This window comes from Serratia ficaria (assembly GCF_900187015.1).
In the GTDB taxonomy this organism is placed as follows: domain Bacteria; phylum Pseudomonadota; class Gammaproteobacteria; order Enterobacterales; family Enterobacteriaceae; genus Serratia; species Serratia ficaria.
Genome location: NZ_LT906479.1, coordinates 57,672 through 114,786, shown reverse-complemented (window position 1 = coordinate 114,786; position 57,115 = coordinate 57,672). Strand labels below are relative to the sequence as shown.

The following is a 57,115-nucleotide window of genomic DNA, read 5'->3' as shown; positions in this document are numbered from 1 at the left end:
CTTCTCGATTTTCGAGATCAGCTTCGGCATGTCCATGCCTTCGAAGTACTCGTAGCTGCCGCCGGACACTTTGTGGTAGGCGTTATTCGCGTCCAGCTGACGCTCGAAGGAGAACACCACGTCGTCGGCGTTGAAGTCGCGGGTCGGTTTGAAGTTTTTGCTGCTCTGCCACTTCACGCCTTTGCGCAGGTGGAAGGTGTAGGTTTTGCCGTCTTCGCTGACGTCCCATTTCTCAGCCAGGCCCGGCTGCAGTTCGGTGGTGCCGACTTTGAATTCGACCAGGCGGTTGTAGATCGGTACCGAGCTGGCGTCGTAGGTGGTGCCCGAGGTGAACAGCTGGGGGTTGAACCCTTCCGGGGAACCTTCAGAACAGTAGACCAAGGTTTTGGCCTGTACGCTGGCCGCGACGGTCAGTGCGACCAGCCCGATGCCGAATTTCAGAATCCCTGATTTACCCAAGGAACTTGTCATCGTTAGTGCTCCATTGTGTGATGTGATGTGTGTATACCCAGCGGCTGGAAAGCCATGGGTAGTGACTGCCAGAACCCTATATTTTTTATTGCGCGGCCTGTGCAGTCGGGCGCCCGAAGGCAGAAGGAGCAATGGCGCGAGAACGCCGGATGGAACGCATCGCAGCGGGGACGTCTGAGCGCGTGGAATTCACTCAAACTGCTCTCGCTCTTGCCCCTGAGGCTACCAAATTGCCAACTGTTTGGGGTGTCGTCAATATAACCAGTGGGGATTTACGCAGACTGTGAGAAACAGCAAACAAACATAAAAAAAACCTTTTTTTAACAGTTGCAGCATTAAAATTTATGCTAAGCGGTCATTTTTAGTTCAATGGTCTAAGTCACAACAAGTTACTGGTTTTTAACTCCGTTAAAAAACTAAAAAAGTTTGTTGCTGAATGATGAATATCTGAACGGTTATTTTTGTGATCGGCGTTAAAAACAGGAGGAAATGCTGACCCATCACCCAAAAGAGTGAGGCGGTTGGACGGTTTTTGATCGAGGCCCCGCCACAATCTGTGTGACGTGAAAGAACTTTCTTCGGCGAAAAAGCCGGGGGCAAAAGGATATCCCCCGGCAAGGTGCTGCAACCGATTATTGAACGCCGGCGCCGTTGCCCAGGCTGACGTTCATATTGTTGAGAATATCACCGTTGTCGGCGTCGATTTCCCAGGAGAACAGGCCGCCCAGCTGCTTGTCCAACACATACTTGCCCTTCGCCTGCACCGAACGCGCATCGTCGAAGGTGATCAGATCGCCGGTGGACGGCTTGAACACGTACGGCGCTTCCGCGGCGGCGTCGTAGCTGTACTGCCATTCGCCGCTCATAAATTCGTTGGCGATTTGGCGGTAATCGACGATGCCGTTTTCCCAGGTGCCCTTGACCGGCCCGGTGGCGCTGCCGGTGAACGGAATGTTGTTCTGGTAGCCGTTCACGCCGGTCCAGCCGCGGCCGTACATGGCGGTGCCGACCACGATTTTGCCCGGCTTCACGCCCTGCGCCAGCAGCGCGTTGACGCCGTTAACCGTGGTATAGGCGGTGTCCGGCTTCCAGGACGGCGCTTTCAGCGCGGTTTGGTGCCCGAGGTTCTTCAGATCGAAGGCGCCATAGAAGTCGTAGCTCATCAGGAAGATGTGGTCCATCGAGTTTTGCGCGCTGTTGTAGTCCACCTTGTCGATCTTGTCCTTGCCGGCGCTGATGGCGGAGGTCAGCTCATATTTGCGGCCGGTTTCCACCGACAGCTGGTCCAGCATGGTCCGCAGCTCTTTCATCAGCAGCACATAGGTTTCCCCGTCCTGCGCGCTGCCCAGTTTCGGGTTGGCGCCCTGCCCGCCCGGGAATTCCCAGTCGACGTCCACGCCGTCAAAGAACTTCCAGGTCTGCAGGAACTCTTTCACCGAGCCGACAAAACGGTCGCGCTTCACCTTGTCGCCCATAAAGAAGAACGGATCGGACAGGGTCCAGCCGCCGATCGACGGCAGGATTTTCAGCTCGGGGCGCGCCTGTTTCAGCGCCATCAGCTGGCCGAAGTTGCCTTTGTAGGGGTCATCCCAGGCGGTGACGCCCTTCTGGCCTTTCTGCAGCGCGGCGAACGGATCGTGGATGGAGACCTTGAAGTCCTCACGGCCCTGGCAGGAACGCTGCAGCGCCTGGAAGCTGCCTTCGATCTCTTTCAGGCTGTCGTTGATGCCGTCGCCGCCGCAGATCGGGATGAAGCCGTACAGCAGATGAGTCAGGTTCTGCGCCGGGATCTTATCGACGGTGAAATTACGGCCGTACACGCCCCATTCGACGAAATACGCGCCGACGACCTTGCCGGAGTCCTGCTTGTAAGGCTTATTCTTTTCCAGCAGCGGCTCTTTTAACGGCGCCAAATGACTGCCGTCGGTATCGGCCACCACAATTTCGGTCGCGTCGCTGGCGGTGCACCCCTCGGCATTGCATAACGCCACCTGCATTTGATAGCGCCCGCCTTTATTGACCTTGAAATTAGCCGTGCCGGAAGCGCCGGTCGAGGCGCCGCTCCACACTTCCTTGCCGTTCAATAATACTTTTGCCGTGGTGCCGGTATCGCCATTCCATAAATTCCATGAAACAGAAACGTCGGCGGCGTTTTTTACCTTCACCAAATTGTTATAGGCGGTGGCGGCCTGATCGACTTCCACGATGGCGAACTTGGTGTTGCCCCAGGCCAGCGTCGGCTTGCCCGGCGCGGCGGCCTGCGCCGCAGAACACAGCGTGCTGCCGATCAGCAACGCCAACAGCGGTTTATTAAGTTTGCGCATAACTGATTCCTTTATTCCGAGAGGATAAACGTAAAAGCTTTAATCATCGCCGCTCACTGCCGGATAAAATAATCCCGCAATAATCCGGCAAGATTAAAGTGAATAAATGACCGTTCGTTTTTCCACGCCACGGAAATTAATCATTCCCGTTTCGTGTACTCAGACTATAGATAAAAGCTCGGTTAAAACAAGAGCGCCATCAACCGGGTTTTATTGTTCAACAATGAATTTATTTAAATATAAAAATAAGAAGGCAGGATAAATAAGGAAAGTGAATTCATTAATGAGGAAGGATAAATATATTTCAACAAGGGGGCGATTTCCAGGAGGAATGAGGCAAACGCAATCTGCGGGCGAAAAAAACCTGCTTTAAAAAGCAGGTTTTTCGAATGGTGGTCGGCGAGAGAGGATGATGCGCATCTGCGATGCTTGCCCTGCGGGCCGTCGCTAAAGCAACGTGGTCTCGCTGCGCTCGGCTCAAACCTCCTTCGGAGGTTCTCATCCTCATAAACTGCGGGCGAAAAAAAACCTGCTTTAAAAGCAGGTTTTTCGAATGGTGGTCGGCGAGAGAGGATTCGAACCTCCGACCCACTGGTCCCAAACCAGTTGCGCTACCAAGCTGCGCTACTCGCCGATGCGGGGCGCATCTTACTGCTGGCGGTTATAGGCGTCAATCACTTTTTTGCCCCGCCGTTTCAAGTGCTGATAAAAGCGCCATAATGCGCCGCACCGGGTGCGGTGCGGCGCATTTCACTCAGGCCTTGGCGGGCTTCAACGCCGGTGACTGCGCGCGCAGGAACGGCAGCAGGAACAGCGCCGACAGGCAGGCGGCGATGGAGATCACCACGAAGAAACCGTTCCAGTGCCAGATTTCCATCACCCGGGCGATCGGATAGCCGGACAGCGCCGCGCCCAGGTAAGCGAACAGGCCGACAAAACCGGTGGCCGCCCCGGCCGCATCCTTGTGCGAACACTCCGCCGCCGCCATGCCGATCAGCATCTGCGGCCCGAAGATGAAGAAGCCGATGGCGAAGAAGCACGCGGCCTGCAGCAGATAGCTGAAGCCCGGCATGATCCACAGCGCCGCGACCGACAGGAAGATGCCGATGGCGAAGATCAGGTTCATCGGGCCGCGGTTGCCGCGGAACAGTTTGTCGGAGCCCCAGCCGGCCACCAGCGAGCCGATAAAGCCGCCCACCTCAAACAGCGAGATCGCCGAGTTGGCGGTCATCAGCGAATAGCCTTTCTCCTGCGTCAGGTACAGGTTGCCCCAGTCGTTGATCGCGGTGCGCACGATGTACACCAGCACGTAGGACACCGCCAGCAGCCAGATGTATTTGTTGGTCAGCACGTAGCGTTTGATGATTTCGCGATTGGTCAGCCCCTGGCCTTCAGATTCCTGCACCAGCTCCATGGCGTCGTTGCGCCATTTGCCGACGCTCGGCAACCCCATGGTGGACGGCTTGTCGCGCAGGCGCCAGCACATCAGCAGGCCCAGCGCCACGCCGATGATGCCCGGAATGATCATGCCGTAGCGCCAGCTGAAATGCAGCGAGATAAAGCCCACCAGCAGCGGGATCAGCGCGCCGCCAAAGTTGTGCGAGGTGTTCCAGACGGCCCACCAGCCGCCGCGTTCGGAGCGCGAATACCAGCTGGTGAGAATTTTGGAGCACGGCGGCCAGCCCCAGCCCTGGAAGAAGGCGTTGAGGATCCACAGCGTGCCCAGCATCAGCAGCGACGAACTGAGGCCGAAGAAGATATTCAGCACCCCGGTCATGATCAGGCCCAGCCCCATGAAATAGCGCGGGTTGGAGCGGTCGCTGATCATGCCGGAGATGAACTTCGAGCAGCCGTAGGTGATGTAGAACAGCGTGCCGAGGATGCCGACGTCGGACATCGTCAGGCCCAGATCGCTCAGCATCGCCGGCATGATGAAGTTGAAGCTTTTGCGCGTGAAGTAAAACGCGGCATAGCCGATGTACATCGTCCACATCAGTTGGATACGCCAGTATTTGTAGCTGGCGTCGATCTGCCGTTGATCGGTGACCTGCGGCGCATCCGGGCGGCTTTTAAGGAAAGACCACATGTGAAACCTCAGAGAATGAGAAAAGTGCCGCTATCATGCGGCGCGCACGCGCGAATGGCTTACGCCGGATTCCCGCCGCCGCTAGGAGTTTTTCCTAGTTTTGCCCTTCTGCCGGCGAAACTGTGGGCAAGATCACAGTCAAACAGGCGCCCTGCCCGGAGGTCAGCCGCAGGCTGCCGCCCAGCGCGCTGATGCGTTCCCGCATGCCGCGCAGGCCGTAACCCGGCTCATGGCTGGCCAGATCGATGCCCACGCCGTTGTCGCGAATGCTCAAGGCTATCTCCGGCGGCCGGTCCTTGCGCTTATGCAACCGCGCCTCCAGCTCAACCCGGCTGGCGCCGGCGTGCCGACAGACGTTGGTGATCCCCTCCTGACACACCCGGTACAGCGTGATCTTCAGCGTTTCATCCAGCAGCTCGTCCGGTACCTGCCACTGCATGCTGCTCGTCAGCGAGGCGTCCTGCGGCAGCGATTCGCGCAGCATCGCCGCCACCGCCGCCGACAGCGGCAGATTATTCAACGCCGCCGGCCACAGCTGGGTCAGCACGTCATGCACGCCGTCGTACACCCGCAGCGCCAGCGCGTCGATGGCCTCGGCGCAGCCGACCACCCGCGGCTCAGGCGCCAGGCGTTTGACAATGCTGGCCTGGGTGCGGATCACCGTGATGGTCTGGCCAACCTCATCGTGCAGTTCGCGCGCCACCTCGCGGCGGGTTCGTTCCTCCGCCGTCACCAGCGCTCGCGCCAGCTGGCGGTTCTCCGCCAGCCGCAGCCGCAGCCGCAGCTGCTGGTTCAGTTCGCGCTGCCGCTGGATGCCGGCGCCGAGCAGCAGGCCGGTCAGGCTCTGGGCCAGCAGCGAAAGCAGCAGATCGCGATGCGAATCCGGCTGCGGCGGCTCGTTGGCCACCAGCGCCACGCCGTTGAGCAGGGTCGCCAGCAGCGCCCCCTGCCAACCGTAGCGGTAGGACATGAACAGGATCGGGATTGCCAGGCAGAAAGGCGCGAAGCGGCGCAGCTCGGCGACGTTCACCTGCTGCTGCAGCCAGATGCTGAGCGCGAACAGCAGCAAATAGCTGGCCAGATGGCGCAGCCGCAGCGTTACCGGTTTGTGGATCAGGCCCGGCTCCAGCGGCACCCAAATCTGGCGCGCCAGATAGTGCCACAACAGCAGGCAGGTCGGCGCCAGGGTGAAACCGCCCGCCAAACCGAGCAGCAGCACCCGCGCGCCGTCGCCGCTCACCAGCTGCCACACCAGCGCCTGCAGGGCGGCCGCCACCGCCACCACCGCCCCCTGCAGCAAGGGCCAGCGCCATTCGCTGTCGCTCTGTTGGTGGCGCAGCAGCCAGGGGGAAGCCAGCAGGCTGAGCAACACCGTCAGCGCCAGCACCGCCATCGAAGCCCACAGCGCCGGCCCATAGCCGAACTGATCCGCCAGCAGCGCCATCAGCAGCAGGTCGGCCAGCAGAATGCCGGGCCAGAAACGGTGCGGGCTTTGCAGCAAAATGCCCATCCGCAGGCCGAACGGGAACAGCAGCAGCGCCTGCCATGGCGGGTCGATCAGCGCGGTGCCGATGCCCCACAGGCAAAACGCGCTGGTGCCGTAGATGAAGAACAGCGCCAGCTGGGTGAACAGCCGCTGCATCACAGGTTAAGCATCCGCTTCGCCAGCTCGACGTTGTTGCTGATGCCCAGCTTGGCGAACAGGTTGGCGCGGTGCACGTGCACCGTCTTCGGCGACAGCCCCAGCGCGGCGGCTATTTCCCGCACTTCCCGGCCCTGCGCCAGCAGCAGCGCGACCTCGCGCTCGCGGCGGGTCAGCGGATCCACCTTCACCCGCGCCAACTGCTGGGCGATTTCCGGCATCAGGTACACGCCGCCGCCGGCGACGGTGCGCACCGCGGTGATCAGATCTTCCGGCTTGCAGCGTTTGGAAAGGAAACCGCTGGCGCCGCGCTCCAGCGCCATCTCCACCAGCGCCGGGTTGTCGTGCATCGACAGCATCACCACGCGGATGCCGGAGGGAATGTCCGCCAGCAGATCCAGCCCGCTGCCGTCCGGCATCGAAATATCGCAGACGCAGATCTCCGCTTCCAGCCCGGGCAGGCCGGCGCGCGCCTGCGCCGCGCTGCTGAACTCGCCCACCACCTGAATGTCCGCTTCCAGCGACAGCAACTGCACAAAGCCCGAACGCACAATGTCATGATCGTCGATAAACGCCACGCGCAGGGTCATGGGATCTCCGGTGTGAGGGGGAAAGTGCGCAAGTATACCGCATGCGCGCGCCGGATTAATTGATGGCGGGAAGGTATTCGCGTGAATCGCCGGGCACAGGTTACGCCCGGCGGGCAGAAAATTACAGCTTGGCCGGCGCCGCTTTGTCCTGCGGAATATGGCACCAGTTGTTTTTATCCACGATGCCGCCGTCCGGCGAGCTATAGCCGAGGCAGCCGAGAATGGTGTCGAACAGCTCAACGTGGCGATGGGTCTTGCCGATGCGCTGCTGCGCCTGCAGCTGCTCGAAGGCGCTGAGATGCTGCGGATCCTCGAGGAACTTGTCCGAGGCCCACACCATCATCGGCACGCGGAACTGCTCGGGCGGCGCCATTTCGCGCGGCGTGCCGTGCAGGTGCGAGTTCTCGCCGATCGATTCGCCGTGGTCGGACGAATAGAACACTATCGCCTTTTTGTCGCGCACCTGATCGATCACGTTGGCGATAAAGCTATCGGTGTACAGCACCGAGTTATCGAAAGCGTTAACCAGCTGCTCCTTGGAGCAGAAGTCATCCACCCCCATGCACTCCGGCTGATAGCGCGCATAGCTGCGCGGGTAGCGCTGGGAGTACAGATAATGCGAGCCTTTGGTATGCAGGACCACCAGATGCTTGCCGCGCGGGTAGCGCGCCAGCGACTCCTTCATTTCGTCCACCAGCAGCATATCGTCGACGGATTTACCGTCGTTGCGCTTCTCGGAGGCGATCATCTCGCGGAACGAATAGTTGTCCACTTCGGTGTTGTTGTAGAACCACACCTCGCTCTGCATGGCGAACAATTCAGAGGTAAAGCCCAGGTCTTTCATCACCGCAAACACGTTTTGCTCTTTCAGCGTGCGCTGCGGGTTGTCGGCGGTGCCGCCCTCGCGCACGAACATGCAGCGCAGCGACAGCTTGGTGGCGGTATCGCAGGACTCGCCGCGGAACGCCACCAGGTTCTTCTCTTTCGACAGCCGCGGCGTGGTGTCGCGGTCATAGCCGAGGATCCCCATGTGGTCCCAACGGGTGGTCTCGCCGATGATAAACACCACGTAGGTGTCGTCGATATCCGCCGGCGGCACATAGGTGAAGTTCTGGCCCGGATCGAACATATTGGCCTGATCCTGGCTCTCGTCGTAACGGGTGTAGGCGAACAGCCCCAGCGCCGACAGCCAGTTGGACGGCAGATAAGAGTGCGCCACCACCCCGCCATAGCTCGGCAGATCGATGTTGGTGATTTTTTCCTGCGCGCTCTGTTCTTTATCCAGCATGCGCAGCGGCAGCCAGACCAGCGCCACGACCGCCACCAGCACCAGCAGCGGCTTCACCCGATGGCCGGGGGTTTTCAGCTGTTCGATCAGCGTGTAACGCAGGCTGTTCTTCCAGATGCACAGCAGCGGCAAGGCGCTGACCACCCCCATCCACAGGAAGAAATGCAGGCCGATGACCTCTTTGGAGAGATCGATATCGGTGGTCATCACCGACACCACGATGCCGTAGCCGATCACCACGTTGAAGAACGTCATGTAATAGCTGGCGGCGACCGAAATCAGCACCAGCAGCGAGGCGACGACGCGATAAAACAGCCGGCCGCCCAGCGACACCAGCCGCATGATGAAGAAGGTAAATAGCACGATGGCGATAACCTCAGTCACCGCTGAAATAACCTTAATCCCTTGAATGCCGTGCGCAAATGAATCGAAACGACGATAAAAAACGGAAAGGTTCAAAAAGATGCCGATATAGATCGCTAACAATAACGATAAATTCTGCTGCGATAGCGATTTCACTTTGTTCATGTAACGCGGTGGCTCCGGGGACGGTGTAGCAGTTCTGAATCTGTCAGACATTTATTGCGGCCGCTGGTTCAGCCGAACGGCAATAAGCGTTATTTTGGGGGTAATAATCAAGAGAATTCTCACAAAATGGGCATTTTTTGCCATTTTTTGTGAACTGAGCGGAGGCGAAAGCGCAAAGAAAATGGAGGGATATCCCTCCATTATGGGCAAAAACGTTATTTCACGTTGAGCGTTACGTCAATATTGCCGCGGGTGGCGTTGGAATAAGGGCAGACCACGTGGGCCTTTTTCACCAGCTCTTCCGCCACGCTGCGTTCGATGCCCGGCAGGCTGATGTCCAGCTGCACTTCGATGCCGAACCCGTTAGGGATTTCACCGATGCCGACGGTGCCGTCGATTTTGGCTTCGGCCGGGATCTTGACCTTTTCTTTCGCCGCGACAAACTTCAGCGCGCCGAGGAAGCAGGCCGAATAGCCGGCGGCAAACAGCTGCTCGGGGTTGGTGACGTCGCCGCCGGCGCCGCCCATCTCTTTCGGCACGCCCAGTTTCACGTCCAACACGCCGTCGGATGAGGTCGCACGGCCGTCGCGGCCACCGGTTGCCGTGGCGTGAGCGCGGTAAACAACTTTCTCAATAGACATCATTCATTCCTTCTTGCTGGTTGGGGGACGTGACGTCGGCTTCAGCAAAACGAAACCCGCCACGGGTTTATCTTTCACGATTAAATCGCGCACTACTTATATTTGACGCTTACTTCAGTGTAGACCACCGGCGCCGATCTTGCGTCCGGCGGCCGGGGGTCAAACCTGGTCGATCAGGCTGCCGCGCAGTTTTTCCAGCTGCCGTTTGAGCGTGACTATCTCGTCCAGGCTGCAGTCGGTGGCGCACATCACCGCCTCGGGCACCGCCTGCGCCTTTTCACGCAGCGCGCGGCCGGCTTCGGTCAGCGCGATGATCACCTGCCGCTCATCGGCGGTGGCGCGATAGCGCACCAGCAGCCCGGCGCTCTCCAGCCGTTTCAGCAGCGGCGTCAGGGTGGCGGAATCGAGGAACAGCCGCTCGCCGATATCCGATACCGTGATTTCATCCCGTTCCCACAGCACCAGCATCGCCAGATACTGCGGATAGGTGAGGTCGAGCTGGTTCAGCAACTTGCGATACACCTTGTGCAACGCCAGATTGGCGGAGTACAGGGCAAAACACAGCTGCTGATCGAGCAGCAGCGTATTTTTCGCGTTGGGTTGTTCGGCGTTTTTGCTTTTCATGATGCGAATATAGATAGTGCACGATGTAATCGCAAGCTATTTTTTGCACGGTGTGCTACATTTTTTAGATGCAGAGGATGCCACAGCAGGGTGCTGTGCGGAGGGAAAGGATATGACAACCACGCTTGCAGAACGCGCGCGCCGCTACGCCACCAAGGCGCATGCGGCGATCGATCAGCGCCGCAAATACACCAATGCGCCCTACATCGTTCATCCGCAGGCGGTGATGGAAATCGTCAGCAGCGTGCCGCACACCGAAGAGATGCTGGCCGCCGCCTGGCTGCACGACACGGTGGAAGACACCCCCACCACCCTCGGCGATATCGAAAGCCACTTCGGGCCGAAGGTGGCGGAACTGGTGGCGATGCTGACCAACGTCAGCCATGCCGGCGACGGCAACCGCTTCGAACGCAAGAACCGCGATCGCCGCCACAGCGCCGGCGCCTCGCCGCAGGCCAAAACCATCAAGCTGGCGGACCTGATCGACAACACCCGCTCGCTGCTGGAGTACGACAGCCACTTCGCCCAGACCTATCTGATCGAAAAACAGCGGCTGCTGGAGGTGTTGACCGAAGGCGACCCGACGCTGTGGCGCCAGGCCAGCCATATCGTCGAGCAGGGGCTGGCCAGGCTGCAGCGGCCGCCGCACAACGTGCCGGCCAGCTGGTTCGAGCACGCCCGCCGGCGCTACCGGGAAAACGACGCGGCCTAGAAGGCTTGCCCGGCGATCGCCGCCGGGCGGGCTAATGGCGGTTAGCCTTTCGGTTTCAGGCAGTTGCCGTTGCTGTGGATCACATCGCGATACCAGTAGAAGCTCTTTTTACGCTTGCGCTCCAGGCTGCCGTTGCCGGCATCGTCGCGGTCGACGTAAATAAAGCCGTAGCGCTTCGACATTTCGGCCTTCGAGGCGCTGACCAGATCGATCGGCCCCCAGCTGGTGTAGCCCATCACCTCCACCCCGTCGTCGATCGCCTCGGCCACCTGCACCAGGTGGTCGTTGAGATACTCGATGCGGTAGCCGTCGTCGATGCTGCCGTCGGCCTCGACGCGATCCTTGGCGCCCAGGCCGTTCTCGACGATAAACAGCGGCTTCTGGTAGCGGTCATACAGCAGGTTGAGCAGGTAGCGCAGGCCGACGGGGTCTATCTGCCAACCCCATTCCGAGCTGGCCAGGTGCGGGTTCGGCACCATGTTGAGAATATTGGCGCGGGCGGTCCGGTTCTGCGCCGCGTCGGTGGTGACGCAGCCGCTCATGTAATAGCTGAAGGAGATAAAATCGATGGTTTCGCGCAGCGCCTGCCGATCCTCGGCGGTGATTTCGAGCTGAATGCCGTGCTCGCGGAAGAAGCGCCGCATATAGGCCGGATAAGCGCCGCGCGCCTGCACGTCGCCGAAGAACAGCCAGTCGCGGTTCTGGCGCTGGGTTTCCAGCAGGTCTTCCGGCCGGCAGCTCAGCGGATACAAAATGCCGCCCAGCAGCATATTGCCGATTTTGCCGCCCGGCACTAACTGGTGACAGGCTTTCACCGCCTTGGCGCTGGCCACCAGCTGATGGTGGATCGCCTGATAGATGGCGCCCCTGTCGCTGTCTTCCGGCAGGCCGACGCCGGTAAAGGGCGCGTGCAGCGACATGTTGATTTCGTTGAAGGTCAGCCAGTGTTTGACCTTATGCTTGTAGCGTTCGAATACGGTGCGCGCGTAACGCTCGAAGAAGCCGATGGTCGCGCGGCTGCCCCAGCCGCCGTATTTCTGCGTCAGGCCATAGGGCATTTCATAATGCGACAGGGTGATAAGCGGCTGAATGCCGTATTTCGCCATCTCGTCGAACAGCCGATCGTAAAACGCCAGCCCGGCCTCATTCGGCGTTTCCTCGTCGCCCTGCGGGAAAATGCGCGCCCAGGCGATCGAGGTGCGCAGGCATTTAAAGCCCATTTCGGCGAACAGGGCGATGTCTTGCGGATAACGATGGTAAAAATCGATCGCCACGTCCTTGATGCCGCTGTCGCCCGGTTTGCGCGGGGTGATGGCGCCGAAGATGCCCTGCGGCTGCAGATCGGACGTCGATAGGCCTTTGCCGTCGGTCAGATAAGCGCCTTCCACCTGATTGGCCGCTACCGCGCCGCCCCACAGAAAATCTTGCGGAAATTTGCCGTTCATCGCTTGCTCCTCAGTTAACGTAATAAAGTCAGCAGCGGCGCCTGTTCCCGCACCGGAGACTGGCCGCTGGTCAGCACGTCGACGTAATCATCGCTGTTGCTGATGATGATCGGCGTGGTGGTGTCATAGCCGGCGGCGCGGATCGCCGCCTGGTCGAACTCAATCAGCAGATCGCCCGGCGCGATCCGATCGCCCTCCTGCACGTGGGCGGTAAAATGCAGCCCGTCGAGCCGCACGGTATCGATGCCGACGTGGATGAGAATCTCCGCGCCGTCGTCCGACTCGATGCCGATGGCGTGCCGGGTTTTAAACAGCGACGCCACGCGGCCGGCCACCGGCGCCACCACCCGCCCCTGCTGCGGCGCTATCGCCACCCCTTTTCCCAGCAGGCCGCTGGCGAAGGTGGCGTCATTGACCTGCTCCAGCGGCAGGAGCTCGCCGGCGATCGGGCTGAGGATCTGTTCTTTGCGGTTGAGCGGCGCGGCCGCCGCCGCTTCCGCCGTCGCTGCCTCGGCCGGGGTGACGCCGAACAGGTAGCTGGCCAGCGCGGCGAAGCAGAACGACAGCAGCGTGCCGCCGATCGCGCCCCATACCGTGGCGTCGAAGCCGCCGGCGGGAATGATTTGCGCAAAGGTGAAAACGCTCACCAGCCCGAAGGAGTAGGTCGCGGTGTGGAAATAGCCGATCACCGCGCCGCCCAGCGCGCCGCCGACGCAGCCGAAGATAAACGGCCGCTTGTTCGGCAGGGTGACGCCGTAGACCGCCGGTTCGGTGATGCCGAAAATACCGGCGCCGATGGCCGAGCCGGACAGCGCCCGCAGTTTGGCGTCGCGGGTGCGCAGCATCACGCCCAGCGTGGCCCCCACCTGCCCCATCACCGCCGGCAGCAGCAGCGGCGCCAGGGTGTCGCGCCCCAGCACGCTCAGGTTGTTGATCATCAGCGGCACCAGCCCCCAGTGCAGGCCGAAGATCACGCACACCTGCCACATCGCCCCCATAAAAGCGCCGGCGACGATCGGGTTAAAGGCGTAGATGCTTTGATAACCGTTGGCCAGCAGGTGGCTCAGCCAGGTCGCCGCCGGGCCGATCAGCAGGAAGGTCAGCGGCACGGTGATCGCCAGGCACAGCAGCGGGGTGATGAAATTGCGCAGCGCGCTGTGGACAACCCGGTTGCACCACGGCTCCAGCCGGCAGGAGACCCAGGCGGCGAAAATGATCGGGATCACCGACGAGCTGTAGTTGATAAAGGTCAGCGGAATGCCGAGGAAATATTCGCGCGCCGCGCCCGGCTGCTGCGCCGCGTCGAACGCCGCCATCATCAGCGGATGCGTCAGCGCGCCGCCGATCGCCATGGTGACGAACGGGTTGCCGCCGAATTTTTTCCCGGCGGTGTAACCGAGCATGATCGGAAAGAAATAGAACAGCGAATCGCTGGCGGCGAACAGCGTTTTGAAGGTGCCGCCGCTCTCCAGCAGCCAGCCGCAGGCCAGGCCCAGCGCCAGGGCGCCCTTCAGCACCCCCGAAGCGGCCATCACCCCCAGCAGCGGCGTAAAGATGCCGGAAACCACGTCGATAAACCGGCTGAGCAGGTTGTCCGGCTTGTCGTCCGCGCCATCGCCGCCCGCCGCGCCTTCACCGAAGCCGCCGGCCCGGTTGACCGCGCGATACACCTCCGCCACGTGGTTGCCCACCACCACCTGATACTGGCCGCCGCTCTCCACCACCATGATGACGCCGGGATTTTTTTTCAGCGCGGCGGTATCGGCGCGGCCGCCGTCGCGCAGCTTGAAGCGCAGGCGAGTGGCGCAGTGCACCAGGCTCTTTACGTTGTCGCGGCCACCGACGCCGGCCAAAATCTCACTGGCTAATGAGTCATATTTCATACGGTTATCCTTAGCATTCGCGTTCTGTCGCTCCCCAGCCCGACGATGGCCAATCGCTGCGGCGGAATTCGGCGCAAAAAAAAACCTAAACCTCGCGGTCTCTTTCCCGAAGGGAATAGAAACGCGAGGTTTAGGTTTTGCCTGCCGGAGCAGTGACAACCCTAAAGCGGCTGAGTCATGACGTTAACACCCGAGATTTTGCCGGAGCAAGGCTTTGCGCCGGCAAATTGCCGAACTGTGATCCGGCGGGCAAAACCGCCTCAGTGGGCGAAATAATGCAGGCCGCCGTCTACCGGGATCACCGCGCCGGTGATATATCGCGCGAGCGGGGAACAAAGAAACGCCGCCAGATGGGCCATGTCTTCCGGCTCGCCGAAATAGCCGATCGGAATATGCTGCGCGATATACGCCTGGCGCGCCGCTTCGGTCGGGTATAGCCGCTCGCGGATCTGCTCGCTGTTGATGCGCCCGGGCTGCAGCGTGTTGACGGTCACGCCCTGCGCCGCCACCTCGCACGCCAGCCCCTTGGCCCACAGGTGCAGCGCGCCCTTGGCCGCGCTGGCGGCGCTGAGGCTGCGCGGCTCCATCGAACCGCTGATGTTGATCACCCGCCCCCAGCCCCGCGCCTGCATGCCCGGCAGCAACGCCTGCGTCAACCGCCGGGCCGGGGTAAAGTTCAGGGCGAAGGCGTCGTCCCAGCCCCGATCGCCCTCGTCCAGCGCGGTTGGGCGGAAAGCGCCGACCGCGTTGATCAAAATATCGATCGGCCCCGCCTGCGCCGCCATCTCGGCCAACGCCCGGGCGTCGGTAACGTCCGCGGCAATCACCCGCGGCCGCGGGTCGCCCCGCCGTTCAATCTCATCCGCCAGCGCCTGCAGCCGGTCGCCCCGCCGGGCGGTGGCCACCACAGCGGCGCCTTCCGCCGCCAAAACCCGGACCATGCCGGCGCCGATGCCTTCGCTGGCGCCGGTCACCAGCGCGGTGCGTTGCTGAAGCCGTAAATTCATAAGATATCCTAACTGAATCATTCGATTTTGCGGAAAGTATGTACGCATTGAATCACGCCGCGCTCTGTGTGAATATTCCTTAAAATCGCATCGATACTGTGCAGGAATTCACTGATGTTCGACTGGCAGGATTTAAAACACTTTGTGGCGCTGGCGCGCACCGGTTCATTGTCGGCGGCGGCGCGGGAGCTGGGTTGCGATCACGCCACCGTCGGGCGGCGGGTGGCGGCGCTGGAAAAGGCGCTCGGGCTGCGGCTAATCCTGCGTTTGCCGCGCAGCACCCCGCTGACCCAGGACGGCCAGACCATCGCCGGGCTGGCGACCGAGATCGACGCGCAAAGCCAGGCGATCGTCCGCCATGCCCGCAGCGCCGGCGCCGCGCCCCAGGCCAGCGTGCGCATCAGCGCCCCGCCGTCGATTGCCGCCCATGTCATTGCGCCGCGCATCGCCGAATTTCATCGCGCCTTTCCGCACATTGCGCTGGCGCTTTCCGGTGAATCGGCGCTCGCCGAGCTGGATCGCGGCGAAGCCGACATCGCGGTGCGCATGGTGCGGCCGCAGCAGCCGGATCTGCTGGTACGGCGCATCGGCATGATGCGCTACGCGCTGTACGCCGCCGCGCGGCATGCCGCCTTGCCCGAGGCGGCGCGCCGCTTTATCGCCTATGACCATCATTACCGGCAGCAGCCGCACCAGCAGTGGCTGCTGCAGCTGCTGCAGGGGCGCCCGGTGGTGTTTCAGGCCAGTGACCTGTTTTCACTGCAGCAGGCCGCGCGATCGGGGCTGGGCGCCGCGGTATTGCCGACGTTCGTCGCCGATGGCGACCCGGATTTGCAACCGCTGCCCACGCCGATCGCCGCGCCGACGCGTGAGCTGTGGTTGGTCACCTACCCTGACCTGGCGCGCACCGCCGCCGTGCGGGCGGTGATGAATTTCTTGACCGACGCCCTTGCGGAATGCTGCCCGCTGCCGGAATAAAACATCAGAAATTCTAATTGAAATGCTGGACAAACGTCATGCAGGGGATTATTACTGATCGTCGCGTAATCTATTCTTAGGGACGACAGCAATCATGACGTTACGTACGGAATTTGGACGGATTTTGATTACCGGCGCCGGCGGCCGAGTGGCCACGGCGTTTCGGCAGGCGGTGGGCGACCGCTACCGGCTGCGCCTGGCGGAAAGGGACAGCGGCCTGCTGAGCAAGCTGCGGCCCGATGACGAAGTCATCAGCTTCAACATCGCCGATCTCGACGCCTGCCGCGCGGCCTGCGCCAATATCGACACCGTGCTGCACCTGGCGGCCGACCCCTCGCCCGACGCAGACTTCTGCGGCTCGCTGATGGACAACAACATCCTCGGCACCTTCAATATCTTCCGCGCGGCGAAAGACGCCGGCTGCCGCCGCGTGGTGTTCGCCAGCAGCGCGCAGGCGGTGGAGGGTTACCCGCTGGATTACCAGATCCGCCCGGACGACGCGCCGAAGCCGAAAAATCTCTACGGCGCCAGCAAGGCGTTCGGCGAAGGCATCGCCGCCTACTTCGCGCACCAGGAAGGGCTTTCCGCGCTGTCGGTGCGCATCGCCAACTTCACCGCGCTGGCGGCCGGCGAGCGGCTCAGCGCCCGTGACATGAGCGCCTTCCTCAGCCACCGCGACGCCGCCGATTTGCTGGAGCGTTGCATTGGCGTTGAAGGGGTGCAGTACGCGGTGGTGCACGGCGTTTCCAACAACCGCTACAAGCGGCTGTCGCTGGAGGAAACCAGCCGCCTGCTCGGTTACTACCCGCAGGACGACGCGTTCAGCATCCTCGGCTTTGAGTGAACGGCTCCGGCTCATGATGCAAATAAGGGGATAGCCACGCGGTAATGGGATCGGCGAGGAGCCCCACTTCCACCGGGATCCCCCCCTGTTCCAAGAGGGCGATCCCCGCCCCACGATTGCGCGGATGCGGATCGAGAATGCCGACATAAACTTTGCCGACGCGCCGCTCGACTATCGCCCGGGCACAAGACGGCGTACGCCCGTGAAATGAACAGGGCTCCAAAATGACGTACAGCTCATATTCTTCCAGCGTTCCTTCTACCTGCGACAACACATCGGCTTCGGCATGATAATACCCCGGTGCTCGGGTATACCCCTGCGCGACGATAAGGTCTTGTTTAACCAAAACGCTGCCAACAGGGGGGTTAGGCAGGCAATCGGGCAGAGCTTGCCGCGCACACCTCAATGCCTCTTGCATAATCCGTGTTTTACTCATCGTGGCTCCCATCTCCCATGTGGATAGCGCTCGTTTCCGCGCCAATCACCCTACCGGTGCAGGCATGGGGTCTGCCCGCAAAAACGCAGTAACTCCCGCGACAGCCTTCGTCTATTTCCTTAGAAAAGCAGCCAAACCCGGGATACCGAAGCTAAAAGGTAATGAATGCTGCTATTGAACGCGTAATGAATCGTGATATTAGTCACAAAAGCAAATAACCATTCAGGATAGTTAAACGAAAAAAAAACCTATCAGTATGAAATATAATTAAAAAATACCCCCATAAATGTATCGCCACATTTAACCTTTAATTAAACTTTACTTTACATTTAATCAACATTAATGTTAATGAATTGTTTAGCTGATTTTACATGAAAGGAAGCCGACGAATGAAAGATGCCTTTGATTCGTTAGATGAAAACAATAATGATATAAATCAATCAATTAATAAATCAATCATCTCATGTGGTTTCACATTCTTTAGCATCACTATGTTTCTTTCCCGTTCACTGACCAAAACGGAACGCATAGTGATTGAAAATTATCCTAAAGAATGGCGAATACATTATGATGAAAACAATTATCATGATTACGATCCCATCCTGGCCTATGCGAAAACATCCAGCACGCCAATCCATTGGTATAAGCTGTTAAAAGATGCTCACCCCGATGGCAAAGCCGTATTGAAAAACGCCTTGCGCTTTGGCATTGGGCCTGGTTTCAGCATCCCTTTTAGAGGGAAGAGCAGCACTTTGGGCATTGTCAGCATCAACGCGGTCGACGAAAACCCCAGCCATGACGACTATGCGCGCTGCATCAAAGAGATCCTGGCGATAACGCCCTATATCCATGAAAAAATGGTGCAGTCCCTCGAGCAACAAACCATCAAGCTGACCAGACGCGAGCAGGAATGCCTTTTCTGGGCTTGTGAAGGCAAAACCTCATGGGAAATCGCGCAAATCATCGGCTGTTCCGATCGCACCGTCGTCTTTCATCTGAACAACATCTCCGAAAAGTTCGGCACTCAGAATCGCTATCAGACCATCACGCATGCTTTGCTCTCCGGCGCAATCACGCCGCTGCTGTGCTGAAGCGGCGACCGTACAGAAATTTAGGGCGTCTTGATATCTTCAGCCAATCGAAAGCCCATAACATAAATGGCTTTTGGATACGCACCGTGCCGCCTGGTACAGCGAGCCAAGTCATGGTGTCGGGTGAAACTGCCGCCGCGGGCGACCCGGTAAGGCGTTTGCTCATCCAACCGAAACAGATCGTCATCCACCACCTCGCCGCCGGGATACGGCAGATAAGGCGTCGCGGTAAACTCTTCCACATTCCCCGCCATATCAGCCAAACCAAAGGCCGAGTTTCCCTTAGGGAACATGCCGACGGGCGTGGTAGTCAGCAACCCCAGCTCTAACGTATTGGCACAATCGCGCCGGTAGCTTTCTCCCCAGGGAAATTCTCGCCGGACGCCACCGCTGGCGGCATACTCCCATTCAGCCTCCGTCGGCAAACGAAATGCACGTTGCGTTTTGGCGGACAGCCAGCGGCAGTAGGCTTCGCAATCCTCCAGCGCCAACGAATTCACCGGATGGTTGGCGAGATGGACAGGATATTTGCCGAACGACCAGCCGGCGGGCAATCTTTCATAGCGGCTATCGAGCAGAAAATCGCGATATTCCTGATGCGTGACGCAATACTTCGCCAAGTTGAACCGCTTGATCCGGCAACGATATGCCGGCGCCTCCTTGGCAATCCACTCCCGTTTGACGCCTACCGCCGCATATTCTTGCCATATCCCATCGACCTGCTCCACATCGCGCCCTAGCACCACGTCCGCTTCGCACAGCGCAACCATCGCGGGAGCCAGAGTGTTGATGCGCGGATCACCGTGCAATGCCAGCAATGAACCGGCGGCATAGCGCACCGTTAGCGGCCGGTGTTCATCTTCAACGATGCCGGCCAGATCGCTGACGGCGCAGCGGGATAACGACGCCATCGCGGCATCAAGGTTATCCAGCTCGGAAGCATAGAAATAGGGCTCCATCCCCATCGCCTCACGATCGGACAGCTGATTGATGTCATGCATAGGCCGCATGTTTCCCCCCCGCGCGGCTGCATGCCGCCGCGTGGATGAAATGCAATTCACCCAGGTAACTGCCAGCGATGAAACGACCGTTGGCGGCATCAAAAACAAGGCAGGAAATACCGGCGGTGGAAACCTTCTTCACCATGACCCAGCGCTGTTGCGTGAGATCGTATACAGCAACGGTTCCCCGATAGTCGCCTGACATAATCAAATGATATTCTGGCGCATAGCTGATGCATTTAATCGAGTTTTGGTGCGGTGAATCGATAATCTGCTGCTCGCCCGTGAGGCTCCACAACCGCAATGTTTTGTCGCGGCTGATGGAGGCGAAACCGTTGTCCAACGCGACGCAGCCGTTCACAATCATGTCGTGTTCACCGACGAAGCGTAATGTCGGCTGGGCCAGATCCGTTAAATCGTGGGCGGCCACGGTGTGATCCGCACAGGCGGTAAACAGTATGGCGCCATTGATCGCCATGCCTTTTATCGCGTTCTTATGCGCCTGGATATTCTTCTCCCAACTCACGCGCCCGTTATCGTCTACGCGCAATACAATCACCTCTCCCGTATAGGCGCCAACCAAAACAAAAGAGCCTTCAGGGTGTTTCAGCACCGTCTGGCAATTCAACGGGGAATGATGTTGATAAACGACGTCGCCGGTTTCGCCATTATAAACCGCGCCATCTTGCCCTCCTTGCAACACGACGCCGTTCACTTGAATAATGAAGTTACACAGCGAGGGAAGCTGATTGATGACTTTGCCGTTGCGCACCACCTTACCGGCATCGCCGGTAAAAATAATATCGTCGCCACAGGCATAAACGGCATTAATTCCGTGAGTGTCTTTAATTTCATTTTCCACCCACTCCCGTTTATCCAAATCATAAGTGGCGTATCTGTCGCCAAAAGTGACAAACACCAGATAGCGATCCCCAATGATGTCGCTGGAACGCGGCCAGACTTGCGGCAGTATTTTGTCTTGGTGAACCAGGCTTAATCCGTCACGCCCTAAATTCCATATTCTGAAATACCGATCGTAACTTAAGCTGATGACCGTGTTATTTTTGACAATCAGACGTTTGACGCCTGATTGATGCGCGTCCACTTGTGAAACCTGCCTCCCCTGCTCGTCGAATACCGTGATGCGGCCTTCGTCATCACCAGAAACCAGCAACCCTTCTTTCGTCAGGCACAGCGTATCCGTTTCCACCCCGACCATATCAATCATGGCGCTTTGTTTCTGCTGAGAGAGGCTCCAATAGCGGATCGTGCCGTCATCCCCACTGGACACCAATACGTCCTCATCCTTCCATTCAACGGAAATGACATCGGCAGTGTGCCCCGAAAACTTGACCAGCAGCTTACCGTGCAGATCAAAAACGCGAACGTGCCGATCGCGAGACGCCGTCGCTATCCAGGGCTGGGTCGGATGAAAACTGATGCCCTCGACGTCATCGTCGTGCCGCATGACCGCATAAAGTTGCAGATCCGGAACGCTCCACACACGCAGGCTGTAATCGCTGCTCGACGAGGCGACGAAACGGCCGTCAGGACTGAACGTCACCTGATTGGCCAAATGGTCGTGGTAACTGACAGAAAGAGGCAAATGCGTTTTCGCATCCCAGAGAATCACTTTATTGTCATAACCGGCAGTGGCAACATAAACGTTGTTTGTCGCTATACCGCTAATCGGACTGGTGTGATACATAGTCATCTCCTGGTTCTATTAGATAGAAACAACTTTTCCGAACGTATGTCTGGCGATATCCGCCTTTGCCTGTATGTATTTCTGGTTGTCGCGTCCCATAAAGCACGATGTGGAAACCACTTTTTCAACCGCGATGCCTGAATCGGTTAGCGCCTGATGTTTATCCGGATTATTCGTCAGCAAAAAGACCTTTTCTATTCCCACCGCCAACAGCATCTCAGAGACGCAATGATATTCCCGTGCATCTTCAGGGAATCCCAAGAGTTTATTCGCCTGGAACGTATCATGCCCCTGATCTTGCAAGGCATACGCATCGAGTTTGTTATACAGCCCTATGCCTCGCCCTTCCTGAGGCAAGTAAGCGATATATCCGCCATGCTCCGTCATGATTTTTATCGATTCGTGTAACTGGTTGCCGCATTCACAACGTTTAGAACCGAAAACATCGCCGGTTAAACACTGGGAATGAATGCGAAGATAAGGGGTTCCCTGCGATTGCGATGTAATCTCGCCACCTTCTTTATTCTGCTTTGGGATATGAATAAGAAGCGCCTCACAATCAATGTTATTGAAGCTATAAAACCATGACGTTATTTTATTGTCTGTGATAAAAATTTTTATCTTATTTCTGACTGTCAGCATAGCTATTCTCCTCAGAGATCATCGAAAAGAGAGTAAGTCAGCATGCTGGAATAAATAACTGTTAATCTTGACAGGTAAGAAGCCATTGGAAAACAAATGGCATAAAACCGCCACCAGGTAGAATAAAAAACCACAAAACAAAAAAAGCCGAAACATATCACCAAACAAAAACGCAAAGCAGCTCACAACCAGCGAAAAGAGAAAGTAGCCGCCCTGTAAGATTCAACAGTTTTACATCCTCAAACACATCAAGCAATACTGATTACAGCATGAAAAAAGTCATGCTAACTGCAAACCGACATAAACTTAGGAGATTCACATGAAAGTAATCAAAACCGCAACTGCCAATGCACCTAAGACTATCAGCGTTCAGAAAGCTATTCGCTCTGAGAAGTAATCTCTTTATTTTTTGTTAGTCATAAATGGTGAACAGGTGATCCTGCTCACCATTTATCAATATTGGCGCCGCTTACCAAAGGATACGATATGTCTAAAGAGAACATTAATGCTTTCGCCTACGACCGGGAAATGAATATTGCTTTCGCCGGCACGAAAGGCGGCGAGATATTAATCATACCTGTAGATTCGTTCACGGTAAGCATACGAAAAAAAATCCACTGGGGAACGATTGAAGCGATTGCCATTTCCCCGGAAAGAAAGTTATTGGCTTGTTTATCCGGCGACAGGAAAGTCTCCATCCTGCGCTACGATGCCGACCATCGCCTCGACATCGTCTCCCTGTTCTCGGTCCGCGATATCGGGCCGGACGATTTCGGCATCTTTCATTCGACCTCTCAGGCGATCGCCATCCACCCGACCAAAGCACAGATAGCCACGCGCAGCGGCAACAGCGCCGTCGTCGAACTGGACTTTACGGGAACGCAGCTTTCTCAAGTGCGCGTATGCGAAGAAGATATTGCAACGCTCTGCTATTCATTGTCAGGCCACTATCTGCTGGCAGGCAGCACGGGCGGCACTATCGGACTCATCGCCAACGGCGAGTTGCAAAACAGCATCAAACCCGAAGGGCTCACAGAAACCGTGCATTGGTTCGAACCGCTAGAGGACGATCGCTACATTGTCGCTTGCGACTCACGCCGCGTATTGGAATTGCAAATCGATGAGAACAGGCGGCTGACCTATCGCAACGGCGAAGTTTTCGCGCATGACGACATGGAGCATGTCACTCTCAGCCACGACAAGAAAACTTGCCTGGCCAGCAGCTTTGACAGACGGATCTACCGCATTGATCTTGATTCGCTGAAAAGCACGGGAGTGGCACTGACTGCGGCATTCAAACTGCGGTGGACAAAATTCGTTAAAAATAGCGATCGCATCGTCATTGTGCAAAATCGCGACGGCAGTTTACTCAAAAGCGATATCCTGACGGGGGAAACGCTGGCGATGATAAAGAATACGCCAGACGCCATCTGGACGGCCTATCGCCGCCGAGACGAAATCATTTGCGCCGGCGAACGCGGCTACATGTATCGTATTCCGCTGCAAGAGGATGGTGCCTTGCTCGGCCTTCCAACCAAACACCTTTTAACGGATACGGACAGTGGATACATCAAACGCATTGTCCCTATGGAAGACGATGACCTTATCGCCGTGATGAGCCGTGGACGCATCATCGTCAAGCAAAACGGCGCCAGCATGACGCACGACTTGCCCACCGCCTTTCGCGACGTCTGCTACTGCCCGCAGCGCCAGTGTTGCTATCTGGCCAGCGAAGACGGCACCGTCTATCAATATTACCGCGGTCAGATCACCGCTCTTCATCAGGGGGACGAACCGATTTGGTCACTGGGCGTCTCGCCGGATGGCGCGACGCTGGCCTTTGCTGAACGCCTGGGCAAAATCTATTTATATGACCTGGAACAGAAGCGGGTCGTTGAAACCACCGACTGCCGATTGCCCAAACGCCTCAAGTGGTTTGATAACCGGACGCTCTATATTTCTTACAGCGGCTCCATCCATAAAATCTTCTTTGATGAACAGTGGCAACACCATGTTGAATTTATTCGCCCGAATGACAATACGGTGGAGGACTTCGTTTTCATTGATGACTATATCGTTTTCATCACATACAACCGCAGAATCTGGCTCTATGACCGTTTGTCCGCGACTCAGTTAGACAGCGTCTATAACAGCGAGGACTACATGAAAAACATTATACATATCAATGATAATATATTTGCGACTTTAGGACGCTCAGGCTATCTTCAACAATACGAACTGCATAACGAGCAGATAAAACCCGGCGTACCGTTGAAGATGGCGTGATACTCATGAATTTTTCGCAAAACACTTGCCTGGCCTTATTGATAGCATCTAATTTCTTCTCCTCGGTCGCCGTCAGCATAGGGATGTATATCATCCCTTGGTATATCAGCAATGACGGTGAGCAACCCAGGTTATTGGCGATGATGGCGACAATGTCCTCATTAACGCTGATCTTCATCACGCCATGGATCGGCATGCTGGTCGACAAATTCAATAGGAAAAACCTGCTCACGGCGCTCAATGTCCTCATTTGCATCGCTTTCATTCTGGCTATTTGCAGCCGGTATTTCTCTTTTAGCATTATGCTACCTTTAGTCGCCTCCTATTTCGTCGTTCAATTTTATTACGCTATTTTTTATATCGCCCGGCAGGGGTTTATTAAAGATATTTTCAGCGGTGATTACCTGTCACGAACCAACTCTCTTCTTGAGATGGAATCGCAAGCATCGACGCTGATCTCTGCGCTATTGGTCATCTCCGTATCGTCCTATTTGAGCTATGACACTATTTTTGTGTTGCTGGTCGTGCTGATCGTCATCTCTCTGTTTATCTTGTTAGCCATCCCCTACCAGCGGCGCTCCCCTGTAAACGCTCAGATGCCAAAAAGTTCGCTCATTCAGTTCCAGCCGGAAAACCGGAATGTCATTTTGTATCTTCTGATCGGCGCGGTGCCCTTCGTCTGCATCATGGTGGTTAATGTGATTCAGGCCCCCTTTATGCATGAAGTTCTGCATGCCTCGATTGAGTCTTACGCTTCTTTCGGCATCATTTATGGCCTGGGCGCCATTTTAGTCAGCCTACTGTTGGGTTGGCTGGCACCCAAATTCCCCGCGAGGAAATTGGTTCACCTCTTTACCGGCGGTTTCGCCTTAACGGTTCTGCTGATCGCCAGCTCTCCCACGTTGCCGGTGATTTTATGCGGGGCCTTCTTCCTCGGCTTATTCAATTCCGCATCACGCATAAGCAGCCAGAATGTCGTTCTTACCGAAATAGACAGTGAAAAAATCGGACGCGTTTTTTCGACCGGCCAGTTATTCACCTTGATCAACCGCGTGCTTGCGACGGGGTTGGTCGTCATCCTATTCCAGGAAAGTTACGAATATGCCTGGTCCTATGTGCTGATGATCAGCGCCATCGCCCCTGTCAGCTTAATGTTGTGGTCGTTTTATGCCAATCGGCCGCAGAAAATAAGGAGATCGTAATGAATGTCGCTATCGTGACCGGCAGCCATCGCAAACAATCAAACTCCCGAAATGTGGCGAATTATATTGCCCGTCAGCTCCAACAGAAGGATCACTTTGTCGATACGCTTGAATTAGCGGAAATCAATCTTCCCCTGTGGGATGAAGATATGGAAACGAATGAGCAGAAATGGTCGGTGCTTAAAACGTGCCATGAACGCCTGAGCAAGGCCGAAGCCCTGATTATCGTTACCCCAGAGTGGAACGGCATGGCACCGCCGATGCTGAAAAACTTCTTACTGCTCTGCGAAGCAGAATATGTCGGCCATAAACCGGCGCTGTTGGTCAGCGTGTCATCGGGCATGGGCGGCGCTTATCCGATCCATGAACTGCGGAGCAGCGGCTATAAAAACAACCATATCTGCTATCTCCCGGATCATATTATCGTGCGCTATGCCAACGATACATTGAGCTCCCCGCTGCCCGCTGACGACCATGAGCAGCTACTGCGGGCAAGGATCGACTACCAGCTAAACCTGTTGCTGCAGTATGGCGCGGCGTTGTCTCAAGTGCGCGCGTCCGGCGCCATTGATTTTGAGCAATTCCGCTACGGCATGTGACTGTTCGCCGCACGCAATGCCCGGCGCGCTCAAAACATCGTGCGGCGGGCAGCGTCCCGCCACACATTATTTTGTTTAACCGTTGGCGTAAGCCACTTTCTCAGCCTGACGGTGGGTGAACAGCACCAACAGCAGCGCCAATCCGGCAATGATCGCCCCCATCAGCGGCACGAAACTGTATCCCAGCCCGGCGGAGACTACCGCGCCACCGGCGGCGGCGCCCAGCGCATTGCCCAGGTTAAAGGCGCCGATGTTGACCGAAGACGACAACCCCGGCGCTTCGCTGGCGACACGCATCACGCGCATCTGCAGCGGAGGCACCACCGCGAAGGTCGCCGCGCCCCAAATCACCATGCCGATCGCGGCGCCGATGTCACTGCGCACCAGGAAGGGGATCAGCAGCATGATGGCCACCAACAGCAGCAGGAAGCCCTTCAGCGTCGCGCTCTCGGAACGGTCGGCGAACTTGCCGCCGAGGTAGTTACCGATGGAGAAACCGACGCCGATCAGCACCAGCATCACCGTCACGAACAGCGGCGTCGCCTCGGTGATGTGCTGCAATACCGGCGAGATGTAGGTATAGAGCGTGAACATCGCGCCCGCCCCCAGCACGGTGGTCAGCAGCGCGGTCAGCACCTGCGGCCGCACCAGCACCGACAGCTCGCGCTTGACGTCAGGGCGCGCGCCAGCGCTGCCTTTTGGCAACGAGAACCACAGCCCCAGCATGGCGATCACGCGCAACCCGGCGTTTTTTGGCAGATTACGGCTTTTCGGCGATCTTGCGCAGGTATTCGTTATTTTTAAACGCAATAATGATCATTTCGAACGCCACGCGTACAAACACGCCGCCGAGGATGAGGCCGAACAGGCCGCGGAAGAACTCGCCATAAAACATCATGCCGATACTGCTGATCAACACGCCCAACAGCGCCAGCCAATAAACAACGGTGATGATTTTCGGCGTCAGCATCGCGTCAAAGAAGAAAATATTTCTCATGGTGAATCTTTCCTTAGTTCAGTATGTCATTATCCCAGAGGCGCCGCGCAGCGCGGCAGCCGTTTTGTCACACCCGTAATGATAGCGGCTAATGCCGCATAGGGAAGAGAAGAATCGGCCTGCTGTGCAAGGAAGGTTAATCCGGTTCGAGGTTACCGCTAACGGCAAGGCGATAAATCGCCCCTACGACATTCCGATTAAAAAACATCTCATTCCAGGCCCACCCCATAAATCCGTATAAAACAAAAACCCATCCAGTTGATTAATCAAAATAAAAAAACCAAACAACCTCATCCAATACAATATAAATATTATTTATAAAAACACATCACATTAATCTATTGGTTAAAATAAAACACTGCCATATTCACAATTAGCGAACCCATGGCATTATAAAAAATAAAGTTCAGGCGTATATTTCATATTCAGACCTGCGGGTTGAATATATACAAGGACGTGTAAATATCTGTCTTAGCGACGCTACCCTGGCGCCGCCCTGATTAAGGAAAGATCGCTATGTCTAAAGCACCTATCGGCACTACCGCCTCCACCGGGCAAAAATGCCCGGAGAGCGGCGTTTGGAAAGTCGTCGGCACGCCATCCACCACCGCCCCGATCGCCAAAGGCAATATCATGCCGCCTTATGGCGGTAAGGGCGTTACCTGGAAGCTCACTCAGTACGCATAACCCGTTGGTTATTTAGCCTCTTTCTTTGGAAGGGGCTTTTCGCTCTATTTTCTTCCGTTGCGCACTTTACCGGCGCACCACTGCGGCAAAACCGGCGGGCTAGCCAGAATTTGGCGCTGTTACCCATTTTGCGAGCCCGATTCCAATCCCCGCAACAAATCCCTGTAAATCCATCCAGCCTGTTCCCTGAGCGTTATCGCCGGAATATAGTCTTCTTGCTGCGGCAAAATCCGTAGCCGGGATTGGAACCCCGTCCCCCTTCAACTCTGAAAAGACTTGTGTTTTTTCAGCGCCTACGTGCACACTCAGTTCGGTGGCTCAGGCAGGGCAACCGCAAGGTTGGCCGGTGATTGAAGGGCCGGAGTTCCAAACCTGTCTGGGCCACCACCAAAGCTTGGAACTCTTTGGCAGTGGTGATAACCACCCTTCAAGGGAACATCATCATGACTGAAATGAATCAAACAACCACAGACAGCTCCATCACCCTCTTCCGCAACCTCATTGCCGACCTGCAATTCTATAAGCTCAGCGATATTCAATTGTGCGATCTCAGCGCCGTGGCTCAGGAGTCCGCAGAAGGGTTATGTCATGGCTTAGCGTATCTGGCGGAATCGCTGGAAAATGGGGAACAGCACTCAACAAGCAGCAGGGTGCAGATCAGCGCCTGGCTCAAAGCCTCTGCGCATCTGCTCCCCGCCCTGTCGGAACTGAGCGAGCAGGCGAACAACCATCTGTTGCAGATGCATGAAGGCAGTATTTATCAGTCCTAGGCCTGTATCAGGGTAAGCACGGTACTTAATTGCCTCCCCATGGTTCAGGCTGTTCACAGCCTGAACCGGTTAGACATGCAGACACGTAGGGGACTGACAGTACCCAGTGCAGGCTCATCAACTCTTATCGCGACCTTAAGCATCACGCCTGGAAGGATAAAACCTGTTGAATTTCCTTCAAGAAAAACGGTTATCTTAGACTGGGCGATACGTAAATCGGCCATATGGCAGAGAGCTATATTATTTATCAAACCTTATATCTGCTCAGCTTTCTCTATGCCCTCAAGCACACGCAAAAGCAAAAGCAATCCCTTGCCATCCTCTGGCGCAAAATAGTTAAAATAACGCGCTTTGAATTCAGACTCGATAATACTGTCATCGTTCGACAGGAACGCTAACACTTCTTTTTTCAAATCTTGACGATCTTGCGTTGTTAATCCTTTTGTATAGATATCGATTGCATCATCAATAGTCTCCGCCCCGGTAATATAATCGAAGTCCTGATTCAGCGTACCTTCAATCATAATGTCAATGTTAGTGGTTAAAAGCATAAGTTAAACCTCGGGGAATGCGGTTAAAATATAATATGACTTACCATTATAGGTTTCATATTTAAGTACGACCTTTACCTTAGTGGCATTTACCAGCTTGTCGCTACCTCGAAACAGAGTATAACCAATTACTTTTCCAGTATCGTATGCAATAACTAAATTATGCCGTGGCTGGCCTGCTGCCCAAAGCTTTATCCACTCTTTATTTACCTTCAGCGCGTTGGAGATGGATGCCTCTGCCAAATTGATATTACTAAACGAGCTGACTGCATTAGGCTTTCGGACCAGGTGTTCAGTACTTTTAAGACGTGCGGCCAATTCTTCCTTCGCTTTGGCACCATGCACAGCGCGGTCGCACCAGCAAGCTCCAGCGTACCCATGACAAGTCCAAGCCCGCCATATAAACGATTACTTAGCGTTTCGCCTTCCGTAACCGATTTATCAGACAGCGCAGCAGCAAGCTGAACCGGGGACATCACTATTTTTATGCCATCATCCATAATGAAACCTCAAGTGATTAAAAGACATACGGCCAGAGTTTACCCGCTTTCCCAGCTTCGGCTCCACCAACTATAAGAAAATTTCACAGAAAACCGCTCTAACGCATTGCCGTAGTCGTTGAAAAAAATGATTTTTTGGATTTTATCGGATGAGTACGGAAGATGTTTTGGGATCACAGGAGTCGCATTTGATATCTATAGCCATTGAGCTTACTTGGTTTTATCGTGTTGTATTTTGAACCATGCCCCCAAATGATTTTGCCTGTGGGGTTCAAGGGGCTTTATGGGCGCTTTTTGGTGTCGGTTTTCCACCGCAACAAACCGGCAATATCCTTTTCTCCCGCAGCTTCTTTTAAGCGGCGCTGCTGCTCGGCATACTGGACGTATTCAGCCTGCGCTTTTTCATCTGCCGCTTTCTTACTGACCGTGCCAGCCCCTTGCAGAACGTCACGGTCATTGAATTGCAGAAACTGATCCAGCTTATCCTGCCAGTCACGCAGGAACACCTGTTGACGCCGCCGCGCCTGATCTTCGGCAAAATCCAACCACATGTTAACCACGCGGTTGAGTTCGCTGACTTCGTCTTGATTGAGATAATTTTTCGCCACTGTCACATCGCTTTTGCGCAGCTGCTCGCCTTTATAGCTGCTCAACCCCATATGGGGCTGGTTGGCATCGGCACGCTGATGGATGAGTTCGGCAGCTGTGTGGCCGGTACAAGCAAAATGCAGCTTGTTCTGGATGGTTTGAAAAAACAACGTTGTCTCTTTGAGTGAGGGTTGGTAGTCGGCGGCTAATGCGAAGATCTCCCTAACCCGCAAATAAACCCGACGCTCACTGGCACGGATATCACGGATGCGCTCCAGTATCTCATCAAAGTAATCAGGCACTGCGGATGAACCCACGGGCGGGTTTTTAAGCCGCTCGTCATCCATCACGAAACCTTTGATCAGGTATTCCTGGAGCGTTTGGGTCGCCCACTGGCGGAATTGGGTGCCTCGAACGGAACGGACACGATAACCGACGGCAAGAATAACGGGCAGACTATAGTGCAGGATATTGCGACTTACCTGACGAGCCCCTTCCTGCTGAACTTGTAAGTAAGACTTACAGGTTGCGTTTTGTTCAAGTTCCGCTTCTTCGTAGATCGCTTTGATGTGCTGCGTAATCGCCTGGGGGGTCACCTGATAAAGATTCGCGATGGTCGCCTGGGGCAGCCACAGCGTTTCTTGCTCAAAACGGCATTCAACGCGCACCTTTCCATCACCGCTGGCAAACATAACAAATTCACCTGCCGGGGATTGGGTTAAGTGTTTATCTGGCATACCGCCTCCGTCTTAATCCGACTAACAACGCTGTATCCGCGTAGTATGCCAGAGATCCATGCTGAAGCTCATTACGCGTATAGCGTTTATTTTGTCGGCAACATGCCTGGATAATGCTTTGCGATGATGGCCGTCATTGAGGAATTGGGGGTTTTTCCTGCGGTTTGGCGCGTCGAATTGGTATGTCAGTTAGGAGCATGTGTAGAAGTGGATTCTGTGTATAAGAACTCTATACACATTCTTCACGGATCCAGGCAGTAGCCCACAAACTAAAACTGACGACAAACCAAATAAATACATTTAGTTATCGTATTTTCATCAATTCATCAGGAACTATCAGACAAGCTTTGGCGGAAGATCACAGGAGTCGAACCTGCCCGGGACCGCTGGCGGCCCCAACCGGATTTGAAGTCCGGCCGCCCCACCGGGGACGAGGATCTTCCTTCGGGAGTCAGAAGAAGCAAGAGGCTGATTATAGCGCAGTTTATCCTTAGCGCTAAGAGGGAAATGGTGCGGCCGTCGGCGAAGCTGCCGGCGGCCGGCGGGGTTACTTCAGCAGGTCCTTCACGTCCAGCAGGATAAACTCGTTGTCGTCCGCCACGTTGGGCTGGCGGCTGGAGGAGAACGGGAAGTTGTTGTCGTTGCCGACGATGATATGGCTGGCGTCCACCACGTCGACGTTCTCGATGGTGAAGAACGGGAAGGTCAGCACGCCGTCGTTCAGCGGTTTGCGCGCCAGTTGGTTCGGGTCCTGAATTTTCAGCAGGTCGATATAGGCCTGTTTCTCCACCGGTTTGCCGAGGTTGTCGTCCGAAAAGGCGATTTTATACACCCGTTTGAACTTCGCTACCTGGCTGAAGCAGTTGTCGGTCGGCGCGCCGGCGGCGCAGGCTTTGTCCGGCGTGCCCTCGCCGTTATCGCGCTCGATCACCAGGCCATGCGTGGCGTCGATCATATTGAAATCGCCGATGGCGTTTTGGTTGTCTTCCAGCACATATTGCCAGCTGCGCCCGGTCCAGGCCTGTTTTTTCACGTCAAATTCCAGCACCCGCAGGTAGCGTTTGCCGTCGACGTTTTCGAACTTTTCGCCGTCCCACAGCGCGCCTTCCAGCAACGGATACAGCTTGCCGCCGTCCGGCGAGGCCGCCATGCCCTCAAAGCCTTTGGAGCGCGCCACCTGGAAGTTCTGCTTGCCGTCCGGCGCGCCCGGCAGGGTCAGCGTCGGGTTGTCCGGCGATTTCACCACCTTGCCGTCCACCAGGGTGTCGAACACCGCCAGCACCTTGCCGTTCAGGTCGGCCTTGATCAGATAAGGGCCGAACTCATCGCCGATCCATAGCGCATCATCGGCGAACTGGAAGCTTTCCGGGTCGAAATCGCTGCCGGTCAGGTAGCGCCGCTCGGTGCTTTCATTGACGATGTGGAAAGGCACTTTTTTATCAGGATCCTGCAGGAATACCGTTTTCAGCGGCGTGACCGTGCCTTCTTTGAAATCGATCCGGTAATGATTGAGGTACAGCATGGCGTCCGGCGAGTTGGCCTTGCTGCCGAAGCCGTTGTCGGTCAGCACCCAGTAAGTGCCGTCGGGCAGGTGCTTGATGCCGGAATGGCCCTGCAGCGGCTGGCCTGCAATCGGCAGGCCGATGCCGGTCAGGCGATCGGCGGATTTGCCCGCTACGCTGCCCAGTGCGGTAACGCGCTTGCCGCTGGTGTATTTGCCGCTTTGCTGCAGATCGCCCGGCGCGTCCTTGGGTGCGGAAACGGCGGATTTCACCGGCAGCAGCGCATGCCCGGCCAGGGTAGCCTGCACCGGCTGCGCCTCGGCCCACAGGTTGGCGCTCAGCGCCATGCAGCCGATCAGCAGCGCCAGACGGGTTTTGGTGTTGTGCATCTCATGGTTCCCTTATCGTTGTTATCGCCCGGAAGTAAAAGCAACGTCACTATAGGGAGCCGCAATGACAGAAATATTATTCGGCGAACGCCCGCCGGTAGCTGTGCGGATGAAAGCGCCAGGTAATGGCGATCAATACCGCCACCAGCAGCGCGTGGATCTGCCAGTCGAGCACGAAGCCGCCGCTGTAGTCGCGCAGCAGGCCGGAGAGATAAGGCGTCACGCCCGCCAGCAGAAAGCCGATGCCTTGCATAAAGGCCACCAGCCGCCCGGCCGCCGCCGGCTGATGAATATGATCGAGCGCCAGCACCAGGCACAGCGGGAAAGCGCCGCCCAGTCCCAGGCCGGAGACCAGCACCCACAGCCACGGCAGGGTCTGCGGCAGGTAAATCAGGCCGATAAAACCGATCAGTTGCATCAGCAGCGCCAGCAGCAACAGCGGCCGCCGGTCATGGCCGCGCGCCAGCGCCGGCAGCAGCAGCGCCCCCACCACCTGGCCGAAGGTCATCAGCGCCAGCAGCGAGCCGCTGGCCTGCGGCTGCCAGCCGAACTGCATGTAATACGGCGGCAGCCAGGCGATCAGGCTGGTGTAGCCGCCGTTGATCAGGCCGAAATAGGCGCCGAGCAGCCAGGCGCGGCGGTTGGGCAGCAGGCTCTGGCCCCTGGCCGCGCCAGGGGCGGAAAGGCGAGACAGCCCGCGGCTCACCGGCCACCAGGCAAGCAGCGCCACCAGCGCCGGCAATGCCCACCAGGCCAGCGCGCTGTGCCAATCGTGGCCCGCGCTCATCAGCCAGGGAGCGATCGCCGCGCCCAGCCCGCCGCCGCCCATCAGCGCCGCCGACCACAGCCCGGCCACCAGCGCCATTTGCTTGAGGAAATGATGCTTGATGATGCCGGGCATCACCGCCTGGATCACCCCAATCCCCAACCCGCCCAGCACCGCGCTCAACAACAGCTGGGTGCTGCCCGGCGCCAGCTCACGCCAGCCGGCGCCAAGGCCGATCGCCAGCAGGCTCAGCGCCACGGCGGTTCTTTCGCTGAACAGCCGGTTAATGGCGCCGCCCGCCAGCGCCATCAGGCCCATCATCAGCACCGGCAGGGCGGTCAACAGGGCCGCGCCGCCGAAGCTCAGCCCGGTGGCCTGGCGCAGCGTCGGCAGCAGCGGACCGATCGAGGTCAGCAGCGGGCGCATATTCAGGCCGATCAGCACCAGCGCCCACAGCAGGGGGTTGAACCAGCGGCGCGGTGTGGATTGATTAACAGAATGATTTAACACGGTATATTCCTGGCACAGCGAGAGAAAGAGTGCGGCGTCACAGAGGAGGCGCCGCAGCGTTGCATTACTCTAGGCAACGCCGCTAGTATTGGGAAATTAAATAATAAAATAACCAACAGTGGGAAAATGAATCGTTACCCGATGTTCAATCCGCAGTTACTGCTCAGCTTCGTGGCGGTATGCGACAGCAACAGCTTCACCCGCGCCGCGGAGCGGGTGTTTTTGTCGCAGTCCACCGTCAGCCAGCAGGTGCGCCGGCTGGAAGAGATGCTGGGCAAACCGCTGTTCGAACGCTCGTCGCATCAGGTTCAATTGACCGAAGAAGGCGAGAAGCTGCTGAGCTACGCGCGGCGCATTATCGCGCTGAACGAAGAGGCGCACGACGCGCTGACCGGGGTCTGGCGCGACGGCGTGCTGCGGCTGGGCATGCCGGAGGATTTCGCCGTGCCGACCACCGGGCTGCTGGCCGAATTCAGCCGCGAGCACCCGCACCTGCGGCTGGACGTCACCAGCGGCCTGAGCGCCGATCTGCACAGCGCCTACGCGCGTGAAGAGCTGGATCTGATCCTGGTGAAGCAGCGCCGCCGCCAGCCGCCGCGCGCCGCGCGGCCGGAACCCCTGCTGTGGTTGGACAGCCTGGCCTTTCCGGCCATCGAGCAATCGCCGGTGCCGCTGGCGGTGTTTCCGCTCAACGGCCTGTACCGCGAGGAGCTGTGCCAGGCGCTGGATAACCTCGGCAAGCGCTGGCGCATCGGCTACAGCAGCGCCAGCCTGGCGGCGCTGACCGCCGCCTCCGCCGCCGGGTTGGGCGTTACCCTGTTGCCGGCCGGCTGCCGGCTGCCCACGCACCGGGTGCTGGGCGCGGCAGAAGGGTTACCGCCGGTCGACAGCCTCGAGCTGGCGCTGTATTACCGCGACGGCGCCCCCGCCGCCACCCCGGCGCTGGCGGAACGGCTGCAGGCGTTTTGCGGGTTGGCCTAAACCCGGCTAATACCCGCCTTCGCCATAGCGCTGGCGATACTCTTTCGGCGTGGCGTCATAGCCTTTCTTGAACACCGAATAAAAATACTGCAGCGAAGGATAGCCGCACATTTGGGAAATCTCGTTGATGGTCAGCGAAGTGGCGGTCAGCAGGTTTCTGGCGCGATCCAGCTTTTCCTGATGGATCACATGGTGGATGGTTTGGCCGGTCTCGTCCCGGAAGCGCTTCTCCAGATTGGAGCGCGACATGCCGACCGCGTCCAGCACCTGCTCGACCTTGATGCCCTTACAGGCGTGATGGCGAATGTAGTGCATGGCCCGAATCACCGCCGGATCGCGCAGCGAGCGGAAATCGGTGGAGCGGCGTGCTATCACCTTCACCGGCGGCACCAGAATGCGCTGCAGCGGCAGGTCGCGCCGGTCAAGCAGTTGGTGCAGCAGCTTGGCGGCGCGGTAGCCCATCTGCCGGGTGCCCTGCGCCACCGAAGACAGCGCCACCCGCGACAGGTAACGCGTCAGCTCTTCGTTGTCGATGCCGATCACGCACAGCTTTTCCGGCACCGCGATGTCCAGATGTTCGCACACCTGCAGCAGATGGCGCGCCCGCGCGTCGGTCACGGCGATAATGCCGGTCTGCTGCGGCAGGGTCTGCACCCAGTCCGCCAACCGATTCTGGGCGTACTGCCAGTTCTCCGGCGCGGTGGCCATGCCCTGATACACCACGCCCTGGTACCGCTCCGCCGCCACCCGCTGGCGGAAGGCGTGTTCACGCTCCTGCGCCCAGCGTTTGCCGCCTTCGACCGGCAGGCCGTAGAAGGCGAAGCGGTTGATGCCCTTTTCTTTCAGGTGCATAAAAGCCGCGTCCACCAGCGCCTGATTGTCGGTGGCGATATAGTGCACCGGCGGGTAGTCCGCTTCGCGATGATAAGAACCGCCCACGCCGACAATCGGCACCCCGACGTTATGCAGCAAGCGCTCGATTTCGCGATCGTCGAAGTCGGCGATCACGCCGTCCCCCAGCCAGTCCTTGATGTTGTCGATACGGCAGCGGAAATCCTCTTCAATGAAGATGTCCCAGTCGCACTGCGAAGCCTGCAAATACTCCCCGACGCCCTCAACCACCTGGCGGTCATACACTTTATTGGCGTTGAACAGCAACGTAATGCGAAAGCGCTTCTCGAACATGCGTGATCCCCGTTAAGCAAACAGCTCTCTGGGATAGCACAGCCAGCTTCGAGAGCGGAATGCCCCACTGCATAACTGTGACCCCGGGCGCGATTGTCACGCCCGCCGCTTGGTGGCGGAGTCCATCCACACCGCCAGCAGCAGGATGGCGCCCTTGACGATGTACTGCCAGAAGGTCGGCACGTCCAGCATGCTCATGCCGTTATCCAGCGAAGCCATGATAAACGCCCCCATCACCGCGCCGGCCACGCTGCCGACCCCGCCGGCCAGGCTGGTGCCGCCGATCACGCAGGCGGCGATGGCGTCCAGCTCGGCGATATTGCCCGCCGACGGCGAGCCGGCGCCCAACCGCGAGCTGAGGATCAGCCCGGCGATCGCCACCATCAGGCCGTTGATGGCGAACACCGCCAGCTTGGTGCGTTCGACGTTGACTCCCGACAGGCGCGCGGCGTCGATATTGCCGCCGATGGCGTAGATGCGGCGGCCAAAGGCGGTGCGGGTCGCCATAAAGACCCCCGCCAGCATCAGCGCGGTGAGGATCAGTACCGGCGTCGGCACGCCGCGGTAGTCGTTAAGCAAATACACCGCGCCCAGCACCGACAGCGCCAGAACGCTTTGCCGGGTAACGTCGCCTGCCGCTGCCGCCACCGGCAATCCCAGCTGCGCGCGCCGGCTGCGCCGCCGCCACTGCCAGGCGACGAACAGCATCAGACCGACGGCGCCGATGCCAAACCCCAGCCCGTCCGGCAGGTAGCTCTGGCCAATCTGCGACATGGCGCCGCTGGTCGGCGCCACCGTGGTGCCGTTGGTGATGCCGATCAGGATGCCGCGAAAGGCCAGCATGCCCGCCAGCGTGACGATAAACGACGGCACCTTGCGGTACGCCACCCACCAGCCGTTCCAAGCGCCCAGCAGCAGGCCGGCCAACAGCGTCACCGCGATGGTCAGCGGCAGCGGCCAGCCGAGCCAGACGTCGAAAATCGCCGCCGCGCCCCCCAGCAGCCCCATCATCGAGCCGACCGACAGGTCGATCTCCGCCGAAATAATCACGAACACCATGCCGACCGCCAAAATGCCGGTGATCGCCGTCTGGCGCAGCAGGTTGGAAATATTGCGCGCGCTGAGATAGGCCCCCTCGGTAGTGAAGGTGAAAAACAACATAATCGCGGCGATGGCCGCCAACATCACCAACACCTGAAAGTTGACGGATTTCAGCCCCAACATCGTTTTTTTCGCCGTAACTTGCTGCGCGATGGCTTCAGACTGCGTGCTTTTCAACATCGGTTTCACTCCTCAATGCGGCTTCCATCACCTGTTCCTGGGTCAGGCCGCGGTTGGCCAACGACGCCTTGATGCGCCCCTGATGCATCACCAGCACCCGGTCGCTCAGGCCCAGCACCTCCGGCAGCTCCGAAGACACCACGATCACCGCGATACCCTGCTGCGCCAGCTGGTTGATCAATTTATAGATTTCCTGTTTAGCGCCGATGTCTATGCCGCGGGTCGGCTCATCCAGAATCAGGATTTTCGGCTTCAGCAGCAGGCACCTGGCCAAAATCGCCTTCTGCTGATTGCCGCCGCTCAGCCGCGCGATCGCCAGCTCGGGCGAAGACGTTTTCACCTTGAGCTGCGCCAGCGACTGGCGAATGGTCGCCTGCTCCCGCGCATCGTCGATCACCGTCAGCGCCCCGCTGAAATCGCTCAGCGCCGCCAGCGTCATATTGGCGCCCACCCCCATCACCGGCACGATGCCGTCGCGCTTGCGGTCCTCCGGCACCATGGCGATGCCGTGCCGCATCGCTTCGCGGCAATGGTCGATGTCGGCCGGCTGACCGTCGATGCTGATGCGGCCCTGCCAGCGGCCGGGATAGACGCCGAACAGGCACTGCATGGTTTCGCTGCGGCCGGAGCCCACCAGCCCGGCGACGCCGAGTATCTCGCCGCGCCGCAGGCTGAACGACACGTCGTCCACCCGGCGTATGTGGCGGTTAACCGGGTGCCAGGCGGTCAGGTTGTCCACCTGCAGGATCACCTCGCCGATGGCGTGCTGCTGCTGCGGATACAGTTCGGTCAGTTCGCGCCCCACCATCATGGCGATGATGTCGTCTTCGCTCATCGACGCCGCCGGTCGGGTGCCGATATGCCTGCCGTCGCGGATCACGCAGATCAGATCCGAGATGGCCTTCACCTCGTTCAGCTTGTGCGAAATGTAGATGCAGGCGATGCCGTGATCGCGCAGATCCTGAATGATCGCCAGCAGCGTGGCGGTCTCGCTTTCGGTCAGCGACGCCGTCGGTTCGTCCAGCACCAGCAGCCGCACCTGCTTGTTCAGCGCCTTGGCGATCTCCACCAGCTGCTGCTGGCCCAGCCCCAGTTCGCCGACGCGGACGTTGGGATCGACGTCCAGCTTCACCTGCGCCAGCATGCGCCGGCAGCGCAGGTACATGGCGTCGTAATCCATCACCCCGCGGCGGCACTGCTCGTTGCCGAGAAACATGTTTTCCAATACCGTCATCTGTTTCACCAGCGCCAGCTCCTGATGGATGATGGCAATGCCTTTCAGCTCGGTATCGCGAATGTTTTTTGCCGCTAATAAATCGTCCGAAAAATAAATCTCGCCCCGATAACTGCCGTGCGGATATATTCCGCACAGCACTTTCATCAGGGTGGATTTTCCCGAACCATTTTCACCGCACAGCGATAATACCTGGCCGGCCTCTAATTGCAGGCTGACATTATCCACGGCCTTGACCGCGCCGAATTGCATGGTGATATTTTTCATTTCCAATAGGCAGGGCATTATTCCCTCCGCATCACCGGGTTCGGCATTAATTAACGTCAGACTTCTTGTGGAAACCGTCGGCAATAATAGTGCTGTCGATATTCGACTTGTCTACCTGGATTGGCGTCAATAACCAGGCCGGCACCGATTTACTGCCGTTATTCAACGCGGCGTTGGATTTCGGCTGCTCGCCCTTGCCCAGCTGCACCGCGATGCCCGCCGCCTCGTCGGCCAGCTGGCTGATCGGCTTGTAGACCGTCATGGTTTGGGTACCGGCGACGATGCGCTTCACCGCCGCCAAATCGGCGTCCTGCCCGGAAATGGCGACCTTGCCCGCCAGGCCCTGCGCGGCCAGCGCCTGGATCGCCCCGCCGGCGGTGGCGTCGTTGGATGCCACCACCGCATCGATGTGGTTGTTGTTGGCGGTCAGCGCATTTTCCATAATTTTCAACGCATTTTCCGGCAGCCAGCCGTCGACCCACTGATCGCCCACCACCTTGATTTTTCCACCGGCGATCAGCGGCTGCAGCACCTTCATCTGCCCCTGACGGAACAGCTTGGCGTTGTTATCCACCGGCGAGCCGCCCATCAGGAAATAATTGCCCTGCGGCACTCGCTGCACCAGGCTCTGCGCCTGCAGTTCGCCGACCTTTTCATTATCGAAGGAGATATAAAAATCGATATCGGCGTTGTTGATCATGCGATCATAAGCCAGCACCTTGATCCCTTCGCGCTTGGCCTCGCCGATCACGTTGCTCAATACCTGGCCGTTGTAGGGAATAATCACCAGCACGTCGACGCCGCGGTTGATCATATTTTCAATCTGCGCCATCTGGGTCTCTTCATTGCCGTTCGCCGACTGGACGAACACGTCCGCCCCCAGCGACTTGGCCTTGCTGACGAAAATATCACGGTCTTTTTGCCAGCGTTCCAGGCGCAGATCGTCGATCGCCATGCCGATTTTGACTTCTTTGCTCAGCGCCGGTTGGCTGGCCAGCGCCAGCAGCGCGCAGACCGACAGAAACAGGGGTTTTAATTTCATCTTATATACCTTTGTTATTAAACCTGTAGGGGCAATAATTGAAACGGGCCGGTGGTTCAGCTTAGGGCGGATTGTTGACGCTTATTCTCACTTCGGCAATTACTGATTTTTACCGGCGAATTATGATTTTTGGTTTAATCTCGGTTTTATGATGGCGGTCATGCTTTCTCCTTGTAAACGCGCATGGCGACCAATAAAAATCGAATCGGCAACAATTAAAAACCCTATTATGCGAGCCACCGCACATTTAATAATTCTGTGAATTTAAGTGTGAAATAACGTAATTGAGGCGCCGGCGGCTTACTCCGAAGATAAATGCATCCCGAAAACCGGGCATCGCTACCCAGGAGTCGATAATGCAATCCTATTTTGATCAGCTTGAGCAGGTCCGCTACGAAGGCCCAGACAGCAACAATCCGCTGGCGTTTCGCCACTACAATCCCGATGAGCTGGTGCTCGGCAAGCGCATGGCCGACCACCTGCGCTTCGCCGCCTGCTACTGGCACACCTTCTGCTGGAACGGCGCGGACATGTTCGGCGTCGGCGCCTTCGATCGGCCCTGGCAGCAGCCGGGCGACGCCCTCGAGCTGGCGAAGCGCAAGGCCGATGTGGCGTTCGAGTTCTTCCACAAGCTGAACGTGCCTTACTACTGCTTCCACGACGTCGACGTCTCGCCGGAAGGCGCATCGCTGAAAGAATATCTGCACAACTTTGCGGCAATGACCGATGTGCTGGCGGAGAAACAGCAAAGCAGCGGCGTGAAGCTGCTGTGGGGCACCGCCAACTGCTTTACCCATCCGCGCTACGGCGCCGGGGCCGCCACCAGCCCGGATCCGGAAGTGTTCAGCTGGGCGGCGACGCAGGTGTTCGCCGCCATGAACGCCACCCAACGGCTGGGCGGCGAAAACTATGTGCTGTGGGGCGGCCGCGAGGGCTATGAAACCCTGCTCAATACCGATCTGCGCCAGGAGCGCGAACAGATCGGCCGCTTTATGCAGATGGTGGTGGAGCACAAACACAAAACCGGCTTCCAGGGCACGCTGCTGATCGAGCCCAAACCGCAGGAGCCCACCAAACACCAGTACGACTATGACGTCGCGACGGTATACGGCTTCCTCCGGCAGTTCGGGCTGGAGAAGGAGATCAAGGTCAACATCGAGGCCAACCACGCCACCCTGGCCGGCCACTCGTTCCATCACGAAGTCGCCAGCGCCATCGCGCTCGGCATCTTTGGCTCGGTCGACGCCAACCGCGGCGATCCGCAGCTGGGCTGGGACACCGACCAGTTCCCGAACAGCGTGGAGGAAAACGCGCTGGTGATGTTCGAAATCCTCAAGGCGGGCGGTTTCACCACCGGCGGGCTGAATTTCGACGCCAAGGTGCGCCGCCAGAGCACCGACAAATACGACCTGTTCTACGGCCATATCGGCGCGATGGATACCCTGGCGCTGGCGCTGAAGGTGGCGGCGAAGATGGTCGCCGACGGCCGGCTGCATCAGCAGGTATCCCGCCGCTACGCCGGCTGGAACGGTGAGCTGGGCCAGCAAATTTTGCAGGGCAAACTGTCGCTGGAAGCGCTGGCGCAGTACGCTGAGCAACATGCACTGGCGCCGCAGCATGCCAGCGGCCGTCAGGAACAGCTTGAAAACCTGATGAATCGCTACCTGTTCGGTTAACTATGCCCAAAATAATTCGAGTTGCATCATGGCGGCAACCAAGCGCATCCCCGGAAGCGTACGGCCAGTACCTGGCAGGGGGGCGCAGGCAGCCAACACAGATGCAGCCTGAAGAATGAAGGGCATACCCGCGCGGCGCCCGCCGCCGCGCTTTAAAGGATCCCAATCATGTACATCGGCCTCGATCTCGGCACCTCCGGCGTTAAAGCAGTCTTGCTCGACGAACAGGGCCAACTGCTCGCCAGCCACGGCGAGCCGTTGGCCATTTCCCGCCCCCATCCGCTGTGGTCCGAACAGGCGCCGCAGGACTGGTGGCGCGCCGCCGACAGCGCCATGCTGGCGCTGGGCAAGCTGCACGGCCTGCGGCAGGTCAGGGCCATCGGCCTGAGCGGCCAGATGCACGGCGCCACGCTGCTGGACGCGCGCCAGCAGGTGCTGCGCCCGGCCATCCTGTGGAACGACGGCCGCAGCCTCGCCCAGTGTCAGGCGCTGGAGCAGGCGGTGCCGCGCTCGCGCCAGATAACCGGCAACCTGATGATGCCCGGCTTCACCGCGCCGAAGCTGCTGTGGGTGAAACAGCACGAGCCGCAGCTGTTCAGCCGCATCGACAAGGTGCTGCTGCCCAAGGATTATCTGCGCTGGTGCCTGACCGGCGAATTCGCCAGCGATATGTCCGATGCCGCCGGCACCCTGTGGCTGGACGTGGCGCGGCGCGACTGGAGCGACGAATTGCTGGCCGCCTGCGGCCTGAGCCGCCGCCAGATGCCGCAGCTGTTCGAGGGCAATCAGCTGACCGGCCAGATCCGCGCCGAACTGGCGCAGCGCTGGGGCATGCCGCCGGTGCCGGTGGTGGCCGGCGGCGGCGACAACGCGGCCGGGGCGATCGGCGTCGGGCTGTATCAGGCCGGGCAGGCGATGCTGTCGCTCGGCACCTCCGGCGTCTACTTTGCGGTCAGCGACGGCTTCCTCAGCAACCCGGCCGGCGCGGTGCACAGCTTCTGCCACGCGCTGCCGAACAGCTGGCACCTGATGTCGGTGACGCTCAGCGCCGCCTCTTGCCTCGACTGGGTTTGCCGGTTGACCAACGTCGACGGCGTCGCCACGCTGCTGCACAACGTCGAGCGGGCCGCCCCGGCGGAAACGCCGCTGTGGTTCCTGCCTTATCTGTCCGGCGAGCGCACCCCGCACAACAATCCCAACGCCAAGGGCGCATTCTGGGGCCTGACCCACCAGCACGGGCCGAACGATCTGGCGCGCGCGGTGCTGGAGGGCGTGGGGTTCGCCCTGGCCGACGGCATGGATGCGCTGCACGCCGGCGGCCTGCAGCCCACCAGCATCCGGCTTATCGGCGGCGGCGCGCGCAGCCCGTTCTGGCGGCAGATGCTGGCGGACATCAGCGGCCAGCGGCTGGAATACCGCACCGGCGGCGACGTCGGCCCGGCGCTGGGCGCGGCGCGGCTGGCGCAGATTGCGCTCAACCCGCAGCGCCCGCTGGCCGAACTGCTGCCCGAATTGCCGCTCGAGCAGCGGCATGTGCCGGATGCCGAGCGCCACCGGCAATACGCCGCGCAGCGCGCCACCTTCCGCGAGCTGTACCGCTGCCTGCTGCCGTTGATGTGATCGGGCGGTCATTGCCAAATCGAATAGTCACTATTGGCAAATGTCGCTGCCAACCCGTCGGTTCCTCTCCTAAATTGGGGGGTGTTTTGATGCACCTCCCCTCTGGATTAAGGAACCGAACGTGGAAAAAGCCCAACAACAAAGCCGCAGAGCCTTCCTCAGCCAAACCGGCAAAATCACCACCGCCTGCGCGGTGATCGGCCTGACCGGCGGCGTGGCGCAGGCCGCCCCGGCCGCCGCCGGCCAGTGCGATCCGCAGCCGATGAGCCTGACCGACCGCCACTACCTGCTGAGCGAAGTGCGGCTGGAAGACGGCTTCGAATACGACGGCGAGACGGTGATCGGCACCCGCACCGCGCTGTACCAGCTGGAAATCAAAGACGGCAAGGTGGCCGCCATCCACGCGGCGGACGCCGCGCCGCCGGCCGGCATTCCCCGCTATAAGGCGCAGGGCCAGCTGCTGCTGCCGGCGTTCCGCGACATGCACATCCATCTGGACAAAACCTTTTACAGCGGCCCCTGGCAGGCGCCGCGCCCGCGCCAGGGCAAAACCATCATGGACATGATCGCGCTGGAGCAGACGCTGATCCCGCAACTGCTGCCCACTTCGCAGCAGCGGGCGGAAAACCTGATCGCCCTGCTGCAGTCCAAGGGCAGCACGGTGGCGCGCAGCCACTGCAATATCGACCCGGTCAGCGGGTTGAAGAGCCTGGAGCACCTGCAGCGCGCGCTGGAAAATCACCGGGCGGATTTCAGCTGCGAGATCGTCGCCTTCCCGCAGCACGGCCTGCTGCATTCCAGGGTTGACGGCCTGATGCGCGAAGCGATGCAGATGGGGGTACAGTACGTCGGCGGGCTGGACCCGACCAACGTCGACGGCGCGATGGAGCAGTCGCTGGACGCGATGTTCCAGATCGCCCTCGACACCGGCAAGGGCGTCGACATTCATCTGCACGAAACCAGCCCGGCCGGGGTGGCCGCCATCAACTACATGATCGCCACCGTGGAGAAGAACCCGGCGCTGCGCGGCAAGGTCACCCTCAGTCATGCCTTCGCCCTGACCACCCTCACCCCGGGCGAACTGGCGGAAACCGCCACCCGGCTGGCGGCGCAGCGGATCACCATCGCGTCGACGGTGCCGATCGGCAGCCTGATGATGCCGCTGCCGCAGCTGAGCGAAAAGGGGGTATTTGTGATGACCGGAACCGACAGCGTGACTGACCACTGGTCGCCGTTCGGCAGCGGCGACATCCTGGAGAAGGCCAACCTTTATGCCCAGCTGTATCGCGGCTCCGACGAATTCCATCTGTCGCGGGCGATGGCCATCGCCACCGGCGGGGTGCTGCCGCTCGACGATAAGGGCCGGCGTACCTGGCCCAAAGTGGGCGACGGCGCCGAGTTCGTGCTGGTCGACGCCAGCTGTTCCGCCGAAGCGGTGGCCCGCCTGCCGGCGCGCAGCGCCACCTTCCATCGGGGGCGCCTGGTGGCCGGGCAGGTCAGCAAAGCCTGACGCTGGTCCGCTGACGCCACCATGATGGCCGTTTTTGGCCTTCTGCCTTATCGATTAGCGGCGCAGTATGGCGCCATACCTGATTGGCGGAGGGCCGAAAATGTCACAGAGCGCATTATTGATCATCGATGTTCAACAATCATTCCAGCATCGTCCATTCTGGCGGGAAGACGACCTGCCCGCTTTTCAAGGCGCGTTGGCGCGCCTGATCGACGGCTGCCGCCAACGGGGCGTGCCGCTGGTCGACGTCTTCCACGTCTCGCAGACAGGGCCTTTCTCGCTGGCTTCCGGCCACGTGCAGCGCCTGTCGTTCCTCCGCCATCGGGCGGATTTCACCGTCCACAAGCGGGTGCACAACGCGCTGAGCGAAACCGGGCTGGACGCCTGGCTGCTCGAGCGGCACATCAAGCACCTGATCGTCTCCGGCATCCGCACCGAGCAGTGCTGTGAAACCACCGCCCGGGTGGCGGCCGATTTCGGCTATCGGGTGACCTTCGTCACCGAGGCGACGCTGACCTTCCCGATGCGCCACCCCGACGGCGGGGTCTTTACCCCCGAGCAACTGAAGCGGCATACTGAGACCGTGCTGGCCGATCGTTTCGCCCGCATCGCCAGCGTGGATGAAGCCCTGGCGCAACTCGAACAGGAGTGATCATGCCGCAGGCCGTCTACTTTCTGCTGCTGCCCAACGTGCTGTCGCTGGACGTCAGCGGCCCGGCCGAAGCCCTGCGCCTGGCCGGGCAGTTCAGCCTGCGCTACCTCGGCCCGACGCCGCAGATAGTCAGCTCCATCGGCCTGACGCTGGGCGGCCTGGCGCCGCTGCCCGAGCGGCTGGAGGACGGCGCCATTCTGGTGGTGCCGGGCGTCAGCGATTCGCAGCATTTCGCCGCCCATGCGGAAGCCGAACAGGCGCGCCGCTGGCTGACGACGCTGCGGCCCGATCTGCAACGGCGGCGCATCACGCTGGTCTGCATCTGCTCCGGCGCGTTGCTGGCGGCGCAGGCCGGGCTGCTCGACGGCTATCGGTGCACCACCCATCACGATCTGATCGCCGATATTCGCCGCCAGGCGCCGGCGGCGCAGGTGAAAGAGAACCGCATTTTCATCGAGGACCGCGGCGTCTGCACCACCGCCGGCATCACCGCCGGCATCGATCTGGCGCTGCACCTGGTCCACCGTTACTGCGGCGCCGCTCAGGCGCGCGAGGTGGCGCGTGAAATGGTGGTGTATTTCCGCCGCTCCGGCGATGACCCGCAGCTTTCGCCCTGGCTGCGCCATCGCAACCATCTGCACCCGGCGGTGCACCGCGCGCAGGACGTGATGGCCGCCGAGCCGGAGGCCGAATGGTCGGTGCCGCAGGTGGCGGAGAAGGCGCACGTCAGCAGCCGCCATCTGGCGCGGCTGTTCCGCAGCCACGTCGGCATCAGCGTACGGGAATACCACGAACAGCTGCGGCTGGCGGTGGCGCAGCAGCGGCTGCAGCAGGGCTATGGGCTGGAGAAGGCCGCGCTGGCGGCGGGCTTTTCCTCCGGGCGCCAGCTGCGGCGCGCCCAGCAACGCCAGCCGCCGCTATGACACCAGGCGGCGGGTATCCAGCCGTTGCAGGCCGGCCGACAGCAGCAGGCTGAGCGCCAGCGCCACGCCGAACACCCAGAAGATATCCAGCAGCGGGTAGGCGGTGAGCTCCAGGTGTCGGCTGCGCATAAAGTTGACGATAATCGCGTGAAAACCGTAGACAGCCAGCGAATGGCGGGAAAACAGGCTCAGCCAGCCGATCGGCTCCGGCAGGCAGTTTTTCACCCATACCAGCAGCGATACCGCGGCGACAAACACCAGCGGGCCGCAGTAGATGTAGTAGGTATCGGCGAAATTGCCGTTGATGAACAGCTGGCTCTTGGTGCCGCGCGCGATCAGCGCCACGCTGAGAGCAAATCCCAGCGCCGCCAGCCAGCCGACGCCGCGCCGCCCGGTATCCATCATGCCGATCGCCCGTCCGGCCAGCGCATACAGCAGGTAATAGAAGGTATCGCCGTAGATGTACAGGTTGACCGGCAGCAGGTGCACGTTGTCGAAGGCCAGCTTGTCGGTGTTGGGATTGGCGACCACCGCCAGGATCGCCAGCACCGCGGCCAGATAACGGCGCGACACCGGTTTGACGCTAATCAGCGGCGAGAGCAGGTAAATAACGGCGATGGCGTAGAAGAACCACAGGTGATAAAACACCGGCTTCAGCAGAATGCCGCGCAGCGACGGCCAGAAACCGATCTTGGTGCAGGCCGCGATATAGATCAGCGCAATGACGCTGTAGAACAGAATGCAGCAGGCGATGCGGGTAAAATGCCGGCGGCCGGCGCTTTTCTCACCGAAAAACAGGTAGCCGGAAATCATGAAAAACAGCGGCACCGACACGCGCGACAGCGAGTTCAGCACGTTGGCGACATCCCAGTTGTGCACCCCCACCGCCACGCCGCTGGTGACGTAATAGGTGGTGGCGTGGATCATCACCACCATCATGCACGCCAGCGCGCGCAGGTTATCTATCCAGCCGATTTTATTGCTCAAGCGCGAGTCCGATAGGGTGTCTAATACTCAAATATGGCGAGTATATTTATATGTTGATAAGAGGGTATAAGGCACGGCGGCCGGCGACAACCCCAAAGCGAAATATCAGAATGTGCTGAAACAACACCTTATGATTGCTAAGGTGAACAATTGGCGGCAAAATAGCCGCCATAACTCGCTCAGTTTGCGCTTCCCGCCCTGGCAGTTCCTTTTTTCTTCTTTACTATCAGTACTATAAATATGAAAACGACTTTACCACCTGCGGCACGTCTGGGCCGACAGGCGCTTTTATTCCCTCTTTGTCTGGTGCTGTTCGAATTCGCCACTTATATCGGCAACGATATGATCCAGCCCGGTATGCTGGCGGTAGTGGCGGATTTCAACGCCGGCGAAGAATGGGTGCCGACCTCAATGACCGCTTATCTGGCAGGCGGCATCTTCCTGCAGTGGCTGCTCGGGCCGCTGTCGGATCGCCGCGGCCGGCGCCCGGTAATGCTGGCCGGGGTGGCGTTCTTTATCGTCTCCTGCCTGGCCATCCTGCTGGTGACCAACATCGAGCAGTTCATCTTCATGCGCTTCCTGCAGGGCATCGGCCTGTGCTTTATCGGCGCGGTCGGCTACGCCACCATTCAGGAATCGTTCGAAGAGGCGGTGTGCATCAAGATCACCGCGCTGATGGCCAACGTGGCGCTGATCGCCCCGCTGCTCGGGCCGCTGGCCGGCGCGGCGCTGATCCACGTCGCGCCGTGGCAGAGCATGTTCGTGCTGTTTGCGGCGCTGGCGGCCATCGCCTTCTACGGCCTGTGGAAGGCGATGCCGGAAACCGCCGCGCTGCAGGGCGAGGCGTTTTCCGCCGCCAACCTGTGGCGCGACTATCGCCAGGTGCTGGGCAACCGCCGCTTTATCTGCGGCGCGCTGGCGATCGGTTTCGCCAGCCTGCCGCTGCTGGCCTGGATAGCCCAGTCGCCGGTGATCCTGATCAGCGGCGAATCGCTGTCGACGCTGGATTACGGCCTGCTGCAAATCCCGGTGTTCGGCGCGCTGATCCTCGGCAACCTGACGCTGGCCCGCCTGACCGGCAAAAACAGCGTGGAACGCCTGATCAAGCTGGGGGCGGGGCCGATGATGCTGGGGTTGTTCATCGCCGCGCTGGCGACCCAGTTCTCCGGCCACGCCTACCTGTGGATGACCGCGGGCCTGAGCCTGTACGCCTTCGGCATCGGCCTGGCCAACGCCGGCCTGTACCGCCTGACGCTGTTCTCAAGCGCCGTCAGCAAGGGGACGGTTTCCGCCACCATGGGCATGCTGAGCATGATGGTGTTTACCGTCGGCATCGAGCTGGCCAAGGTCGCCTACGTCTGGGGCGGCAGCGGGTTGTTCAACCTGTTCAACCTGGTCAGCGGCCTGTGCTGGCTGGCGCTGGTGGCGCTGTTCCTCAGCAAGCGCCGCAGCGGCGGCGTAACGCCGACGCCGAGCGAAGCGCTGTAACCACCAACGGGGCTAAGGCCCCGTTCTTGATTGGTACTCGTGATAATGCAGGGGATGGAGGCTAACGCTCTTCACGTGTATGCCAAATACGCAGGATATAAATTGTTGAGGATTGAAGTTGGTAGCGCATTTCATAACGACCAACGAGTATACGCCTCACCTCATGCGGCATAAATTCATCCAATTTCTCCCCAATACGGGGGTTATCACGCAGTACTTTCGGTGCTGCAACCAAAGCCTGTACCGTATTAGCTGCGGCAGCATGATTAACCGATGCAAGCAACTCAAACAAACGCGCCAAATCCGATAGCGCTTTACTTGTCCATTTTAAATCCATTAGCGCGGTACCGGCAGAGGCTTATCGCTGCTCAGGCTCGCGGCCCAGGCTTCAACCGATTCATGATCGATAACATTCTGCTGTTCGACATCGGTCAATGCCGCCAGTGTTAATCGACGACGTTCTTCTTCCTGATCGAGCCATGCGGTGAGCGCCTGCTTAACGATCCATCCGCGTGAGCGCTCCAGCTTGGCAGCCATCTCATCGACTTTTTCCACCAAGGGTAACGGCACATGTGCGGTGATGACTTTAGTATTCATCTAAATTGCCTCTGAACGGAGTCAATATAATCAAAATGATTAATTTTGATTATAACGCACAGCGGAACAAAAAACACACAATCAACCGCCAAACAGCCCGCGATCGCGCAGCAGGTGCTGGTTGCCCTTGCGGCGGGTAAAGCCGCTGCGGTCGAAGAACTCCAGCACCTGGATCGCCAGCTTGCGGCCGACGCCGAGCCGATCGCGGAAGTCGGCGGCGTTGGCGCTGCCCTGCTCCGCGTCGAGCTGGCGGATCAGCGCGGCGAACTGTTCGATGCGGCGGCTGAGGTAGTAACGATCCACCACCACCGCGGTGACGTGGCCCAGCTGGGCCGCCTTGCGCAGCAGCGCCCGCACCCGCGCCTCGTCCGCGCCCAGTTCGGCGGCCAGATCGCGCACCCACCAGGCCTGGTCGCCGAACAGCGGTTCAATCCGCTGCCACAGCGGCGCTTCTTCGGCGCTGAACGCCAGGCCATGCTCCGGCAGATGCAGCCAGCCGCGCGTATTGCGCAGCGCACCGGCCTTCAGCAGCCTATCGATCATCATAAACACCAGCGCCTCGTCCAGCGCCGGCAGCGCCATGCGCCGCAGACGCGCACGCCCCAACCCCAGCTGATCGGCGTGCTGTTGATGGTACTCCGCCAGCACCTGCAGCAGGCGGCTTTCGGCCTGCCGCACGTTGTCCAGCGCCAGCCCATGGTCACCGACCACCAGCAGCGGCGGCTCCGACAGCAATTCAGCCAGCCCGGCGTCGGTCAGCTGGCGCGCCCAGGCGAACGCCGCCAGCGACAGCGGCCCCTGGGGCAGCAGCAGCCGCAGCGCCTGGGCATCGTCCGCGGCCTGCGCCAGCGCCTGCAGCCAGGCCAGAAACTCCGGCTGCCGCTTGCCGCGCTTTGGCGCCGCCAGGCGCAGCACCCGGGCGGCGCCCAGCGTCTGGCGCGCGCCGATATCGCGCAGCACCAGCCGATCGTTTTCCGCCAGCCACAGCGGACGATCGAGGATCAGCTCCGCCAGGCCGCCGTTCAATAGTGAGAGCCGCCCGGTAATGTGGCTGGCGGCATGATGCAGATGCAGCGGCTGCCAATGGCGGATCGGCGCATCGGCTTCCAGCGCGACCAGAATGCGTTCTGCCGACTGCGGCGGCCGCTGCGCCAGCAGCCAGTCACCGCGGGTAATCTGTTCTTTGCCGACGTCGCCGCTGAGGTTCAGCGCTATGCGTTGACCGGCCTGCGCTCGCTCGACCGCCTGATTCTGGGCGTGCAGGCCGCGCACCCGCACCGGCGTATCCGCGCCGGTCAGCCACAGCGTATCGCCCACCGCCACCCGGCCGCCGAGCGCGGTGCCGGTCACCACCAGCCCGGCGCCCTTGACGCTGAAGGCGCGGTCCACCGCCAGGCGAAACCGGCGCGTCACCCCATGTTCGCCGGGCCGCAGCGCCAGCAGATGCTCGCGCAGCGCGGCAATGCCGCGCCCCTCGGCGGCGGCGGTGACAAACAGCGGCGCCCCGGGCCACCCCTGGCGGGCCAGCTCGTCATTTACCTGCCGGCGCACTTCGTCGATGCGCGTCGCCTCCACCCGGTCCGCCTTGGTCAGGGCCACCGTCAGCGCCGGGCGGCCGCTCAACCGCAGGATCGCCAGATGTTCGCGGGTCTGCGCCATCACGCCGTCGTCGCAGGCCACCACCAGCAGCGCATGGTCGATGCCGCCGACGCCCGCCAGCATATTGGCGAGAAACTTCTCGTGGCCGGGCACGTCGATAAAGCCCAATACCCGGCCGTCGGGCTGCGGCCAATAGGCGTAGCCCAGATCGAGGGTCATGCCGCGGCGCTTCTCCTCCGGCAGACGATCCGCGTTGATCCCCGAGATCGCCTGCAGCAGGGTGGTTTTGCCGTGATCGACGTGGCCGGCGGTGGCGATTATCATGCGCTCAGCGCCTCAATCAACGCGCCTTCCTGTTCCAGACAGCGCAGATCCAGCCACAGCCTGCCTTCGCCGATGCGGCCGATCACCGGCTGCGGCAGGCGGCGCCAGCGTTCCGCCAGCGCTTCCAGCGTGGCGCCGCGGCCGTCGAGCGGGGTAAAGGTCAGGGCATAGCTTGGCAGGCGATCGACCGGCAGCGAGCCGCTGCCGATCTGCGACCAGCAGGCTTCGGCGCGCAGCTGGAAATGCTCGCCGTAGCGCGGCGCCAGCGCCGGCAACAGGCGTTCTGCCATGTCCTGCATCGCCCGCTGCGGGCGGGTCAGCAGCCGCAGCGTCGGCAGCCGTTGCGCCAACAGTTCCGGCTGCAGGTACAGCCGCAGCGTGGCTTCCAGCGCCGCCAGGGTTATTTTGCCGACGCGCAGCGCGCGTTTGAGCGGATGCTGCTGCAGGCGGGCGATCAGCGCCTTTTTGCCGACGATGATGCCGGCCTGCGGGCCGCCCAGCAGCTTGTCGCCGGAGAAGGTCACCAGGTCGACGCCGGCGGCCAGCAGCCGCTGCGGCATAGGTTCGGCCGGCAGGCCGTATTGCGCCATGTCGATCAGCGAGCCGCTGCCCAGATCGGTGGCGGTCGGGATGCCCTGCTCCGCCCCAAGCTGCGCCAGCGCCGCCTCATCCACCGCCGCGGTGAAACCCTGAATGCTGTAGTTGCTGGTATGCACCTTCATCAGCAGCCCGGTCTGCTCGCCGATGGCGTTGCGGTAATCTTTCAGGTGGGTGCGGTTGGTGGTGCCGACCTCCACCAGCTGGCAGCCCGCCTGACGCATCACGTCGGGGATGCGGAACGCGCCGCCGATCTCCACCAGTTCGCCGCGCGACACCACCACCTGCTTGCCGGGCGCGACGGCCGCCAGCATCAGCAGCACCGCCGCCGCGTTGTTATTGACGATGCAGGCGTCTTCGGCGCCGGTCAGCCGGCACAGCAGGTCCGCCACCGCCCGATCGCGGTGGCCGCGGCCGGCGCCGTCCAGATCGTATTCCAGCGTCACCGCCGCGCCCATGGCGTCGGCCACCGACGCGATCGCCGGCTGCGCCAGCAGCGCGCGGCCAAGGTTGGTATGCAGCACCGTGCCGCTGAGGTTGAACACCGGCAGCAGCGCCGGGCGTTGTTGCCGGGCCAGCTCGGCGCGCAGCGCCAGCGGCCAGTCGGCGCACCAGGCCGGCAACCGCTGCTGCTGCTGGATGGCATCACGCGCCTGCGCCTGCAGCCGGCGCAGCAGTTCGCTAATCAGCGTCTGGCCGTGCTGCGCCACCAGCGGTTCGATCGCCGGTTCGCGCAATAGGCGATCGATAGCGGGTAGCTGGCTGTAAAGAAGGTGGGATTCAGTGCTCATGGTCGCTCGGTTTTCAGTTTAGGGGTATCGGCATAACACAGCCCCGCCGCAGCGGGGACGGAGGGCAATCAGGGGGGCAGCGTGCGGGCAAAGCTTTGGCGGGCGAACAGGCGTTCGGCCAGTTTGACCAGCGCCGGGCGTTCGACGCACCAGTTGGGCAGAATGCGGCGGAAGTTCAGGTAGCCCAGCGCGCAGCCGGTGGCGATATCCGCCAGCGTCAGCCGTTCGGCGTTCAGCAGCGTTTTTTCCTGCGCCAGCTTTTCCAGCGCGTCCAGCCCGTGCGACAGTTTGTCGCGCTGGCGCAGGATCCAGTTTTCATCCTGCTTTTCCGGCGCGCGTTTGCTTTCGCGGAACAGCGTGGCGGCCGCCTCGGTGACGCCGTCGGCCAGCGCTTCAATCTGGCGGATACGCAGCGCCGCGGCGCGATCGGCGGGCAAAAACGCCGGCGCCACCGCCAGCAGTTCCAGATACTCGGCCACCACCGGCGAGTCGTAAAACACCTCGCCGTCGTCGGTCACCAGCACCGGCACCTTGGCGAGCGGATTCAGCTCCGCCACCCGGCTGCCCGCTTCATACGGCGGATCGTTGACGAACTCGAACGCGATCCCCTTCTCCAGCAGCAGCACGGAGATCTTGCGCACAAAAGGACTGGTGTAACTGCCGATAAGCTTCATCCGATCTCCCCCGTTTCGCTCAACCCTGGCCATGGATGAAATAACCTTATTTCACCGCCAGGGTGTCGATAATCCGCTGCACCAACGCCTGATGCACCTCCGGCGTTTTGGCCGGCGACAGCATTTGCAGCGTCACCACCCGCTTGTTGAACACCGTCAGCATAATGGTGGACATCACCTTCTGTCCGTTGATGCTCTGTTCGGTATCCACCCGGCGAAATTTCTGTTTGCCGACGGTGAAGTTGTCTTCTTTGGTGGTCTGGATATTCTGGTAGCGCCCGGCCAGCTCGGTCAGCATGCTCTGCGTCAGCTCTTTCAGCATTTTATCGCTGGAATTGAGCTTCATGCCGTCCGGCGGAATGACTTCTGAAGACACCGCGCTCTGGCGCGATTTGCCGTCGAGGAACCGCTGAATGGTGGAGGTGCTGTCGTTGATGATGCCGCTGTTTTGAGTCTGATCGCTAAAACCCGCCGGCAGCTCGAAGGTCAGCCGGCCCTTTTGCAGCGAAACGCTCAGCCCGGGCGGCGGCGCCGGGGTTTCCACCGCCGGCGGCGCAGGCTGCGTCACGGTCGGTTTGGTATCGGGCTTCGGCACCTCGGGCTTGGCGTCGTCCTGGTTGTCGCAGGCCGCCAGCCCGATCGCCAGCACGGCGACCGCGGTAAATTTTGCAATGGTCTTCAACATCGTCATCCCTTTCCTTTCGCTTTGCGCGTCATTGCGTAAACGTAGCAACTCGGCCGGGCGAATGCCAGAAGCCCGGCCGGAAATTCATGAACCTTCCCCGCGGCGCAGTCGCCGATCGTCACTCCGCCGGGAACAGGAACGGGTTAATGCTGCTGCGGCCGAAGCCTTCGTCCTCCATCCTGGCGTCCAGCACCAGCGACGCCAGATCGTCGGCCACCGCCTCCACCTTGGGATCTTTTTCCTGGTACAGGATTTTCAGGTAGGTGCCGCAGTCGCCGCAGCTTTCCGCCTTCACCGCCGCCTGTTCGCTGTCCAGCGACCAGTAGTTGAGATCGCGGGTCTGCTCGCAGTTGCTGCACTTCACCCGCACCACGTGCCATTCGCTTTCGCACAGGTTGCAATGCAGGTAGCGCAGGCCGTTAACCGTGCCGATATGCACCATGCTGGCGACCGGAATGCTGCCGCACACCGGGCAGAATTGGCGGTGTTCGCCGTACTCGGCGCGCGCCTTGCCGGGGATCAGGCTGGCCATCTGCGCCCAGTAAAGCGACAGCGCGGCCCAGATAAACGGCGCTTTCTCGCTGCCCACCCGGCTGAATTCGCGGTTGAGCAAGGCGTCGGCCATCAGCTCCAGCTCGTGCGCCGAGGCTTTTTCCAGGTTGTCCAGCACCGCCAGAATAGGCTCCGGCGCCTGCGGGCGCAGCTCGGCTATCAGCGAGGTGAGCAGCCGCCGCCAGTGTTCGCTGCGCGGGTAAACGCTCAGATCGAGCGGCGGCTTGCCGCTGGCGGCGCCCTGCTGCAGAACTTCGGTCAGATCCAGCTGCAGCGGGTTGTCGTGCAGCGCATGGTGCTGCGCTTCGGCCAGCTGGGCGGCGAAGTTGAGATAGTCGCCCAGCGGGTTGTCGGTCGCCAGCTGACGCAGACGTTCCGCCCGGCGGCTGTACAGGCTTTTCAGATTGGCGAAAAGCAACGGCGGGATGGTCTCCGCCGTTGTGGACTTCTCGCGCTGTGCCCCTAACTGCTCTTTAGGAACGATGCGGATGCTCATCAGGGTTTGTCTTCCTGTTGTTTCTCGCGGACCTCACGGTACCAGCGCGGATGATGTTTCTTGGCCCAGGCCGCCGGCACCCAGCCTTCGACCATCGCGGTAATGGTGCCCTTTACCCACAGCGCGGCGTAAATGTGCACCATAATCACGATGATCAGGCCGACCGCGGCCAGCGAATGCACCAGCAGCGCGATGCGGATCAGCGGTATCGGGAACGACGGCGCGAAGTACGGCCGCCAGATCACCACGCCGCTGGCCAGCAGCAGCACCAGGCTGACGATTGCCGCCCAGAATACGCATTTCTGGCCGAAATTATAGCGCCCGGTGTCGCCCACTTCTTCGTTCATGGCGATTTTGTGGATGTTTTTGGCCCAGAGGATATCCTCGCGGTTGATCAGATTATGCTTCCAGTAGCGCAGGAACATGATCAGAAAGGCCGCAAACATGATCACCCCGACGAAGGGGTGCAGAATGCGCGCCAGCTGCGGCGTACCCAGGATGTTCATCAGCCAGTTGAAGGACGGGAAAAAGAACCCCAGCCCGCTGATGGCGGCGAACACGAAGCAGAACGCCACGATCCAGTGGTTGATCCGCTCCGGCGCGCTGTAACGCTGAATGCGCTTTTCCTTTCTCATTTGCGCGTCTCCTCATCGTGCAGCTCGTCGTGGTCTTCCTCTTCGACGCGGTTGGGGCCGACGCCGACATAGTGGAACACGCTGGCTGCGAAGGTGGCGGCAAAGCCGATGGCCGCCAGGGGTTTCCACACGCCTTTCCAGAAGGTCACCGCCGGGCTGATGCTCGGGTTATCCGGCAAGCCGTGATACAGCTGCGGCTTGTCGGCGTGGTGCAGCACGTACATCACGTGGGTGCCGCCCACCCCCGCCGGATCGTACAGACCGGCGTTCTGATAGCCGCGGGTATTCAGCTCGCTGACGCGTTCGGCGGCCACCTGTTTCATCGCTTCCTTGGTGCCGAAATGAATGGCGCCGGTCGGGCAGGTTTTCACGCAGGCCGGCTCCTGGCCGACGTCCACGCGGTCGACGCACAGGGTACACTTGTACACCCGGTTGTCGTCCTTGTTCATGCGCGGCACGTCGAACGGGCAACCGGCGATGCAGTAGCCGCAGCCGATGCAGTGCTCCGACTGGAAGTCGACGATGCCGTTGGCGTACTGGATGATCGCCCCTTCCGACGGGCAGGCCTTCAGGCAGCCCGGGTCGGCGCAGTGCATGCAGCCGTCCTTGCGGATCAGCCACTCCAGCTTGCCGTTTTCCTCCACTTCGGAGAAGCGCATCACCGTCCAGGATTTGGCGGTCAGATCGGCGGGGTTGTCGTACACCCCGACGTTGTGCCCGACCTCGTCGCGAATGTCGTTCCATTCGGAACAGGCTACCTGACAGGCCTTGCAGCCGATACAGGTGGTGACATCGATCAGTTTGGCCACTTCTTCCTGGTGATCACGGGCGCGCGGCGCCGGCGTGAAGCCATTGGTGGCGGATTTACGAATGATGTCCTGGGATTGCATTGCCATAATTCGTCTCCGTTACACCTTTTCCACGTTGACCAGGAACGCCTTGAACTCCGGCGTTTGCGTGTTGGCATCGCCGACAAACGGCGTCAGCGTATTGGCGATAAAGCCTTTCTTCGCCACCCCTTCGTAACCCCAGTGGATCGGGATGCCGATGGTGTCGACCTCCTGGCCGTGCACCTGCAGCGTGCGGATGCGCTTGGTCACCACCGCCTTGGCCTTGATGTAGCCGCGGTTGGAGCTGACCTTCACGGTATCGCCGTGCTGGATGCCTATCTTCTGCGCCAGCTTTTCGCCGATCTCCACGAACTGTTCCGGCTGCGCGATGGCGTTGAGCAGCGCGTGCTTGGTCCAGTAGTGGAAGTGTTCGGTCAGACGATAGGTGGTGCCGACGTACGGGA

General features: G+C 59.7%; 52 protein-coding genes, 2 tRNA genes, 1 other RNA gene and 1 pseudogene (2 of these 56 only partly in view). 16 read left to right on the top strand and 40 right to left on the bottom strand.

What is annotated here, in order from left to right; translation table 11 throughout:
* The 10 genes from dppA to CKW09_RS00470 form a co-directional block, all read right to left on the bottom strand.
* Positions 1-471, bottom strand: partial view of a dipeptide ABC transporter periplasmic-binding protein DppA gene (gene dppA, locus CKW09_RS00515; protein ID WP_061797920.1) — the beginning only. It extends 1,137 nt beyond the left edge of the window; only the first 471 of its 1,608 coding nucleotides appear in the window; it begins with the start codon at positions 469-471; its stop codon lies off the left edge, out of view.
* Positions 472-1,103: 632 nt separating this feature from the next.
* Entirely contained in the window at positions 1,104-2,795 is a 1,692-nt protein-coding gene (locus CKW09_RS00510; protein WP_095094963.1) for a glycosyl hydrolase family 18 protein, read from the bottom strand.
* Between the two features lie 393 nt (positions 2,796-3,188).
* Positions 3,189-3,317, bottom strand: a non-coding RNA gene (locus CKW09_RS00505) — RtT sRNA.
* 35 nt (positions 3,318-3,352) lie between these two features.
* Positions 3,353-3,429 (bottom strand) — tRNA-Pro (locus tag CKW09_RS00500).
* 120 nt (positions 3,430-3,549) lie between these two features.
* Positions 3,550-4,881: an MFS transporter gene (gene uhpC / locus CKW09_RS00495; RefSeq protein ID WP_061797917.1), complete on the bottom strand. Its 1,332-nt coding sequence runs from the start codon at positions 4,879-4,881 to the stop codon at positions 3,550-3,552.
* Between the two features lie 94 nt (positions 4,882-4,975).
* The gene (uhpB, locus tag CKW09_RS00490; RefSeq protein WP_095094960.1) at positions 4,976-6,523 is read right to left on the bottom strand and encodes a signal transduction histidine-protein kinase/phosphatase UhpB; all 1,548 of its coding nucleotides are present in this window, start codon (positions 6,521-6,523) and stop codon (positions 4,976-4,978) included.
* On the bottom strand, positions 6,523-7,113 hold the full coding sequence (gene uhpA / locus CKW09_RS00485) for a transcriptional regulator UhpA (RefSeq protein ID WP_061797915.1): 591 nt from the start codon (positions 7,111-7,113) through the stop codon (positions 6,523-6,525). The genes uhpB and uhpA overlap by 1 nt, the downstream gene beginning before the upstream one ends.
* Positions 7,114-7,234: 121 nt before the next feature.
* Entirely contained in the window at positions 7,235-8,929 is a 1,695-nt protein-coding gene (gene eptB / locus CKW09_RS00480; protein ID WP_061797914.1) for a kdo(2)-lipid A phosphoethanolamine 7''-transferase, read from the bottom strand.
* A gap of 215 nt (positions 8,930-9,144) precedes the next feature.
* A complete protein-coding gene (locus tag CKW09_RS00475) occupies positions 9,145-9,570 on the bottom strand; it encodes an organic hydroperoxide resistance protein (protein ID WP_061797972.1) in 426 nt (141 codons plus the stop codon).
* A gap of 159 nt (positions 9,571-9,729) precedes the next feature.
* Entirely contained in the window at positions 9,730-10,194 is a 465-nt protein-coding gene (locus tag CKW09_RS00470; protein WP_061797912.1) for a MarR family winged helix-turn-helix transcriptional regulator, read from the bottom strand.
* A 112-nt stretch (positions 10,195-10,306) separates the two neighbouring features.
* Between CKW09_RS00470 and CKW09_RS00465 the strand changes: the two genes are divergently transcribed.
* On the top strand, positions 10,307-10,906 hold the full coding sequence (locus CKW09_RS00465) for an HD domain-containing protein (protein ID WP_061797911.1): 600 nt from the start codon (positions 10,307-10,309) through the stop codon (positions 10,904-10,906).
* 41 nt (positions 10,907-10,947) lie between these two features.
* Here CKW09_RS00465 and CKW09_RS00460 read toward each other — a convergent pair whose 3' ends face one another.
* The 3 genes from CKW09_RS00460 to CKW09_RS00450 form a co-directional block, all read right to left on the bottom strand.
* Complete coding sequence (locus CKW09_RS00460; protein WP_095094957.1) at positions 10,948-12,351, bottom strand: glycoside hydrolase family 1 protein; 1,404 nt, start codon at positions 12,349-12,351, stop codon at positions 10,948-10,950.
* 14 nt (positions 12,352-12,365) lie between these two features.
* Positions 12,366-14,234, bottom strand: a complete 1,869-nt coding sequence (bglF, locus tag CKW09_RS00455) for a PTS beta-glucoside transporter subunit IIABC (protein ID WP_095094954.1) — start codon at positions 14,232-14,234, stop codon at positions 12,366-12,368.
* 260 nt (positions 14,235-14,494) lie between these two features.
* Complete coding sequence (locus CKW09_RS00450; protein ID WP_061797907.1) at positions 14,495-15,241, bottom strand: SDR family NAD(P)-dependent oxidoreductase; 747 nt, start codon at positions 15,239-15,241, stop codon at positions 14,495-14,497.
* Positions 15,242-15,355: 114 nt separating this feature from the next.
* Here CKW09_RS00450 and CKW09_RS00445 point away from each other — a divergent pair, with 114 nt between their 5' ends.
* Both CKW09_RS00445 and CKW09_RS00440 read left to right on the top strand, forming a co-directional pair.
* Positions 15,356-16,219: a LysR family transcriptional regulator gene (locus CKW09_RS00445; RefSeq protein ID WP_095094951.1), complete on the top strand. Its 864-nt coding sequence runs from the start codon at positions 15,356-15,358 to the stop codon at positions 16,217-16,219.
* 94 nt (positions 16,220-16,313) lie between these two features.
* Positions 16,314-17,063: an NAD-dependent epimerase/dehydratase family protein gene (locus tag CKW09_RS00440; RefSeq protein WP_061797904.1), complete on the top strand. Its 750-nt coding sequence runs from the start codon at positions 16,314-16,316 to the stop codon at positions 17,061-17,063.
* On the opposite strand, the gene CKW09_RS00435 is transcribed toward CKW09_RS00440, so the two are convergent.
* Positions 17,041-17,499 (bottom strand): bifunctional diaminohydroxyphosphoribosylaminopyrimidine deaminase/5-amino-6-(5-phosphoribosylamino)uracil reductase RibD, encoded by a 459-nt coding sequence (locus CKW09_RS00435; protein ID WP_095099941.1) that lies wholly within the window; start codon positions 17,497-17,499, stop codon positions 17,041-17,043. The two genes, CKW09_RS00440 and CKW09_RS00435, sit on opposite strands and share 23 nt — an antisense overlap.
* 389 nt (positions 17,500-17,888) lie before the next feature.
* Here CKW09_RS00435 and CKW09_RS00430 point away from each other — a divergent pair, with 389 nt between their 5' ends.
* Entirely contained in the window at positions 17,889-18,590 is a 702-nt protein-coding gene (locus tag CKW09_RS00430; protein WP_073970304.1) for a helix-turn-helix transcriptional regulator, read from the top strand.
* Positions 18,591-18,610: 20 nt separating this feature from the next.
* Here CKW09_RS00430 and CKW09_RS00425 read toward each other — a convergent pair whose 3' ends face one another.
* The 3 genes from CKW09_RS00425 to ribA are packed head-to-tail and all read right to left on the bottom strand — an operon-like array spanning position 18,611 to position 21,941.
* Positions 18,611-19,591, bottom strand: a complete 981-nt coding sequence (locus CKW09_RS00425) for a formylglycine-generating enzyme family protein (RefSeq protein ID WP_083950372.1) — start codon at positions 19,589-19,591, stop codon at positions 18,611-18,613.
* Complete coding sequence (locus tag CKW09_RS00420; protein WP_073970307.1) at positions 19,584-21,299, bottom strand: WD40 repeat domain-containing protein; 1,716 nt, start codon at positions 21,297-21,299, stop codon at positions 19,584-19,586. Before CKW09_RS00420 ends, CKW09_RS00425 begins: the two co-directional genes overlap by 8 nt.
* An 18-nt stretch (positions 21,300-21,317) precedes the next feature.
* The gene (gene ribA, locus CKW09_RS00415) at positions 21,318-21,941 is read right to left on the bottom strand and encodes a GTP cyclohydrolase II RibA (RefSeq protein ID WP_061797898.1); all 624 of its coding nucleotides are present in this window, start codon (positions 21,939-21,941) and stop codon (positions 21,318-21,320) included.
* A gap of 486 nt (positions 21,942-22,427) precedes the next feature.
* Between ribA and CKW09_RS00410 the strand changes: the two genes are divergently transcribed.
* From CKW09_RS00410 to CKW09_RS00400, 3 genes are read left to right on the top strand one after another with little or no spacing between them, the layout of a single operon-like run.
* Positions 22,428-24,227 (top strand): WD40 repeat domain-containing protein, encoded by a 1,800-nt coding sequence (locus CKW09_RS00410; protein ID WP_095094945.1) that lies wholly within the window; start codon positions 22,428-22,430, stop codon positions 24,225-24,227.
* Positions 24,228-24,232: 5 nt separating this feature from the next.
* Entirely contained in the window at positions 24,233-25,429 is a 1,197-nt protein-coding gene (locus CKW09_RS00405; RefSeq protein WP_095094941.1) for an MFS transporter, read from the top strand.
* Positions 25,429-26,028 (top strand): NADPH-dependent FMN reductase, encoded by a 600-nt coding sequence (locus CKW09_RS00400; RefSeq protein ID WP_061797895.1) that lies wholly within the window; start codon positions 25,429-25,431, stop codon positions 26,026-26,028. Before CKW09_RS00405 ends, CKW09_RS00400 begins: the two co-directional genes overlap by 1 nt.
* A gap of 75 nt (positions 26,029-26,103) precedes the next feature.
* Here the strand turns inward: CKW09_RS00400 and CKW09_RS00395 are convergent.
* Together CKW09_RS00395 and CKW09_RS00390 are read right to left on the bottom strand one after the other, a co-directional pair.
* Positions 26,104-26,775, bottom strand: a pseudogene (locus CKW09_RS00395) (MFS transporter); the annotation flags it as partial.
* Between the two features lie 13 nt (positions 26,776-26,788).
* A complete protein-coding gene (locus CKW09_RS00390) occupies positions 26,789-27,025 on the bottom strand; it encodes a DUF4282 domain-containing protein (RefSeq protein ID WP_061797970.1) in 237 nt (78 codons plus the stop codon).
* 516 nt (positions 27,026-27,541) lie between these two features.
* Here CKW09_RS00390 and CKW09_RS24650 point away from each other — a divergent pair.
* Positions 27,542-27,712 (top strand): hypothetical protein, encoded by a 171-nt coding sequence (locus tag CKW09_RS24650; protein ID WP_165283088.1) that lies wholly within the window; start codon positions 27,542-27,544, stop codon positions 27,710-27,712.
* A gap of 443 nt (positions 27,713-28,155) precedes the next feature.
* Entirely contained in the window at positions 28,156-28,482 is a 327-nt protein-coding gene (locus CKW09_RS00385; RefSeq protein ID WP_061797969.1) for a hypothetical protein, read from the top strand.
* Between the two features lie 254 nt (positions 28,483-28,736).
* On the opposite strand, the gene CKW09_RS00380 is transcribed toward CKW09_RS00385, so the two are convergent.
* From CKW09_RS00380 to CKW09_RS00355, 6 genes are all read right to left on the bottom strand, one after another.
* A complete protein-coding gene (locus CKW09_RS00380; RefSeq protein WP_095094938.1) occupies positions 28,737-29,033 on the bottom strand; it encodes a contact-dependent growth inhibition system immunity protein in 297 nt (98 codons plus the stop codon).
* A 3-nt stretch (positions 29,034-29,036) separates the two neighbouring features.
* Positions 29,037-29,378: an RNase A-like domain-containing protein gene (locus CKW09_RS00375; RefSeq protein WP_306307672.1), complete on the bottom strand. Its 342-nt coding sequence runs from the start codon at positions 29,376-29,378 to the stop codon at positions 29,037-29,039.
* Positions 29,379-29,814: 436 nt separating this feature from the next.
* Positions 29,815-30,858 carry a virulence RhuM family protein gene (locus tag CKW09_RS00370; protein ID WP_061797892.1) on the bottom strand — a complete coding sequence of 348 codons (1,044 nt, stop codon included), beginning with the start codon at positions 30,856-30,858 and terminating at the stop codon, positions 29,815-29,817.
* 348 nt (positions 30,859-31,206) lie between these two features.
* Positions 31,207-31,301, bottom strand: a tRNA-Sec gene (locus CKW09_RS00365).
* 104 nt (positions 31,302-31,405) lie between these two features.
* A complete protein-coding gene (locus CKW09_RS00360) occupies positions 31,406-32,749 on the bottom strand; it encodes an esterase-like activity of phytase family protein (RefSeq protein ID WP_061797891.1) in 1,344 nt (447 codons plus the stop codon).
* Between the two features lie 76 nt (positions 32,750-32,825).
* Positions 32,826-33,941 (bottom strand): cyanate transporter, encoded by a 1,116-nt coding sequence (locus tag CKW09_RS00355; RefSeq protein ID WP_269458463.1) that lies wholly within the window; start codon positions 33,939-33,941, stop codon positions 32,826-32,828.
* A 210-nt stretch (positions 33,942-34,151) separates the two neighbouring features.
* Between CKW09_RS00355 and CKW09_RS00350 the strand changes: the two genes are divergently transcribed.
* Positions 34,152-35,006 carry a LysR family transcriptional regulator gene (locus CKW09_RS00350; protein WP_061797890.1) on the top strand — a complete coding sequence of 285 codons (855 nt, stop codon included), beginning with the start codon at positions 34,152-34,154 and terminating at the stop codon, positions 35,004-35,006.
* A gap of 6 nt (positions 35,007-35,012) precedes the next feature.
* Here CKW09_RS00350 and xylR read toward each other — a convergent pair whose 3' ends face one another.
* From xylR to xylF, 4 genes are all read right to left on the bottom strand, one after another.
* Entirely contained in the window at positions 35,013-36,191 is a 1,179-nt protein-coding gene (gene xylR, locus CKW09_RS00345; protein ID WP_061797889.1) for a D-xylose utilization transcriptional activator XylR, read from the bottom strand.
* 96 nt (positions 36,192-36,287) lie between these two features.
* Positions 36,288-37,472: a xylose ABC transporter permease XylH gene (gene xylH, locus CKW09_RS00340; RefSeq protein ID WP_095094932.1), complete on the bottom strand. Its 1,185-nt coding sequence runs from the start codon at positions 37,470-37,472 to the stop codon at positions 36,288-36,290.
* A complete protein-coding gene (locus CKW09_RS00335) occupies positions 37,450-38,991 on the bottom strand; it encodes a xylose ABC transporter ATP-binding protein (protein ID WP_061797886.1) in 1,542 nt (513 codons plus the stop codon). Before CKW09_RS00335 ends, xylH begins: the two co-directional genes overlap by 23 nt.
* 28 nt (positions 38,992-39,019) lie before the next feature.
* Positions 39,020-40,015, bottom strand: coding sequence for a D-xylose ABC transporter substrate-binding protein (gene xylF / locus CKW09_RS00330; protein WP_061797885.1), 996 nt, complete (start codon positions 40,013-40,015; stop codon positions 39,020-39,022).
* A gap of 356 nt (positions 40,016-40,371) precedes the next feature.
* Here xylF and xylA point away from each other — a divergent pair, with 356 nt between their 5' ends.
* The 5 genes from xylA (at position 40,372) to CKW09_RS00305 (ending at position 46,396) form a co-directional block, all read left to right on the top strand.
* Positions 40,372-41,691 carry a xylose isomerase gene (gene xylA, locus CKW09_RS00325; protein ID WP_095094929.1) on the top strand — a complete coding sequence of 440 codons (1,320 nt, stop codon included), beginning with the start codon at positions 40,372-40,374 and terminating at the stop codon, positions 41,689-41,691.
* Positions 41,692-41,859: 168 nt separating this feature from the next.
* Positions 41,860-43,311 (top strand): xylulokinase, encoded by a 1,452-nt coding sequence (gene xylB, locus CKW09_RS00320; RefSeq protein ID WP_061797883.1) that lies wholly within the window; start codon positions 41,860-41,862, stop codon positions 43,309-43,311.
* Positions 43,312-43,432: 121 nt separating this feature from the next.
* Positions 43,433-44,821, top strand: coding sequence for an amidohydrolase family protein (locus CKW09_RS00315; RefSeq protein WP_061797882.1), 1,389 nt, complete (start codon positions 43,433-43,435; stop codon positions 44,819-44,821).
* Positions 44,822-44,921: 100 nt separating this feature from the next.
* On the top strand, positions 44,922-45,473 hold the full coding sequence (locus CKW09_RS00310; protein ID WP_095094926.1) for a cysteine hydrolase family protein: 552 nt from the start codon (positions 44,922-44,924) through the stop codon (positions 45,471-45,473).
* 2 nt (positions 45,474-45,475) lie between these two features.
* Positions 45,476-46,396, top strand: coding sequence for a GlxA family transcriptional regulator (locus tag CKW09_RS00305; RefSeq protein WP_061797880.1), 921 nt, complete (start codon positions 45,476-45,478; stop codon positions 46,394-46,396).
* Here CKW09_RS00305 and CKW09_RS00300 read toward each other — a convergent pair.
* Positions 46,391-47,383, bottom strand: a complete 993-nt coding sequence (locus CKW09_RS00300) for an acyltransferase (protein WP_095094923.1) — start codon at positions 47,381-47,383, stop codon at positions 46,391-46,393. The two genes, CKW09_RS00305 and CKW09_RS00300, sit on opposite strands and share 6 nt — an antisense overlap.
* Positions 47,384-47,623: 240 nt before the next feature.
* Between CKW09_RS00300 and CKW09_RS00295 the strand changes: the two genes are divergently transcribed.
* Positions 47,624-48,871 (top strand): MFS transporter, encoded by a 1,248-nt coding sequence (locus CKW09_RS00295; protein ID WP_095094918.1) that lies wholly within the window; start codon positions 47,624-47,626, stop codon positions 48,869-48,871.
* Between the two features lie 61 nt (positions 48,872-48,932).
* Here the strand turns inward: CKW09_RS00295 and CKW09_RS00290 are convergent, their stop codons facing one another.
* The 10 genes from CKW09_RS00290 to fdnG form a co-directional block, all read right to left on the bottom strand.
* Positions 48,933-49,208 carry a type II toxin-antitoxin system RelE/ParE family toxin gene (locus CKW09_RS00290; protein ID WP_073970302.1) on the bottom strand — a complete coding sequence of 92 codons (276 nt, stop codon included), beginning with the start codon at positions 49,206-49,208 and terminating at the stop codon, positions 48,933-48,935.
* Complete coding sequence (locus CKW09_RS00285) at positions 49,208-49,468, bottom strand: CopG family ribbon-helix-helix protein (RefSeq protein WP_061797877.1); 261 nt, start codon at positions 49,466-49,468, stop codon at positions 49,208-49,210. The genes CKW09_RS00290 and CKW09_RS00285 overlap by 1 nt, the downstream gene beginning before the upstream one ends.
* A gap of 81 nt (positions 49,469-49,549) precedes the next feature.
* Positions 49,550-51,391, bottom strand: coding sequence for a selenocysteine-specific translation elongation factor (selB, locus tag CKW09_RS00280; RefSeq protein WP_095094915.1), 1,842 nt, complete (start codon positions 51,389-51,391; stop codon positions 49,550-49,552).
* Complete coding sequence (gene selA / locus CKW09_RS00275) at positions 51,388-52,779, bottom strand: L-seryl-tRNA(Sec) selenium transferase (protein WP_095094912.1); 1,392 nt, start codon at positions 52,777-52,779, stop codon at positions 51,388-51,390. Before selA ends, selB begins: the two co-directional genes overlap by 4 nt.
* Positions 52,780-52,847: 68 nt before the next feature.
* Positions 52,848-53,453, bottom strand: a complete 606-nt coding sequence (locus CKW09_RS00270) for a glutathione S-transferase (RefSeq protein ID WP_095094909.1) — start codon at positions 53,451-53,453, stop codon at positions 52,848-52,850.
* 46 nt (positions 53,454-53,499) lie between these two features.
* Positions 53,500-54,138 (bottom strand): DcrB-related protein, encoded by a 639-nt coding sequence (locus CKW09_RS00265; protein ID WP_061797966.1) that lies wholly within the window; start codon positions 54,136-54,138, stop codon positions 53,500-53,502.
* A 118-nt stretch (positions 54,139-54,256) separates the two neighbouring features.
* Positions 54,257-55,186, bottom strand: coding sequence for a formate dehydrogenase accessory protein FdhE (gene fdhE, locus CKW09_RS00260; RefSeq protein WP_061797872.1), 930 nt, complete (start codon positions 55,184-55,186; stop codon positions 54,257-54,259).
* Entirely contained in the window at positions 55,186-55,821 is a 636-nt protein-coding gene (gene fdoI, locus CKW09_RS00255; RefSeq protein WP_061797871.1) for a formate dehydrogenase cytochrome b556 subunit, read from the bottom strand. The genes fdhE and fdoI overlap by 1 nt, the downstream gene beginning before the upstream one ends.
* On the bottom strand, positions 55,818-56,717 hold the full coding sequence (fdxH, locus tag CKW09_RS00250; RefSeq protein ID WP_061797869.1) for a formate dehydrogenase subunit beta: 900 nt from the start codon (positions 56,715-56,717) through the stop codon (positions 55,818-55,820). The genes fdoI and fdxH overlap by 4 nt, the downstream gene beginning before the upstream one ends.
* Before the next feature lie 12 nt (positions 56,718-56,729).
* Positions 56,730-57,115, bottom strand: the final stretch of a protein-coding gene (gene fdnG / locus CKW09_RS00245) for a formate dehydrogenase-N subunit alpha (protein ID WP_145957234.1). The gene runs 2,662 nt beyond the window's last position; only the last 386 of its 3,048 coding nucleotides appear in the window; its start codon lies beyond the right edge, outside the window; it ends in the stop codon at positions 56,730-56,732.

Bases quoted from the DNA above. Each gene is read 5' to 3' on its own strand.
- CKW09_RS00510 (WP_095094963.1), bottom strand. From the start codon at position 2,795: ATGCGCAAACTTAATAAACCGCTGTTGGCGTTGCTGATCGGCAGCACG.
- uhpC (WP_061797917.1), bottom strand. From the start codon at position 4,881: ATGTGGTCTTTCCTTAAAAGCCGCCCGGATGCGCCGCAGGTCACCGAT.
- uhpB (WP_095094960.1), bottom strand. From the start codon at position 6,523: ATGCAGCGGCTGTTCACCCAGCTGGCGCTGTTCTTCATCTACGGCACC.
- uhpA (WP_061797915.1), bottom strand. From the start codon at position 7,113: ATGACCCTGCGCGTGGCGTTTATCGACGATCATGACATTGTGCGTTCG.
- eptB (WP_061797914.1), bottom strand. From the start codon at position 8,929: ATGAACAAAGTGAAATCGCTATCGCAGCAGAATTTATCGTTATTGTTA.
- CKW09_RS00475 (WP_061797972.1), bottom strand. From the start codon at position 9,570: ATGTCTATTGAGAAAGTTGTTTACCGCGCTCACGCCACGGCAACCGGT.
- CKW09_RS00470 (WP_061797912.1), bottom strand. From the start codon at position 10,194: ATGAAAAGCAAAAACGCCGAACAACCCAACGCGAAAAATACGCTGCTG.
- CKW09_RS00465 (WP_061797911.1), top strand. From the start codon at position 10,307: ATGACAACCACGCTTGCAGAACGCGCGCGCCGCTACGCCACCAAGGCG.
- CKW09_RS00460 (WP_095094957.1), bottom strand. From the start codon at position 12,351: ATGAACGGCAAATTTCCGCAAGATTTTCTGTGGGGCGGCGCGGTAGCG.
- bglF (WP_095094954.1), bottom strand. From the start codon at position 14,234: ATGAAATATGACTCATTAGCCAGTGAGATTTTGGCCGGCGTCGGTGGC.
- CKW09_RS00450 (WP_061797907.1), bottom strand. From the start codon at position 15,241: ATGAATTTACGGCTTCAGCAACGCACCGCGCTGGTGACCGGCGCCAGC.
- CKW09_RS00445 (WP_095094951.1), top strand. From the start codon at position 15,356: ATGTTCGACTGGCAGGATTTAAAACACTTTGTGGCGCTGGCGCGCACC.
- CKW09_RS00440 (WP_061797904.1), top strand. From the start codon at position 16,314: ATGACGTTACGTACGGAATTTGGACGGATTTTGATTACCGGCGCCGGC.
- CKW09_RS00435 (WP_095099941.1), bottom strand. From the start codon at position 17,499: ATGAGTAAAACACGGATTATGCAAGAGGCATTGAGGTGTGCGCGGCAA.
- CKW09_RS00430 (WP_073970304.1), top strand. From the start codon at position 17,889: ATGAAAGATGCCTTTGATTCGTTAGATGAAAACAATAATGATATAAAT.
- CKW09_RS00425 (WP_083950372.1), bottom strand. From the start codon at position 19,591: ATGCATGACATCAATCAGCTGTCCGATCGTGAGGCGATGGGGATGGAG.
- CKW09_RS00420 (WP_073970307.1), bottom strand. From the start codon at position 21,299: ATGTATCACACCAGTCCGATTAGCGGTATAGCGACAAACAACGTTTAT.
- ribA (WP_061797898.1), bottom strand. From the start codon at position 21,941: ATGCTGACAGTCAGAAATAAGATAAAAATTTTTATCACAGACAATAAA.
- CKW09_RS00410 (WP_095094945.1), top strand. From the start codon at position 22,428: ATGTCTAAAGAGAACATTAATGCTTTCGCCTACGACCGGGAAATGAAT.
- CKW09_RS00405 (WP_095094941.1), top strand. From the start codon at position 24,233: ATGAATTTTTCGCAAAACACTTGCCTGGCCTTATTGATAGCATCTAAT.
- CKW09_RS00400 (WP_061797895.1), top strand. From the start codon at position 25,429: ATGAATGTCGCTATCGTGACCGGCAGCCATCGCAAACAATCAAACTCC.
- CKW09_RS00390 (WP_061797970.1), bottom strand. From the start codon at position 27,025: ATGAGAAATATTTTCTTCTTTGACGCGATGCTGACGCCGAAAATCATC.
- CKW09_RS24650 (WP_165283088.1), top strand. From the start codon at position 27,542: ATGTCTAAAGCACCTATCGGCACTACCGCCTCCACCGGGCAAAAATGC.
- CKW09_RS00385 (WP_061797969.1), top strand. From the start codon at position 28,156: ATGACTGAAATGAATCAAACAACCACAGACAGCTCCATCACCCTCTTC.
- CKW09_RS00380 (WP_095094938.1), bottom strand. From the start codon at position 29,033: ATGCTTTTAACCACTAACATTGACATTATGATTGAAGGTACGCTGAAT.
- CKW09_RS00370 (WP_061797892.1), bottom strand. From the start codon at position 30,858: ATGCCAGATAAACACTTAACCCAATCCCCGGCAGGTGAATTTGTTATG.
- CKW09_RS00360 (WP_061797891.1), bottom strand. From the start codon at position 32,749: ATGCACAACACCAAAACCCGTCTGGCGCTGCTGATCGGCTGCATGGCG.
- CKW09_RS00355 (WP_269458463.1), bottom strand. From the start codon at position 33,941: ATGCGCCCGCTGCTGACCTCGATCGGTCCGCTGCTGCCGACGCTGCGC.
- CKW09_RS00350 (WP_061797890.1), top strand. From the start codon at position 34,152: ATGAATCGTTACCCGATGTTCAATCCGCAGTTACTGCTCAGCTTCGTG.
- xylR (WP_061797889.1), bottom strand. From the start codon at position 36,191: ATGTTCGAGAAGCGCTTTCGCATTACGTTGCTGTTCAACGCCAATAAA.
- xylH (WP_095094932.1), bottom strand. From the start codon at position 37,472: ATGTTGAAAAGCACGCAGTCTGAAGCCATCGCGCAGCAAGTTACGGCG.
- CKW09_RS00335 (WP_061797886.1), bottom strand. From the start codon at position 38,991: ATGCCCTGCCTATTGGAAATGAAAAATATCACCATGCAATTCGGCGCG.
- xylF (WP_061797885.1), bottom strand. From the start codon at position 40,015: ATGAAATTAAAACCCCTGTTTCTGTCGGTCTGCGCGCTGCTGGCGCTG.
- xylA (WP_095094929.1), top strand. From the start codon at position 40,372: ATGCAATCCTATTTTGATCAGCTTGAGCAGGTCCGCTACGAAGGCCCA.
- xylB (WP_061797883.1), top strand. From the start codon at position 41,860: ATGTACATCGGCCTCGATCTCGGCACCTCCGGCGTTAAAGCAGTCTTG.
- CKW09_RS00310 (WP_095094926.1), top strand. From the start codon at position 44,922: ATGTCACAGAGCGCATTATTGATCATCGATGTTCAACAATCATTCCAG.
- CKW09_RS00305 (WP_061797880.1), top strand. From the start codon at position 45,476: ATGCCGCAGGCCGTCTACTTTCTGCTGCTGCCCAACGTGCTGTCGCTG.
- CKW09_RS00295 (WP_095094918.1), top strand. From the start codon at position 47,624: ATGAAAACGACTTTACCACCTGCGGCACGTCTGGGCCGACAGGCGCTT.
- CKW09_RS00290 (WP_073970302.1), bottom strand. From the start codon at position 49,208: ATGGATTTAAAATGGACAAGTAAAGCGCTATCGGATTTGGCGCGTTTG.
- CKW09_RS00285 (WP_061797877.1), bottom strand. From the start codon at position 49,468: ATGAATACTAAAGTCATCACCGCACATGTGCCGTTACCCTTGGTGGAA.
- selB (WP_095094915.1), bottom strand. From the start codon at position 51,391: ATGATAATCGCCACCGCCGGCCACGTCGATCACGGCAAAACCACCCTG.
- selA (WP_095094912.1), bottom strand. From the start codon at position 52,779: ATGAGCACTGAATCCCACCTTCTTTACAGCCAGCTACCCGCTATCGAT.
- CKW09_RS00270 (WP_095094909.1), bottom strand. From the start codon at position 53,453: ATGAAGCTTATCGGCAGTTACACCAGTCCTTTTGTGCGCAAGATCTCC.
- CKW09_RS00265 (WP_061797966.1), bottom strand. From the start codon at position 54,138: ATGTTGAAGACCATTGCAAAATTTACCGCGGTCGCCGTGCTGGCGATC.
- fdhE (WP_061797872.1), bottom strand. From the start codon at position 55,186: ATGAGCATCCGCATCGTTCCTAAAGAGCAGTTAGGGGCACAGCGCGAG.
- fdoI (WP_061797871.1), bottom strand. From the start codon at position 55,821: ATGAGAAAGGAAAAGCGCATTCAGCGTTACAGCGCGCCGGAGCGGATC.
- fdxH (WP_061797869.1), bottom strand. From the start codon at position 56,717: ATGGCAATGCAATCCCAGGACATCATTCGTAAATCCGCCACCAATGGC.